We start from the raw sequence: 57,671 nt of genomic DNA on the forward strand, positions 1-57,671 counted from the left end.
CGGTAGGTGGTTCGTGGATGCGTGAAACGGAGGGCGAGCCGGCGTCACTCGGGGTCGAGGCGACGCCGTCGCTAGATCTGATCTTCGATATGCTCTCGAACCGGCATCGGCGGGAGGTGCTGTACCATCTCAACGGTCGGCCGGACGGCGTCGCGTCGCTCGACGAACTGACGGACACGGTCGCCGCACGCGAGCACGAATCCGGGCGGATGGACCGCGACGCGGACGAGAGGCGCAACCGGATCCGGACGGAACTGCAACACGTTCACCTGCCGAAACTGGAAGACGCGGGGATCATCGAACACGATCGCCGCAGCGAGACGGTCCGGTACTGGACCCAGCCGTCGCTCGAGGAGTGGCTCGAGCACGCACAGCACAAGGAACGATCCTAGACTCACCTACCGATCGACGGGACCGAGGTTCGCGGTCGCCGCCGCTGAAAGGTTTAACACGTGGTCCGTGGTGATATCATTGGAGGGTACGACGAATACCACGGTAGCCGACGGTTTGTGAGGTGTGATATCGTTTCACTCCTCAAAACTTAACAGGGAAGCTACCGATACAGATTACAGGTGAGACCCATGACTGACCACGAACTTCCACCACTACCGTACGACTACGACGCACTGGAACCGGCGCTTTCCGAGCAGGTGCTGACCTGGCACCACGACACGCACCATCAGGGGTACGTCAACGGCCTCAATTCGGCCGAGGAGACCCTCGCCGAGAACCGCGAGTCGGGCGACTTCGGCTCGACGCCCGGCGCGCTCTCGAACGTCACCCACAACGGCTGTGGCCACTATCTCCACACGCTGTTCTGGGAGAACATGGCCCCCGACGGCGGCGGCGAACCCGAGGGCGACCTCGCCGACCGCATCGAGGAGGACTTCGGCTCCTACGAGGGCTGGAAGGGCGAGTTCGAGTCCGCTGCCGGGGCTGCCGGTGGCTGGGCGCTGCTGGTATACGACCCGGTCGCAAAGCAACTGCGCAATATTGCGGTCGACAAACACGACCAGGGCGCGCTCTGGGGCTCGCACCCGGTGCTCGCGCTGGACGTCTGGGAGCACTCCTACTACTACGACTACGGTCCGGACCGCGGGAGCTTCATCGACGCCTTCTTCGACGTCGTCAACTGGGAGAAGGCCGAAGAAGAGTACCAGAAGTGCCTCGACCACTTCGAGTAAGCTGCGCTACGCGCCGAACCAGTCTATCCCGACTTTTTTGACACCGATCGCCGGGTAGCCAGCGGGCCGTCTCGGACGGAGAGCGTTCAGTGTCTCGGTGGTGCCACGATCGCCGTCGACCACTGTGAACTGGTACCATAGTTTAACTACACACGGGACGATTTGGGCCGTGTATGGCGGTCGACGATAGCGACAGCGGCGACGGTGGCGTCGACTCCCGGGGCGTCGGAGATAGTGAGATCGGACACCCCGACGTGACGGTCGATCCGGGCGGGTCACGGAGCGAAGAGACCGATCGGGACGGACCCGAAGCGGCGGCCTCGCTGGCGCGTGCGCTGGACGACGCCTGTCGCGGCGACGTCCGGTTCGACGAGTACACTCGGGTCCTCTACGCGACCGACGGAAGCATCTACGGGGCACAGCCTGCCGGCGTCGTCTTTCCGCGGGATACGGACGACGTGCGAGCCGCGGTCCGGGTCGCGGCCGACCACGGCGCCCCGGTCCTGCCGCGCGGCGCGGGGTCCTCGCTGGCCGGCCAGGCCGTCGGACCCGGCTGCGTCGTCCTCGACTGTTCGCGACACATGGACGAAATCCGTGAGATCGACCCCGACGGGCGGCGAGCGATCGTCCAGCCGGGCGTCGTGCAGGACGACCTCGACGACGCGCTCGAACCGCACGGCCTGCGATTCGCTCCCGACCCAGCCTCCTCGAACCGGGCGACGATCGGCGGCGGCATCGGGAACAACTCGACGGGGGCCCACTCGGTCCGGTACGGGATCACCGACGCCTACGTCGAGGAGTGCGAGGTCGTCCTCGCTGACGGCTCGCTGATCCGGACCCGGGACGTCGTCCTCGACAGTCCGGAGTGGGATCGGATCGTCGCGAAAGACGATCGCGAGGCGGCGATCTACCGGACGGTCCGGGCGATCGTCGAGGACAACGCCGACGAGATCGAGGAGCGCTATCCGGAACTCAAGCGGTGCGTGAGCGGCTACAATCTGCAGAAGGTGATTCGAGAGGGAGCCGACGGGGAGGGCGAGGCGGCACCAGCCGCCTCGGAAGACCGAGCGGACGAAGCCCACGAGGAGGGGGACAAGATCATCAACCTCTCGAAACTCCTCGTCGGCGCCGAAGGCACCCTCGGCGTCGTCGTCGAGGCGACGCTGTCGCTCGTGACCCGACCCGAGGAGACCGCGCTAGTCGTCTGCTGTTACGACGACCTGCTCGAGGCCCTCGCGGCGGTTCCCGAGGCGCTCGCGCTCGACGCCAGCGCGGTCGAACTCATGGACAGCGAGGTGTTCCGTCTCGCGGCCGATTCGCAGGAGTACGCCGAGTACGCCGACCCGATCCCCGACGGCACCGCCGCGGCGCTGATGCTCGAGTACGACGACGAAGTCGTCGACGACCTCCCCGACGCGATCGACCTGGCGACGGCCGAACTCGTCGACGCGGGGGCGGCGTTCGGGTCGATCGAGGCGTTCAGTTCGGAGAAACAGGATCGACTCTGGAAACTCCGGAAGGCCGCCATCCCCCTGCTGATGAGCATGGAGGGCGATCCGAAACCGTACCCCTTCGTCGAGGACGCCTCGGTCCCGCCCGCGGAACTGGCCGAGTACGTCGCCGGCTTCCAGGAGACTCTCGAGGATCACGACACGACGGCGGCCTACTTCGCCCACGCGGGTGTCGGAACGCTCCACATCCGGCCCATCCTGAACCTGAAGACCGACGCCGACGTCGAGAAGATGCGATCGATCGCCGACGACGTCACGGATCTCGTCGTGGAGCACAACGGCGCGTTCTCCGGGGAACACGGGGACGGACTGGCGCGGACGGAGTTCAACCCGAAGCTGTACGGCCCGGACCTCTGGGCGGCGTTCAAGGAACTCAAGTCGGCGTTCGATCCGGACTGGCGGATGAACCCCGGCAAGGTCGTCTATCGCGAGGACGACCCCACCGACATCCGCGAGCACCTGCGGTACGGCGCCGACTACGCGTCGCTCGAGCCGCGGACGACGCTCGATTTCGACGCGGAGGGCGGCTTCTCCCACCTCGTGGAACTCTGTAACGGCTGTGGGACCTGTCGCCAGACCGGAAGCGACGTGATGTGTCCGACCTACCGGGCCACCGAGGAGGAGATCGCGACGACCCGCGGACGGGCGAACCTCCTCCGGGCGGCGATCAGCGGCGAAATCGATCCCGACGAACTCTTCAGCGAGCGGTTCCAGTCCGAGGTGCTCGACCTCTGTATCGGCTGCAAGGGCTGTCAGAGCGACTGCCCGACTGGCGTCGACCTCGCGAAACTCAAAGTCGAGGTGAAACACCAGTACCACGACCGCGAGGGCGTCAGCGCGCGGGAGCGGCTGTTCGCGAACGTCGATCGCCTCGCCGCCGCGGGGAGCGCGATGGCCCCGATCGCGAACCGGCTGCCCGACCTGCCGGGCGCGCGGACGATCCTCGAGCGGACGGCGGGGATCGCTACCGATCGATCGCTCCCGACCTTCCGGCGGGAGTCGCTGGTGGACTGGTTCGGGGACCGGGGGCCGCAGGTGCGTGCCGCCGCCGCAACCGATCGGGTCGTGCTCTTTCCCGATACGGACACGAACTACTCCCATCCCGAGGTGGGGAAAGCGGCCGTCAGGATCCTCGAGGCCGCGAACGTGCGCGTCGTGGTTCCAGACCTCGGCCCGACGGGCCGGGCCACCTACTCCCAGGGCCTGCTCGATCGGGCGGCGGCGGACGCTCGCGGGTTGCTCGACGACCTCGAACCCTACCTCGAGGACGGGTGGTCTGTCTGTTTCGTCGAACCCTCCGACGCCTCGATGGTCGTCGACGAGTACCGCTCCCTGCTCGACGACGATCGCGTCGAGGCGCTCGCGGCGAGCGCCTACGACGTCTTCGAGTACCTCGATCGGAATCGACTTGAGGAGGAACTCCCGGTCGACGCGCGGACCGACCGGCTCACCTATCACGGGCACTGCCACCAGAAGGCCCGCGGGACCGACCACCACGCGGTCGGCGTGCTCCGGCGCGCCGGCTACGCGGTCGACCCGGTCGACTCGGGCTGTTGCGGGATGGCCGGCAGTTTCGGCTACGAGGCCGACCACTACGACCTCTCGCGAGCGATCGGCTCCCTGCTCGCCGACCAGCTCGCAGACAGCGACGGCGAGACGGTCGTCGCACCGGGAACCTCCTGTCGGACACAGATCGGCGACTTCGAGGCGTACGAGCGGCCGCCCCACCCGATCGAGGTTCTCGCGAGGGACCTGGATCGGTGAGGTCTTGAGTCAGGCGCTAGTAATACCGCTCATGCCGGTTCCGAAATCCGAGTTCGACCAGTTGCCGCCGTGTGACTTCTACACGCCCGCGGAGTTGCTCGAGTCCGACCAGATGTACACGGTCTACGAGATCGCCCGCCTCCTGCAGGGGCTCGATCCCGACGCGGAGATCGACGAAGGGACCGAGGACATCCTGCTCGACTGGGCGATCCCCTGGATCATGACCAACGCGGACGATCTCGTGGTCGCCGAGCCGCGATCCGACGACGAACCCGGCTACTACGGCCTGAAAGAATGATCCTCCTCGTCGTCGGTGCCGATCGCGTCGACGCCGGCAAGACGACGTTTTCGGTCGGCCTGCTCGAACGAACCGGAGCGGTCGGCTACAAGCCCCGCGCCGGCAACGACTACTGGTTCGACCACGACGACTGCCGGACCGCGATCGCGAACGGAGGCCTCTACGGCAAGGACGCGGCCCGCCTCGCGAGCGCGGAGGGGCGCGATCGAGATCCCGAACGCCTCAACCCGGTCCACCGGCTGTGGCGACCCTCGCCGAACGGTGGAAGCGGTCTGCTCGGCCGATCCGACCGCGAGTTCCTCGTCGATCGGATCGGTCGCGCAGCCGACGACCCGACGTTCGTCCGCAACGCCACCGTCGACCTGCCGGACGCGGTCGCCGACGGGCTTCCGGTCGCGGACGCGATCCCCGTCGAGACGGTCGACGAACTCAACGCGATCGTCGAACGGGAGTACGTGCCGGCGTTCGAGAACCTCGCCGCCGACGTCGAGGGGGCGGACGTCGCGGTCGTCGAGTCCTACAGCGACATCGCCCAGCCGCTCTCGTCGGTCGACCCCGCGTCGATCGCCGCCGTCGCGGCCGTCGAGCCCGGTCGCGCGCGAATCTACCCCGGCGATCGCTACTGTCGCGCCTGCGAGATCACCAGTTCGAGCCCGAAAGACGGGACGCTCGAGAAGCGCGTCCCGGCCGTGCTCGACTACCTGGACCCCATCGAGCGCGTCACGTTACCGCCTCTTCCCGGCGACGCCCGATCGGATCCCGCGCGGATCGCGGACGCCTACGCGCCCGCCTACGACGCGTTGTTGGACGCCGCGAAGCGGGTCTAGTGCGAACGGACGTCCCCGATCACCGACGACCTCGGTCGCCGGACCCTACACCTGGCGCGCCATCCGGGCCGACAGTTCGACGTGGTCGTACGGCCGGTTGGTCACGCTCGGCCCGTGGCCGGTGTGCATCTCCGCGAGGTCCTCGTCGATCCACTCAAGGACCCGATCGATGCTCTCGATCAGCGTCCCGCGATCGCCCTCCTCGAGATCCGTCCGGCCGAAGCTCCCGTTCTGGAAGACCAGATCGCCGGCGAAGAGCACGCCGGGGTCGGCCGCGTAGAAACAGAGATGATCGTCCTTGTGGCCGGGCGTGTGCAACGCGACGTACTCGTGATCGCCAAGCTGGACCCGCTCCTCGTCAGCGATGGCGTGGTCGACGCCCTCGATCGCCGGATCGTACCCCCACGCGTCGACGTCGAACGCCGCCTTCACGTCCCCGAGATTCCCGACGTGATCCGGGTGGGTGTGCGTGAGCACGACCGCGTCGAGGTCGTCGACGCGCGATCGGATCGCCGGGACGACGTCGAAGTTCGCACCCGGATCGACGAGGACGGTTCGGTCGCCGGAAACGAGAAAGGCGTTGCTCGTGAAGGCCTGCACTCCCTGTGCGAGATTGGCGATCATGGCCGCCGGTAGGGTATCGACCCGTTTGTGCGTATCGACACGGTTCAGGGCTGGCGAACAGTTTTCGAGGCTGACAGAACGATCGGTGGCGTTTGCAAACCTCCGCATCTGGCGGGGCAAGAGCCGTTACGCGCCGAATAGCGGTTCGAACTCCCTATTCACAAGGATTTTTAGCTTCGGCACGTAGTGGTAGACGAATGAACCGGCCGGGCTCTGTAGGACTCGTCGTCCTCGCTGTTGTCGTCGCTGTCGCCGGCATCGGTGGTCCGCTCGCGCTGGTCGGGGGAACAGCGTCGGCCCAGGAACCGACGAGCGCAACGGCGTCGCTCTCCAGCGAGGCCTCGTCGTCGACCGTCGTTGCTTCGGCCGCGCTCCAGTCTGACGGTATCAACAGTTCCACCTTCGACAGGACCAGGTTCGTCGTCACCGTCTACGAGAACGGTTCCGCGACGTGGACCCACCGTCACGAGATGGACCTCAACGACTCCAGTGACGATCGGGAGGCGTTCGAGGCGATCGTCGAGGATTTCGAATCGAACGACTCCGGCGTCACCGATCTCTTCGAGAGCCAGGCACGCGCACTGGCGGCGACCGGTTCCAATACTACGGGTCGGGAGATGGCGGCCCGCGATTTTACAGCGACCGCGTACATCGATCAAGAAACGAATCTGGACCCGAGTAAAGAGCCGGAGATCGGCGTCGTCGAACAGTCGTTCACCTGGGAAGGCTTCGCGGCCGTCGAAGGCGGGAAGGTGATCGTCAGTGACGTATTCGATGGGCTCATCATCGACTCCGACCAGTCGATCGCGTTCCGGCCGGGCGGCGACCTCGTCTTCGAGTCCGTCGCGCCGGACGACGCGCAGTATACCGCTCCCGAACTCAGGGATGCCAACAAAGTGGTCTGGGAGGGCGAACGAGAGTTCCTCGCCGGCCACCCCCGAGTAGTCTACGACAATCCGGACCTCTCCGGTTCCAGTTCGGGCGATCCTATCTCGACGGTGACGGGCGCGGCCGGTGACCTCCTGTGGCCACTGGTCGTCCTCGCGATCCTGGCGGGGATCGGCGGTGCCGTCGTCTGGTATCGCCGGTCCGATCGGTCCGACGACGGGGCGACCGCGGCAACCACCGAGTCGCCCGACTTGGACCCACCGCCGGCCGCCGGCGGGGATCGGTCGATGGCGGAGGCCGGAGACCCCGACGACGCGGACGACGCCGGGCTTCCCGAGGAGGAACTGCTCACCGACGAGGATCGCGTCGTCAAACTCATCCGCGAGAACGGCGGGCGGATGAAACAGGTCAACATCGTCGAGGAGACCGGCTGGTCGAAGTCCAAGGTCAGCATGCTCCTGTCGGACATGGAAGAGGAGGGGACCATCAGTAAACTCCGCGTCGGCCGCGAGAACATCATCAGTCTCCAGGGGTTCGAACCCGAGGCGACGAAGTCCCCGTTCGAGGAGTGACCCGATCGCCGTGCGTGTCATCGTCCGGCACCCTCGAAATGAAACGGAATGCTTAAACATCGGTCGGGGCTACGAAGAAATGCAGACGCAGGCCGCTCCGATAGTGTAGTCCGGCCAATCATATTGCCCTCTCGAGGCAATGACCGGGGTTCAAATCCCCGTCGGAGCACTTCTTCCCGACGCTGTCCCGTGATTTCGAGCTCGTGCTAACATCAGGTAGCCATGGGACTCGAAATCAATTCGATTCGCATAGCCGGTCTATCCCGACGCCGTCTTGCGATTACCGAATTTGGACAGGCAATCCGAGTAGCATTGCTTCGGACGGGGCCTAGCGAAGGATCTGAGCGACTTCGTCCTCGTCCCCGAACCGACCGAACAGCGACTCGGGCAGCGCCGGTTGGTTGACTATCGCAGCGAACGCGAGGACTGTCTCCGGTGGCTCCTGTCGTTCGGGAAGAATCCCGAGACAGCAGAAGGGTACACGGACGACCGCTGTGTGGCGTGTCAGATCGGGTTCAGTGGCAGCACAGATCGCGGATCCCGGATCGGATTGCCGAGTGGCTGATACGTTCGATCGCGTTTCAGTGGGGGAACCCGCGAGCAATCGATCGAACGACTGATAACCGACATCACCCTCCAGCCAAGTGATGGATTCCGGGATCGGATTTGCGATTACTGCAGCCTTCGTCTGGGGGTTCTACATTTACGTTTTGAAACGATCGTTTTCGGGGTATCCGCCGGCGGCGTTGACGGTCCTTCTCAACGCGTTCGCGCTCGCGTGGTACCTGCCGATCGTCGTCACGCGGACGGAGTTTTCGGACGTGCTGCTCGAGAGCTTCGGCCTCGCCGACCTGGCCGTCGTCGCAGTGACGATACTCACGACCGCCCTCGCGTTCGTGCTGTTCCTCCGGGCGATCGCCGAGGGCGACGTCTCCTACGTGACGCCGATCAACAAACTCGTCCCGCTGTTCGTTCTGCCGCTCGAGATCCTGTTTCTCGGTCAGTTTCTCACCCCCGTACAGGTTCTGGGGGTCGCCGTCGCGACGGGCGCGGTGTACGTCGCGAACTACGACCCCGGCGGATTGTTCCGCCCGTTCGTCAAGGCCGCACGGTCGCGACCCGCGCAACTCGCGTTGCTGAGTGCGGTGTGTTACGCGGTGAGCGACCTCGGGAAGCGCGTCTCACTGCAAGAACTCGCCATCCCGGGCACGCTCTGGGTCCCGATCCTGCTGATCGGCGTCGGGATCGTCCTTCTTCCGAGCGCCGTCCGGAATCCGCCGGCGTCGGTTCGCGCCGACCTTCCGAAACTCGCGGTTGGCGGGGCGCTGGTCGCGCTCGGCGAACACGCGACGACGCTCGCGTTCGCGGCGCTGCCGGCGAGTATCGCCTCGCCGATCATCAATACGCAGGCGATCGTCGCCGTCGTTCTCGGCGGCGTCCTCCTCGGCGAACAGTACTTCCGTATCCGGCTCGTTGCCGCTGCACTGGCGGTGGCTGGAGTCTCGCTGATCGCGATGTAGCCGGCCCCGGTCTGACGGACGCCTCTTGGAGGTTCGCGACGGATCGAAATACACGCTCGTCGTTCCGCTGGAACGCTGTGTCTCAACACGATCATGAGGACCTCAGGGGGTGTGACTCTGTTCGGGGCGTGAGAACCACGAACTGGTGCCAGAGCATTCAGCCCACGCTCGGCGACGCAACTCTCGTCGGCAGAATTAACGATGGAGCGACACGGCATCCCTGCCAATTTGTAAACTGCTTTCGAAACGCCGAGCCGACAACCGCTGAAACATGGCTCCAGAGCGACGCATACTGCTGGAACCAGCTAATCTGAACAATACTCACGAGAGCTGGGGCCAAACTACATTATCGGATCCGTGGTTCGTTCAGACATGGCAAAGATATTCGCGTCCCCCGCGAACTATACACAGGGCCGTAGCGTCGCCGCGGAGATCGGAATGCACGCGGAGGACCTCGGGAGTAGCGCCGTCCTCCTCGCTGACGAAATTGTGATGGACATCGTGGGTGATACCGTCACGGAGAGTCTCGAAGACCACGAGTTCGCCACCGAGACGGTGGAGTTCCGGGGCGAGTGCTCGGAACAGGAGATCGAACGTGTCGCCGACCAGGCGAGCGAGTACGGGAGCGACGTCATCGTCGGCGCCGGCGGGGGCAAGGCGCTCGATGCGGCCAAGGCGGTCGCGGAACGGATCGACATCGCCATGGTTTCGATGCCCACCATCGCGTCGACGGACGCCCCCACGAGTTCGCTCTCGGTGATCTACACCGAGCACGGCGAGTTCGAGGAGTACTGGTTCCACTCGAAGAACCCGGAACTCGTCCTCGTCGATACGGCGATCATCGCGGAGGCACCGACCCGGACGTTCCAGTCGGGCATCGCCGACGCGCTCGCGACGTGGTTCGAGGCCGACGCGACCTACCGATCTCACGGCGAGAACATCTTCGGTGGAGCCTCAACTCGGGCTGGTCACGCGCTCGCCGAACTCTGTTACGAGACGCTCCGCCAACACGGGGTCTCGGCCGTCCGCGCCGTCGAGAACGACGCCGTGACGGAAAGCGTCGAAGCCGTGACCGAGGCGAACACGCTCCTGAGCGGTCTCGGATTCGAGAGCGGCGGGCTCGCGGCGGCCCACTCGATCCACAACGGACTCACGCAACTCGAGGCGACCCACGACGCGACTCACGGGGAGAAGGTCAACATCGGCACCCTCTCCCAACTCGTTCTCGAGGGCAAGGACGACGTGTTCGTCGAAGACGTCATCGAGTTCTCGCTCGACATCGGGCTTCCGGTCACGCTCGCGGACATCGGTCTCGACGATCCGACGGAAGATCAGCTCGAGACGGTCGCCGAGGCGACCTGCGTCGAGGAAGAGACGATCCACAACGAGCCGTTCCCGGTCGAGCCCGCGATGGTCCGGGACGCGCTGGTGACCGTGAACGGACTCGGCGAACGCCACAAGTAGCGCGTCCCCGTATCGGGGCGGGACCGCTCGACGACCGGTGTCGGCCTGGCTTCCGGTTCGTCCCCGCCACCTCGAGTCAGTCACTCTAGTGCGGAGCCGATGCTCTCGCCGAACTCCGCAAGCGGTTCATCGATGTCGAGGAGGGCCGCACTTCGTTCCCAGAGACGGCGGGCAGCATCGTCGTTTATAGCCGGACGCGTAGGTGTTCTGGTCGACTGGTTCGCAAAATACTGGCCGGTGACGTCAGAGGTTTCGGGCGAGAGAGCGACGTACAGCAGTTCTGCGGCACCGTCGGCGACCGACGTGATACCGGGCACCACATCGAGCGTAGAGGTGAGCGCTGGAAGCGGTCCTGGCAGGAACCGGCTGAAGTTGCTTCCCGGTATCGCTCCTGGATGGACGCTATTCGAGCTGATCGATCGGTCTCCAGCAGCTACCCGACGTGCGAGTTCCCGCGAAAAGAGGATGTTCGCGAGTTTCGAGTGGCCGTAAGCCCACATCGACGAATACGACTCGACGGTTTCGACACGGTCCAGGTCGAGCGATACGCCGCGGTGTGCTGCCGACGATGTCGTTACGATGCAGGCATCGTCAGTGAGGTGGTCGATCAGGTCCGTGGTCAGCTGATACGGCGCCAGATGATTGATGTGAAACGTGTACTCGATACCCTGGTTCGTGAGTCGACCCGTACGGAAATACCCGCCAGCGTTGTTGAACAGGTAATCGAGGCTATCAGTTTCCTCCCGAACTGTCGTAGCGAGTTCTCGAACGGCATCGGGATCTGTGAAATCAGCCGGGATGAACGTCGCCTCGACACCGATTGTCTCCAGTTCGTCGACGACTGACTGGCCGGCGCTTACATCTCGCCCGTGGACGATCACGTCAGCGCCGAGTCGGCCGAGTGCGAGTGCAGTAGCGCGCCCGATTCCACTCGTCGAACCCGTAATCAGCGCGGTTTGCCCGCTACAATTCACGTGACCCACGGCTGCGAGTTCTTCCGGACGATCTCTCATACTCCGACCACGAGTTCCGTTCTCAAAACGACACACCCTCACCTTGTTATCCGATGACGATCGAAGTGCTTGCGAGAGGCGTCGACCTCGAGACGTTCAGGGCCCTCGAAGAGGACTTCGTCTCTCGTTGTCGGACTGCGGCGTGTACGTAAACTCTTAGTAATTTCCCGAATGCATAGAAGTATGTTTCAACTGAGTGTGACTAAAACTAGAAATCCGCAGGCAGGATAGCTGTAAGTCGATAAGAAGTCGTGATATCTAACCCATTCGCAGGATATAAATACAAAATGACTAGTTGTTTCGACTGACTATGACTGCTCACACGCACCCTCTGGGTGTGGTCGCACAACTCGACGAGAACGACCTTCAGGAGTTCGATGAAGACCTCCGCGGCGACCTCATCTTCCCCGACAGCGAGGAGTACGAGGACGCACGCAACGTGTGGAACGGCCTGATTAACGAGTACCCCGCCGTGATCGCCCGCGTCAACGGCGCATCCGACGTCGCCCGCGCAATCACGTTCGCCCGCGACAACGACCTCGAACTGGCTATTCGCGGCGGCGCCCACCACCAGGCGGGCAGCGCCATCGTCGAGGGAGGACTCGTCATCGATCTCGAGGAGATGAACACCGTACGCGTAGACGCCGAAAAGCAGGTCGCACACGTCCAGCCCGGCACCCGCGCAGAGGACGTCCTCGCCGAGACCCAACAGTACGGCCTCGCCACGCCAACCGGGAGCGCGGGCGAGGTCGGCATCCCCGGCTCGACGCTCGGTGGCGGTATCGGCTGGATCCGCCGGAAGCACGGCCTCGGCATCGACGCGCTCCGCAGCGTCGAAATCGTTACGCCCGACGGCGAACTTCGAGAGGCGAGTCCCGACCACAACGAAGATCTGTTCTGGGCCATCCGCGGTGGTGGCGGTAACTTCGGCGTCGTCACCAACTTCGAGTTCGAATTGTACGAGGTCGGCCCGATGGTACAGGCCCTCGGAATCTTCTACCCGTACGACGCCGCCGAGGACGTGCTGGAGACCCACCGACAGGTCATGAGCGACGCGCCCGAGGAATTGACCACCATCCTCCTCTGTGGGCACATTCCCGGACTCCCACCGATGCCGGACGAACTCGCCGGCACGGACGCCGTCGGCATCCTCGGCTGTTACGCGGGCGATCACGAGGAAGGCGAGCAAATCATCGAACCGCTGCGGGACGTGACGGAGCCGCTCATCGACGTGAGCGACGCGATGCCCTACGAGGCGCTCCACGACCTCGGGACGCAGATGTATCCGTGGGGCCGCAAGTACACGCATCGCTCCGTCTTCGTCGACGAACTCACCGACGACATTCACGACCTCGTCATCGAGCGAACGGAGGCAGCGCCGACACCGATGTCGGCTATCGGCGTCTGGCCGCTCGGCGGCAACATCGGACACAGCGACGATGCCGCCTACGCGTGGGACGACAAGCAGTTCATGATCACCATCGAGGGCAACTGGGAGGCGTTCCGGAACCAGCCTACCCTCGATTGGGCAGCCGAAACCGAGCGCCAACTCCGCTGCGAAGGCGCCGAAGGAGCGTACGCCGGCTTCACGGGCGTCGAGGAACGTAACTGGGAGGACTGGACGAAACAGGTCTACGGCGACAGCTACGATCGCCTCGCCGAAGTGAAGGCCGAGTACGATTCCGAGAACGTTTTCAGCCGTAACGTTACCGTCACCCCTGGCGACGCGTAAGGCCGTTCCGATCGCGAAAGTAGTTTCGTCCCGCTCTGTACCGCCTGTCAGTACCCAACAAGCTTGCCACAAACCACTCAAAATCCGGCTCGAGAATACCGACGTCGCCATCACTACACCGAATGTACTTCACCGCTCCGTTCGTGGGCTCACCCTATGGAGGCGGACGTCCAATACTGCCATCTTCGGTTTCAACCCGATCAGCAGTGGTTCGAGCCGATTCACGAGCAGGTGGCTGCCAAACCTGCGGTGACTCACGAACTCATCCACCAGACGAATCTCCTGGACGATGGCACTGCGGTCGTGTTATTCGAAATCGTCGGCGACGTCGATCGGATCGGAGCATTGCTCGAAAATCACTTTCTGGCCCTCGAATACCAACTGATCGTCAGGGATCACAGCGTCTTCGTCTACGCCCACTTTCGGCCCAACGAGACGATTTACGCGCTCTTGCGGATGTTCGACTGCCACGAGATCGTCATGGATCCACCGATGATTTACACCGACGAAGGAGCCCTGGAAGCGACCATCGTGGGGAACAAGGAGAGTATCGCCGAGGCGATCGAAGCGGTTGACGCCGACGTCTCGTTCGTTCTGCACAGAACGGGAACCTACGAACCGTACCACAGGTCGCTATTCTCTCTTCTGACACCAAAGCAACAGGAAACGCTCAAAACGGCCATTGAATGCGGATATTATCGCGACCCGCGCGCGGCAACGTACGAGGACATCGCCGACGAACTCGACTGTGCGGTCGGGACGGTCGGCGAACACCTGCGAAAGTGCGAGTCAAAATTGTTGCCCCGTCTTGTCCCCTGATCGGTCCGTTGGGTGACGTGTGGTGGGTGTATCTCCCGCATATTTGCGGCTAATCGCTTACCCGACATGAACGAGAATGTGAGACCATGCCACGCAATCAGGCATCGGATCGGGGAAGGGAGTGTTTCGAATGAGCGAGGGATTCTTCAGAGACAGTTTTGAGGAGGTGTCGGTCGGCGATACCACGGAGACGATCGGGCGAACCATCACCGAGTCCGACGTGGTGAATTACGCGAACGCGACGGGCTGTTGGTTCCCTCTGCATACGGACACGGAATTCGCCGCGTCGACGATGTTCGGCGAGCGGATCGTCCAGGGGACGTTCCTCGTCGGGCTTGCCGAAGGGTTGCTCTTTCAGAATCGGGAGACGAGCATCCGGGCCAACGCCGGCATCGGGGAGATTTCGTTCCATCAGCCGATCTACATTGATGATACGGTGCGCTATACCGCCGAAATCGTCGAGAAGACACCTCGTGATGATGATCACGGTATCGTGACGGCGGCGATTCGCTGTCAGAATCAACGCGGAGAGACGGTAGCGGAGTTCGAGATGCAGTACCTCGTCGCACGAGCAGAACAGGAGGATCCAACCCATGACTAACACAACTGACACACCGTATGACCCAGAAGTACCGCACACCGGCCTCGTTCACTGGTACCTCGAACGGTGGGCCGCGGAACAGCCGACGGCGACTGCGTACAGTTACGAACCGGTCGCGATGGCACATGGGGACGCTACTGAAGGAACGTGGAAGGGATTAAACCGGGAAGCGGCACGTCTCGCTGCCGGTCTCTCGGAGGCGGGCGTCGAACCCGGTGACTACGTCGCTACGCTGTTCCCGCAGTGTCCGCAGTACCTCAGGACGTACGCCGCCGTCGCCAAACTCGGCGCGACGCTCGTCCCGATCGACCTGCGTTCGGAACCGCGCGAAATCGAGTACGTTCTCGAGCAGACGCAACCGACGGCCTTCCTCGGTGTCGACGCGTATCACGGAGAATCGTATCGAGACGCACTGACGGGACACGATCTCCTCGAAGATGTTTTGATAGTGGAGTGGTTCGACGACACGGGATTCGTGCCGGGTAGCGATCCGGGAGAGTACGAGTGGAGCGTCGTCGGTTCGGATGGATCGACACGAGAATCAGCCGATGCCGTCGGGAACCACGACCCTGATACGTCGTTTCTCGTCGTATTCACGAGCGGAACGACGGGCAGTCCGAAAGGGGCGCTGCTGAGCCATCGAAACGCGGTCTTCCAGGGAACGGTGATGTCCGATACGTGGGCCATCAATCAGTCGGATACCACGCTCGTCCATCTCCCGCCGAGCCACGTCGGTGGATCAACCGAACTCCTCGGGACGGTATTCGTCTCCGGAGGCGAGGCGGTACTGCTCGACGCGTTCGACCCCGGTGAGGCCCTGGACAGAATTCGCACGGAATCGATCACCGTCGTCGGGAACGTCCCCGCGATGTGGGAGATGCTCTTCGCGGTGCCCGACCACGAGGAGGCGATGGAGAGCGTGAAGACGGCCGTCGTGGCCGGCCAGGCGCCGTCGGAGAATTGCCTCAACGGAATGGCCGCGATCGGGACGCCCGTAACCGGCTGGGGGCTTACGGAGACTGGTGGCTTCGTCACCCTGACCGAACTCGAGGCCACCTGGGACGTGCTCACGGAGACCGTCGGGAAACCGTATCCCGGATTCGACGTGAATTCGGTCGACGAGAGTGGCGCTCCCCTCCCAGACGGCGAAACCGGAGAACTCGTGGTCCGCGGCGACGGTGTCATGGTCGGCTACCTCGACGACGAACAGACGGCGGCCGAGACGATCGACGAGGAGTGGATCCGAACCGGAGACATGGGCTTCGTCGACGAAGACGGGTACGTCCGTCTCCGCGGTCGAGCCCACAACATGTACATCTCCGGCGGCTACAACGTGTACCCCGACGAAATCCAGGACGTTCTGACGTCGCATTCGGACGTCCAGCTGGCCCAAGTGGTCGGCGTCGAACACGAGAAGTGGGGCGAGGCCGGCCACGCGTTCGTCGTTCCAGAGCCTGATGCAGACCTTAGCGTTTCAGACCTCGAGGAGTACGCCAGCGAGGAACTCGCGGACTACAAGCGGCCCGTAAAGTACACGATCAGCGACGAACTCCCGACGACACCACTCGGGAAGATCGACCGCCAACGCCTCATCGATCGATACGACCTCTCGACCGCTTAATTTCGATCGTGGTCCAGCGGCCCCTCGCTTTGACGCGGAAAGCGCACAGTACCGACACCGGTTGGAAGTTGCTTATCCCAAGCTTTTGGACACGATTTCGAGTGTATCTGCCATGACCTCGTGCTCGGTTTCGTGCGCCCAAGACTGAACCCACTCGAGCGGCACCGCTTCCCGTCGTGGATGCGGATTCACATCGATCGTCCAGTCCCGATCGAACGCGAGAACGTACATCACACTCCCTCCAAGAGATCATCCGCCAGCGATTCGAGTTCGTCCGTCTCGTCGATCGCAGAGAGCCATCGGTCAGGGAGTTGTGACGCACCGAACCGTGCACCCGCAACCGCTCCGGCAATCGCACCGATCGTATCGGTGTCACCACCTCGATTAACAGCAGTCACGATCGCTTCTTCAGCACTCTCGGTGCCTAATCCATCATGGAGTGCCGTTTGAAGCGAGTGAACAACGTACCCCGATGTTTCGAGCGAGCCGGGCGAGTTGCCTTGGGTGATCGGTCTGAGCGCGGTCGTAAGTTCCTCTGGTGCACCCGCATCGACGTAGTCGAGCGCGTCCTGTAATGGCGTGTCTGTGTCGTCGAGGAGACCAGCCACTGTGAGGTTGAAAATCGCGCAACCATAGGTACACCGCGGATCAGCGTGCGTGATCTGCGAGGATTGCCGGCTCACCTCGGCGAGTCGATCCCAATCCGTCGCGTACGGGATGGCGAGCGGCGGGCACCGCATTACACTCCCATTCCCGGCATTCTGGCCTTCCTGACTGTCCTCCCAGACCTGCTGGCCCGCCTCGTCCCACGTCGAACCGCGCTTGAACTCACGCAGCGATCGTGCGGTCATCCGACCGATGTCGAACGGGCCACTATCGTACCACGCGACGAACCGATCCGCGATGTCTGCCGGATCGAACTCCTGTTGTTCGACGAGGCTTCGTGCGATACATAGCGCTTGCTCGGTATCATCAGTAATCGTTCCCGCCGGTTGATTCCACGTCCCGTGCCCGACCATCTCGTCGAGCTCCCCGTACTGTCCGGTGATTCCCGACGCCGATGCGAACTCGACTGGTCGCCCGAGCGCATCTCCACACGCAAGCCCCAGCAGAACACCGCGGGCACGATCCGAATCCATGCGTCCCCCAATGAACCCGTCTCGAAAAAATGTATGGAAGAGTTACTTCACGCGGTACGTCCAGTCACCCGGAGCCAGATCACATAGCAACAGTATCTAGTACATTTCAAAATAGCCCTATGATGAAGCCGAATCCCATGAGGATAAGAACCGACGCCGAAAATGCCGGGAGATAGGGAGTGTACTTCTCGACTTCTTCCTCGAAGTTTTGATACCCTGCGATCAGTAGCAGCGTCAGACCGACGATGCCGATGATAACCGTCACGGCGTACGCGCTCATCAGTCCGAGACAGTAATTCGACCCGGCGCACAGCGCGATGATCTCGAATTCCTCCTCGTGGGCGAACCCGAGGACGAACGCGAACCATGCGATCCCGAGAAGGCCGCGATCAGCGGCATCGTCGAGTCCCTCGTGCGAATGAGTGTGTGAGAAACCACCCACGAATGGGAGACGTCGTTGTAAACCAGCCAGTACCCCATCCGGAGAATCGTCGGCATGCTCGTGGTCGTGATCTGTGTGTGAGTAATCGTGATCTGTGTGTGAGTGACCGTGGTCTGTGTGTGAGTGATCGTGATTACGGTTTCCGTGAGAGTGCCCGTGGGTGTACTCACGAATCCCGAGTGCGATGAGCAGTATCCCAGCGAAGAGACTCACGGGTCCACTGATCTGGACTCCTCCGAGAATCGTGAGTGGTTCATTGGCCCGTGCAAGGTTGAAGTAGTCCTTCGCGTAGAAGAAGACGGCCACCATCGCGAGACTGCTGATGAGGTGGCCGATTCCGATGATCAGGCTCGCCGCGAACCCGTATAGCCATTTGTTAGTTTGATCGAGCGCATACGAGGCGGCGACCGGCCAGCCGTGACCCGGTTCGATCCCGTGGATCGCACCGAGTACGACGGCACCGATGATCGGGCCGAGTATATCGTCTGGAAACATCGCCACACTCAACACTCAGAAAACGGCAACTTTAGAGATTGTTAATATCGAATCGGGGGATTCGTCATAACGAACCTCTTGTACCTGCACGAGCCAATTGAAACCGATGCGAACGAGTTTCAACATCCCCGACGAGGTAGTCGAGGAGTTCGATCGGGTGTGGCAGGACGAGGGGATCGAGAATCGGTCCCGAGCCGTCAGAGAAGCGATGCTGGAGTTCATCGAAGCGCACTCTCGACTCGAAGATACTACCGGCGAGATCGTTGCTCTCGTCGGATTTGACTACCGACATCACGACGTGATTCAGGAACTCCACGGTGTCCAACACGAGTATCAGGACGTGATCCTCAATACGAGCCACACGCATCAGGGTGACTGGTGTCTCGAATCGCTATTTTGTCGTGGGTCTGCCGAGCGGGTGCGCGAACTCACATACCGACTGCGTGACTTCGACGGGGTGCGCCGGGTGAAGGTGATGGTCATCCGTGATAGTGAGCCGTGACCGGCGGACTAACCGAACAGCAACCGGAAGATTTCCAGGTACAAATCGCGCACTGCACGCAATTAGTCGTTCGAGGATTGGTGCTTGCTATCTTATCACAAAGTGGGTCGTAGGTTCCAGGGGATACCATGACTGAATCAGAACATCAGTCAGAATCGGTCGAGGAGACGCCAGATTCACCGCCTACGACGACCGCTGAGACGGAGTTCGAGGCGGCCCAGCGGCGCGTATTCGACGAGACAGGGATCGGCGTCCAGTCACGGTACGTGAACCGTGAGAGACCACGGTCGCGGCTGCACGTTCTCGAAGCGGGCGATCTCGACAGCGACGAGCCACCCGTAGTATTCATCCACGGCGCCGGCGGGTTCGGGGCGTTTTTCGCCCCGCTCATGGTCCACCTCGACGACTTGCGGCTGATCGCCATCGATCGACCGGGCTGTGGTCTCAGCGACAACTTCGTGTACACCACGGCAAACCACCGGCAAACGGTCGGTGATGTACTCGTGGATGTTCTTGACGACTTGGGAGTAGACCGTGTTGACATCGTTGGCAACTCGACGGGCGGGTACTGGGGCCTCGTGTTCGCGCTCACCCACTCGAAGCGAGTTCGGCGCGTAATCCCGATCGGTGGCGTCCCGACGTTCCCGGGAACTCGGCCACCGGTCCCGGTCAGATTGTTTACCGTGCCCGTGCTCGACCGACTGCTCGCGCGAGTCCAAAGACCGAGCGAGGAAAACGTCGTGAAATTTATGGAAATGGCCGGGGAGGGCGAGACGATTCAGCGCTATCCCGCACTGATACGGGCGAAAGTCGCCCACGACCGCATCCCGCGGTCCGTTGACGAGCGGTTCAGCGAGTTCAAATCATTCCTGACGGTGCGAGGATGGCGTGCTGCGACGCGCCTCCGGGAGGCTGAGTTGCGCGATCTCCAGCGTCCCACGACGTTCATTTGGGGCGAACGAGACTTCCTGGGAAGTCCGGATGACGTTCGCGAGAGCGTCGAGGTGATTCCGGATGCTCGCCTCGTGGCGATGGACGCCGGACACGGCCCCTGGTTAGGACAACCGGCGGAGTGTGCCCAACTCATCCGCGAGATGCGAACGTAGATCCGGACTTTTGTACATACACCGCAGCGGTAGCGGAGAATCGACCGGTAACGTACGTTGAGGCGAGAGACTGAGACGGTGACCCGCAATGACGGTCCTCAGTACAAGACGGCCGATCGAACAACTACCGGAAAATATTTTGGGCTAGAACCGCGGTAAAGGACCTGAAGGCTCGACCCCCTCGATAGGTGAGATATTGCCCCGGTCGTGCTGAATAGAGAGGGCGCGTGTCGGCCACTCGACCTTCTCGGCCTTCGGTGTTACGTCCAGAGGGAGCTGGTAACGCCCTCGGATACCGTAGTAGTGATCCCACTGTTCGGGGCAAGACGCACCTGGTACCGATACTTGGGCCGAGAAATTATGCGTCCGGGCACAGTGGCGCCACGACAACGGTAGTTGATCGGTGGCAAACTCTTATAGCTGGAATCCAACGGTACAGACGATGGCTACCGAGGCGACGTTCACGGTTCCGTCAGACCAATTCTCCTTGGGGACAGTGTTCAACCAACTACCGAACGTGACGGTCGAACTGGAACGAATTATCCCCGCGCGGGACGTGGTAATCCCCTACTTCTGGGTACGGGGAACCGAGGTCACTGACATCGAAAGCGCATTCACCGAGCACCCGGGCGTGAAGGAGATTCGGCTCGTTGACTCCGTTGAGGACGAGCACCTGTTACGCGTCCAGTGGGCGTTGGACTACGACGACGTGCTAAGCATACTGACGGAGACAGAGGTGCCGCTCATTAACGCCGTTGGCACAAATCAGCAGTGGACGTTCGAGATTCGCGGCGAGGATCGAAGCGACATCGCAGACTTTCAACGACGCTGTCGAGAACTGGACGTCACGATCACGTTGACGGAGTTACACGCGCTCACACCAATTGAGACGTCGGCTGAAGCCGCCCTCACTGACGCCCAGCAAGAGGCACTGATCCTCCCTACGAGCGTGGCTACTTCGAGTCTCCGCGGGAGGTCACGATGGCAGAGATCGGCGAGGAACTCGGTATCTCACAGCAGGCTGTCGCCTCCCGCCTCCGACGCGGAATCAAGCACGTTCTCGAGAGTACGCTCTCCGCCATCACAGTTCAATCCTGACCGGTCGGTTAAAAACAGTTTGTATACTAAAAAGTGATTGTGAAGTCTGACTGAGGCCTTCACCAGGTATAATGGAAGGGCGCTCGATTGCCTTCGGCTCGGTGCTCGGCCTGTGTCAGAACCAGCATCGTCGAATCGTGCTTGCGTTGCTCACAGAAGAACAGCGGTCGTTGACGCTGAATGACCTCACAAAGACCATCCTCAAGTACAATCATCAGACGACCATTACGGAGGCGTCTGAGGACGTGATAACAGAGGTTCGTCTCTCGCTACATCACGACCACCTCCCGAAGTTAGCGTCGGAGGGACTCGTAAACTATGATCCAGAGCGACGATACGTGGAACCAACCGAGCAACTCGATCAGGTACAACCAATCCTGTCTACGATCCTCGGTGCCGACCCCACACTCGAAACGCCGATAGAACGATAGTGTCGATCGACTGGTTGTTGATTCGTCCGGACGATGGAAGTCCGTGGTTGTTCCTGACACAGAAGGGGAAGCAGATGAAAAAGTCGAGCCTCGGTCACGTGTGGCGGAAACACTGGTGGCCGGAGTACGAGTCTGATGAGGAAGATGAGTATCGGTCGACCACGCCGCATTCTGCGCGACACTGGTTTTCGACGTGGATGCAGAATCACGTGGGAATGGCCGAGAGGAATACAGTGTTTGAGTGGGAACAAGATAGGGCCGGACGTTGATACGAGTCGGGCGGCGTTTTACCGGTACGTTCACACGTGCTACGATGATGTTGAGAAGGAGTACCGTGCGGGGATCTTCAAACTGGGTCTCTAACGTCTCGGTCCTGTTGTCGTAGTGGCTAGTTGAAATAAACTCTGTTTAAAGAGCTACTGCTCAAAGTCGTCATCCCTGCCCCGTCCGTCCGTTTCTGCGGTACGTCTTTGTTCGACCTTGTTCAGGTAGCTGAAGTCCAGCACGGATCGTCCTGAAACGTGGGAACCAGACCAATTGAACCCCTTCTAATACGGTGATAGAGGCCCTGAATACGCCATACATATAACAAAACGACTGGGTTACCGCGCGATAAGGGTATGATGTGGTAACACGTAGCACATGTACGGGCACGCCCCTCGACGAGAGGTAGTTAGTACCATGCCAGAACCACAAACCGGAATAGACGAAGAAACTGTCCAAGGGTTCGGCGCAGAGCTACGAGGCGAAGTCCTTCGCCAGGAGGACGCGGGCTACGACGAAGCGCGCACAATTTGGAACGGGATGATCGATAAACGGCCAGCCCTCATTGCCCGGTGTGCGGGCGCCGCGGACGTGATCACGGCAGTGAACTTCGCACGAGAGTACAACCTTGAAATCGCTGTGCGCGGCGGCGGCCACAACGTCGCCGGCACCGCCGTCTGCGACGATGGTATCGTTATCGACCTCTCACCGATGCGGGCCGTGTGGGTCGATCCGCGCGCGCGGACCGCCCGGGTACAGGGCGGTGCCCTGTGGAGTGACGTCGACCACGAGACCCAGGCCCACGGACTTGCGACCACGGGCGGCATCGTCAGCCACACCGGCGTTGCCGGGCTCACCCTCGGCGGCGGAATCGGCTGGCTGATGCGCAAGCACGGCCTCACCGTCGACAACCTGCTCTCCGCCGATGTGGTGACTGCCGATGGCGAGTTCGTCCGAGCCTCGGAAGACGACCACTCGGACCTGTTTTGGGCGTTGCGGGGAGGCGGTGGAAACTTCGGGATCGTGACCTCCTTCGAGTTCGCTCTCCACCCTGTCGGTCCAACTGTACTCGCCGGTCCCATGTACTGGCCAGCGGACGACACCGCCGGCGTACTGCGCTTCTACCGCGACTTCGTACGGAATGCACCCGACGAGCTGGGCACTGTCGTCAGGTTCGGGAACATCCCTCCACTCCCGGTTGTCCCCGAGGAGCTTCACTGGCGACCCGCCGTGGCCATCAACACCTGCTACGCGGGTCCAGTTGAGGAGGGTGAAAGCGTGCTCCGACCGCTGCGCGAACACAGCACACCGCTTCTCGACCTGGTCTCTCTCGAGCCGTATGTGGCGCATCAGAGCGGGACCGACAGCACCGTTTTCCATGGATGGCACTACTACTGGAAGTCGACCGACTTGCCCGAACTGTCCGACGACCTAATCGACGTGTTCGTCAACCACGCCTTCACGGCGGAATCACCCCGTTCGTACTCGGTGCTGTTCCATCTCGGCGGAGCAGTGAGTTGGGTCGATACTGACGCCACCGCCTACACCGGTCGGCACGCGCCTCACAACATCAAATCAACGGCGTGTGGCGTCCCGACGAGACGGACGAGTTCGCCGAGTCGGAGACCGCGTGGGTCCGTCGATTTTTGGACGCACTCGAACCGTACCGAGAGGGCGTCTACGTGAATTTCCTCGATGCCGATGACGGCACCCAACGGGTCCGTGATGCCTACGGTGAGCACACCTACCGACGACTCGCCGAGATCAAGGCCGAATACGACCCCGACAACGTGTTTCACCTCAATCAGAACATCGAGCCGGCAGGCTGAAGCTTCTTGTCCAAGTTGGTTCATAGCCTTTCGCACCCCTACTGCACTGTGACGGACTCATCTCTGTCACCAATTCACCGACAACAGATAGAACAGCTACCGAGAGAAGACACCATACCTCTATCGCCGATATACGGCCTGAAGTGCCTGATTACGGCTACCTGCTTTCTCGCTGTTCCACCTTGCTCAGGTCTATAACTCACGTTACACTGTTTCGTGTACTTTGCCGGTTTCTCGCTACGTTAGCACATCTTTCCGTCGAGCGAACGGGCTTCGCACAAGTATTTTTTAAACGTGCATGTAGTACTGTGTACTACAATGGCGACGAAAACGATTTCACTCGACGAGGAAGCCTACGAGCGGCTGAAAGCCCGAAAAAAAGAGGGGGAAAGCTTCAGTGAAACCGTCAAGCGCCTTGCGGGAGAACGGTCGTGGAACGAGGTCACGGGAATTCTTTCCGAGGACGAAGCGGTGGACCTCGAGGCCGCTATCGAGGAGGGACGAACGAAGTCCAGAGAACGGAGTGACCGCCTCACAGCAGCGTTAGACGAAGCCGTAGGCGACGAGACGTCGGAATGATTCAGGACACATCGTTCATTATCGACTTACTTCGGGGCGACGAAAACGCAAAACGACTTCTCGATATCGTCGAAAAAGAAGCGCGACCACAGAAAGTGTCCTCCGTGACGGTTTTGGAACTCTACGAGGGCGTTGCTCGGTCTCAAACGCCGGAGACGAAGCGAGAGCGAATTCTCGAGATACTGGGAACGAAGCACGTCGTGAGTGCCGATCAGACCGTGATGCGGAAAGCCGGAAAACTCTCCGGTGAGCTAATTAACGACGGTGAACGGATTGAGCGAGAAGACTGTATTATCGTTGCGACTGCGCTTCTCAACGACGAACCGATTATCACGAGAAACACCAAGCACTTCGGACGTATCGACGGCCTCGAAATACGGTCTTACTAACGCCTTGAGAGAAGTGTTACCGATTCTCTCGCTGCTCAACTTTGTTCAGGTGGCTGAAATCCGTAACACAACCCGGTGGAATAAATCTCTTTTTGGGGTTTAAACTATTGAAAACAAGCGGTACAGACGATCTCACGAGCCCACCGATATGAGCGTGCGCCACCGGTGGTGAAGCCTCGTCGAAACCCTTAGCGGGTGAGCTATTGTCGCGGTAGTGCTGAACACAGGGCGTGTATCCATCATACTCAACTACTGAATTCGGTTCAACATTTGAAATTGAAACGACCGCCATTAATCTTGGGGCGGCGAGAGAACCGTAGCGGTTTTCGCTCAGCAGAGAGTGATTTGATTCGGATTCATCACTTCCAGTATACGAGAAAGATTTCTATGCAGTCGTCCAACACGGTCGGGGGACACGCCAGCAACTCTATTATGTGCCCATGCGTATGCTTGACATGGGCCCCTCGATCGAAGATATCGAATTCATTGCCAGTTCCAAACACCGCGTCGGGGTACTCGATGCCTTGGCTGGCGGAGGCTGCGACCGGGATGACCTACGGGCAGCCACTGGAGCCTCGTCCCCAACGATGGGTCGTGTTTTGAACGCGTTCGAAGAGCGACGCTGGATCGAACGAACTGGACCGACGTACGAACTGACGCCGCTCGGCGAATACGTCGTCGAACGGTTCGCCGAGCTCCGTGAGGCGATGCAAACCGAACGAAAGCTCCGGGACGTCTGGCGGTGGCTCCCCCGCGAAATGGAGGGGTTTTCCGTGGAACTCTTCGCTGACGCCGTCATTGCTTACCCTAGTCCTGGCTATCCCTACGAACCCGTCGAACGAGTGCTACAACTGGTCGAAGAAAGTGATTGGATGTGTGGCTTTGGGGCAACGGTGTTCAAATCGATCGCCAATGAAGCGATCTGCCTGGCAGTCCTTGACGGGATGGAATTCGAGTACGTGTATCCGCCCGAAGTGTTGGCAGCGACCGTCGCCTGGGATTCAGAAATGGTTGAGAAGGCCGCCGCAATGGAACATTGCACCGTCCTCGTCCACGATAATCTCCCCGACAAGAAGCGGTGTGGATTCGGTATCTTCGAGCATCGCGTCGGCATCTGCTGTCACGACGCGGATTCCAGAGCACTCCGGGCGTGGATCGACACGGATGCTCCCGAGGCCCGCGAGTGGGCGCTCTCGGTCTTCGAGCGCTATCGCGACGAGGCGCGGCCAGCTGACGAGACGGATATGAACGTCCCAATTCCCGAGGGGATTACAGTCCCGTGAAACGACCTGGCGGTGTCGGTTGGAGTCAGCAGGATAGTCACTCGTTAGTATGCGCACTGTTTTGACTGGCAACTGACGGTCTCGTGTTGGTGCTGCTGACTGGCTGCTTTCACCCGGTGAAATATTTCACTAGGTATTTACAATATCGTCGCACTCGTAGCAATTCATCGAGGAGGCGAACAGATATGAGTGACCCCGAACTGGAGGATTTTCTGATCCTCCGCAACCTATATGAACCACTCCCCGAAGAAACGTTCCGCGCTGTCGCGGAAGGAGCCGGCGAGGTGCTGCAAGGTCTCACCGACGAGGGTGTTGGCATCCGGTGGGTCAAATCGCACGTACGGACCAAACCGGACGGGACAGTCGTTGGAACCTTCTGTCACTACCAGGCCGAGAGCGAAGAGGCGCTCCTCGAGCACGCCGACCGCGCTGGACTTCCCGTGACCCAAATCGATCTCCACGGGAAGACGCTGGAAGCCGAATAACAGCCCACGATTGAATCGAGGCATGGCAGAGAGAGGAAGGACCACCATATACAGAAACAGGTACAACCGATGAACGACGGGACCCAATCCACCGACTACGCCAAAGTCACCGAACGCCAACGGGAGACCTGGGCGACCGGCGATTTCAACGAGATCGCTCGACAAAACGTGGTCATGGCCGAGGCGCTCTGTGAAGCTGCCGATCCACACCCCGGCCAACGCGTGCTGGACGTCGCGTGTGGCAGCGGAACCGCCGCCCTCGTTGCAGAGCGCCGGTACTGTGAGGTCACAGGTATCGACTATGTGTCCGGGCTGATCGAACGTGCGAAGGCTCGAGCACAAGCCAACGGGCAGCGGATCGACTTTCGTGTCGGTGATGCACAGGACATGCCGATTCCCGACAATGAGTTCGATGTAGTCCTCTCGGTCTACGGGGTGCAGTTCGTACCCGACCAGGAGCGGGCGGCACGCGAGTTGCTTCGTGTGTGTAAACCCGGAGGCAAAATTGGCCTCGCGGGGCCGATTTCCGAGGGGTGGAGCGGCGACTGGTTTGCTGCTCATTCTCGGTACGCGTCACCACCCCCTGGCGTCCAGTCACCTCTTCGCTGGGGGACAGGGGAGGGCCTTGAAGAGCTACTCGGGAATGACGTTCGATCGATCGAGAATGAACGACGGACAGCACTCCAATACTATCGGTCGATCGACCATGCTGTGGAGGTGTTCAGCAGGTACTTCGGCCCGACGATCCGGGCACTCGAGGAGATCGATCCTGCCGGCCAAGAGGATCTCCTGAACGATCTCAAGGCCGTCATGAGTCGATACAATCGCGCGACGGACGGAACCGCAATTGTCGAGAACCAGTATCTCCAAACCATTGCAATCAAAAAATAACCAAAAAAGAACGGTCATCAGAAGGATTCATGGACGGTGATTCTCGTGACGCATCGACCGGGCAGCGAATCCCGCCAATAGATAGACTCGTGAGCGGACGTCCTCAAATAGTTTGTCGGTCGCTCCAAGGTCTCTCTTCGATTCAGTGCCCGAGGCGTCCATGGCACTGTGGTCTCGTTCACCGATCGACAACCGAAAGAGTAACTACCGGAAGAAGAACTAGCTACCCCAACGGCAATAGAAGCTCTGAAACGCCCGAATTCTGCTACCGGTTACTCCTTTGTTCCACCTTGTTCAGGTAGCTGAAATCCACGATGGAATCTCGTGAAAATTATCTTCCGATTCACTCTCAGGACATCGAATACGGGCGTAACAGGCTTCCTATTGCTGCCACATATAAAAGAAGGAACCCCCTCATTCTACAGGCCACTGTTTGGATCGGCTAGAGCGTGTCGAACGAGTCGATCACGTTGCTCGTCGAGTGGGCCTCAACGACATCCTGTTCCTCGAAGTCCGAGTCGTCGCTCCAGATATCGGCATCGGTGGCAAGAGCACACGCGAGGTATAACACATCATCCGGGTCGATGTCGCCAAGCGCCACTTCGGCCCGCTCGATATACGGATAGAACTCACTGGCGGGAACGATTTCGATGTACTGGAAGAGGAGGTCGATGAACTGTGCGACTCGCTCTGGAGTCATCCCTGACTTCTCGACGATCAGCTCCTCGTAGTTCTCGATTTCGTCGTGGACGAACTCGGGTGTGAAGAGATCGGGTTCGAGTGTAACGATGAGTTCGCGGGTTTTCGAGTCTGCAATGAGTGCGGAGATGACGACGTTGGCATCGACGACCAGCTTCATCCGTCGAGATTACTCCGACTCTTCTTCGACGCGTTTGCGTGCGCTTGCGTTGATTTTGTCAGCAATCTCGGCAACGTCGCTCTTGGTGAGTTCGCTGCTGGACGTGAGCTCGTCCATCACTTCGAGCGACTCGATCTTCTCCTGGATCGCCTGTCGCGTGACCTCACTCCAGTTGATCTCTGGGTGCTTCTCCATTCGCTTCTTGAGTTCGTCGTCGACGTTAACCGTGATCGTGGGCATACAGGAAGCTATGTGTGCACAGAATACTGTGTCTTTCGGTGAATCCGTTCCGTGTATCGTTCCCAGGAATAGCTCTGGAGGTGTGTGAGCTGAGGCGATCCCGACGCATCTCTCAGGCGTAATTCCGCGGATATTTACGAAAGCAAGGAGAGTTTCGAGTGCTGACGGTCTAGCCATGTGTATGCGCGGTCAGGTGACCGAGTAGTATAGACAGGCACCGTCAGCATTCTGCACTGTTGAGTAGCGACGCTAGCCGTCCAGAGTCTCAACCAATATTGGAAGAACAATTTTGAGAAACTACAGCGAGCGCTGCTTTTCTTGCATCTCGATCAACTTATGATAATCTTCCATGATGAGTTCCATCTTCTCCATCAAACTGTCAAGATCATCAATCTGCTTTTCCGAGAGAGACAGGCTGGTGTCCAGATCGCCTGGATCGAGCGTGTACGACCCCTCTCGGTACCGCACAACCAGCTCCCCATTGTAAAAGTCTTCACCGAGCAAGGCTTCGTCCGACGTCTCGACAGCATCGGCGAAGTCGAGCAGTGCCTGCATTTGCGGTGGTTCGAGGATCAGTCCATCCCCGAGACTCCTCGATTTGTTGTTATTGTAGATGAGATAGTCGCCATCGTCGTATTCTGCGATCAGTATATTGCCTGTGATGCGTTTCGTCCAGATGCGCTGTGCTTCGTCACTGTCTGCGTGTTGGTAGGACATCCGGTTTTATTCGCACATACCTCGCTTAAAAGGGTTCGTCAAGACCTTTTAATAACGACCAACACAGCGCGCTTCACTCGTCGCGCTAGCCGTCCAGCCGGGTGCAGAAGTTTTGGTAGGCATTCCATAGGCGTTCGGGTGCTTCGGTCGGCGTGATCGTGCCCCTGTCCCGGTTGTAATCGATGATCGGGCGCATGGTCACCAAGTGAGTTTGATACAGCGCGACGTACACTCGCTCACGCTGTTTCGAGGACAGTTCCGTCACCGTGCAGTCGTTCTCTCTTGCTGCGACGTGCTCGGAAAGGTCTGAAATGGTGACTACTTCGTTTGGTGGCTGGCCGGCCAGATATTCGACTGCCCACCTGCGACGCGCACAAGACAGGATTTCGATAGCGTCACTGTGATCGATGGGTGTGACGTGTGACTGTGACGTGTGACTTTGACGTGCGCGTGTGATAGCGGACTTGATGCGACTGACTGGATTGCAAATTTGCATTTTCATCGGTTTTTTTTTCTCGGGGACGGTCGCCCCGACGCATCCGACCCCTCTATGGTCGGGGCGACCGCTCCCGTTCGGCTAGTCTTTCCCAGAGTCTAGGGATAAAGGCAAAGACCAGCTCACCTGCTCTCAGTCTTTAAACGGGGATATCTCGTACGTTTAGGTAAGAGATGAAGAACACTGCAATGCTCCCGAACGATTGGAACAGGAACCCGGGAATGGCCAAGCGAACAGCTCGATACGCCTGCTTCGAACACGAATCGATGACGGCATTCATCGATGTTTGCCCACCGGAGAACTCAGAGGGACTGTTCGACGTTGACAGCGATGCCTATGCGGTTGCGAAGCTGTACACGAGTCATGACTCCTTGGAAGGCGTGCAGTTCCGCGACCAGCGAGAGATCGAGTCACAACAGGATATGGCCATCGTCGTGCGTGATCTGGCGGACACGTTCTACAACGACTTCTCCGATGACCTTGATGTCGACGAGCGAGAAGAGCCAAGTCCCGGACTGACCATCCCTGACGACTGGCCCGAAGACGCAGAACACCGAACTCTCGACGAATTTTGATTTTCGGCGTGAGTAAGACGGGTATGTAGGGTGCCCCCCAGAACTATTGGAGGGCATCTTGTATTGGGTCGTCAATGACTGGCGAAGACAAAGATCCCTACCCTGCCGCGATCAACGATACTACGTTCGGCTGGCCAGATGGGTCTGACCACGACGACGTGGTTATCGGTGGCCAATCCGGGAAAGATCCGTACCCTAAGGAACTATGCAACGACGACGAGGAGTGAGTGAAGGCTCCCAGGTTCTACTTTCAGTATGCGGCTGACCACTATGTGCGTGTTACACAAACAACTAAATGAGGAGAACGAAAACCCCCGGATGTAAAAAGGCGGAATCAGAAACACCCCATAACAACCCAGCACTATGAATCTCGATCCCGACCGGTACCGAGACATGAGCAAACGGGAGATCCTCCGTGAGCTCATCGAACATGTTGCTACCTCTGAAGAAGATCAAGAGGACAAGGAACACCGGAGCGGGAGCTCTACCGATCTCAACCTCTACCTGCTGGACAACCAGGGGTTCGAGGTAGGGTCGCTCGACGACCACATCAACCACATCACGCAAAGTGAAAGGGTTCGCGGGCACGCGAAGAACTTTGTCAAGAAGTACACCTTCTCAGAAGAAACGTTGGGTGAGGATACAGCGATTGTCAGCGTCACTGTCCCGAAGAAGTCACGCACGGACGAGGCTGTGTGGATTGCTCATGGTGAGTACATCTGGGTGCTCACGACTGTGCGGCAGAAGTGGCGCAAGAAGACAATAGAGAACCTGATCAAGTACCTCCCACAGGTCGAACGACTGTATCTCTCTTCGGACTACCTGGATGACGTTACCGGTGAGGATGTCATTCAGGATTCCTACGTCTCTGGATTCACGGCAAAATACCATGCTCCTTACGCGGAGCGGCAAGCAACGCTTCGCTTCCACGGTGGGCGCGAGGAAGACCTCGAGAAAGCGGAGAGATACTTTGATGCGAAGCCGACCCGGATAGAGTTCGATCAAACGAACAGTCCTACAGCGGCTATCCAAGGCTCCAGTACCAACGATGGCCGGCTCTCGTTGCAGTCCGTGGTTCGAGGGTCGCAGGACAAAGCTGTGGACACTCTGCTGAGTGTTTCCGAGGAGTACCAAGAGCTGGACAAGGCCAGCTTCGAGGTTGAGCACGCGCCAACCCACAGAAGTACGGAGAGCGGGTTTTCCGTAGATGGGTTTACCGCCATTGAGTTGACTGACCCAGATCGCGATGCTGAGTCCGACGAGTCCCTGCTTGAGGAACTCAAAGAGAACGTTCTGAACGGGAACCAGTACCGATTCGGGGAACGAGAGCGGGATACGCTCCGGGTGTACGACACGCACCACGAGGAGATATTCGATCTTGCTGTCGAAGGCGCGGACATCATCTTGTATCCGCGTGAGACGGCGACATCGATGAGTCTGAGAGATATTGTGCAGGAGATATTCGAGTACGACTCGACGTACTCGCAAGAGAAAGTCGAGAATCCGGTTGCCTCACCCTAGTATAGATGTCGGGAGCGCCAGAAGTGGATCGGCAATTGAGAGAGAAGCAAACCTACAATCTATTCTACAGTGCCCTTACAGCTCGCGCTTCTCCCTGTCTGGCTGATCATGGATGGCGTGTGCCGATCAAGTTCGGTGAGATAGACGATCCGTACGCTGGTGTTGTGGCCAGACCCGACTTTGTGCTGTACGATGGGGACACGTGCTTGCTCGTAGAGGTCAAATCGGGGAACAATATCCGAGATAGAGATATCGCGCAGATGGAACGCTGCAACCAGCTCACCATCGACGGGGTCGAGGAAGAGCTGGAAGCGGCAGAAGTCCAAGACAAAACCCCGTACGATGGTGAAGTACAGACCATCGACCGCTGTATTGTGTACCACGATATCGATGAAACGTGGATTGAGCAGTGCAGAGACGAATGGGACAACTGCCAGGAGCAACTCGAACAGCTAGAGCAGCACGCAGCGGTTCTGACACAGGACTTCGGTGGGACGTTGCGTTGTGTTGCTGGAAGCTTCGAGTCTGGCCGTCTTCAACACAGATTTGACGACGGCGTCGAACTCCCCGAGAATCCAAAGGAAGAGTTTGTGTTGACGGAGCAGATGGAGAAGGAGATTCTGGCCGTCGCAATCTGTGATATTTGGGGCGAACAAGCCGTTGGGTACGACGACGCGGTAGAAGTGAACGTGAACCAGATTCGCGATCACTTCGCGCCGACGTTCAACGTTCCCCCGCAGCGAGTGAACCGAGTACTGTACTATCTGACAGAGATCGATGCTTGCGACCACGTTGAGGACTTAACGTACGAGTTCTCTCGAGACCATATCTCAGAGGTGTTGAGTATCATCCAGACGGTTCGTGATCAGCGGGTTGAGGAAGTTCTAGATGACGTCGACGAGGATCATATTCCGGATGAGCAGCAGGCGACCCTCGATATGGTGTCGGATGAGGCATTGGCCAATGGCGGTGACGAAGACGAGGAGGTTGTTGGTGATGGTGAAGGCGAGGAAGGCGATGACGATGAAGAGTCGGAAGGCGCAGACGCGGAGAGCGAAGAGGACGAGAGTCAGGAGTAGCTGCTATTCTTTCTCCCCCGTTGTTTGAACGCGATTAGCCGTGGCGTTCGCGGAAGTATTCCTTCTGGTGTTTTTCGCAGAGCCATTCGTCGCCCGGCCCGGGGACGGCGTCTCGGTCGCAACGAGCGCACTTCTGTCCTTCTGGCGGTGACTCCGTACCTCGGTCACCCATCTCGAGTGATTCTTCAGCAATCCTCGCAGCGACTTCTTCGACGTCATCGTCGTTCTCGTCGGTGTTGTCAGTCATTTCTGTATACTCTTTAGATTCGAGAGAGGTAGATAAATATGGAGACAAGAGCGCCTACGAGCCCTCTCTGTAACGTTTCGGTATAACTGTGAAATGTGACTGTGAGCTGTGATACACAGTTGTGACTTCGAACCCTTGATGCAGATTGTGATGGTCGAATCGGTCAAGACACATTATTAACTTAACCAAACCCAAAACTCAGCAAAATGAACGCTGAGCTTGGACGCCTGATTAACGCCCTTATTGAAGAAAACAACTGCTACCAATGTGGAACGCCCTTCTTGATCGAGGCCTCTGAACTGGACGCCGAAGGCGACGGGATATACACCTCCGACTACCCCTGTCCGGAATGTGAGGCCGAGTACGCCATTACCGTCGAAGACGAGAAGGCATTGCTCGTACTCGAATACTCGAGAACGGACGATAATGCGCCGGAGGAGCCCATTACTCCGTTCCAAAGCCGCAGAAAGGAAGCCCTGCAACGACAGGCACACCCGGTGAAAGATCTCGTAGAGGGGTACACAGAGCTGAACGCCGCGCTCACCCTGCTGTGGCAGAACAGGAAACGAATCATCGAGGCGTGCGATACCCTCCGCGAGAACGGGATAGACATGCGGGATGAGGAGTTCCAGCGACGTGTTCACGCTGACATCCACAACTACGTGGCGAGTGCGTACTCGTTCGAGATAATCCGGAAGAACGTCGAGTCAAATCTTCCTACTGATGGCCCGGTTGTTGATGCTGTCAGTTTGTACGAGGAGGAGAAGAAGGTCGTTATGGGACTGCGGGTGTATGCGCAGAAGCAGTTCACTATCCCATTCTCCTACGCGACTTTTGCGGGCGAGGGTGTTGATAAATACGAGACCACTATCGGAGTGCAGTTAGAGGAGGTGAACGTTATCGAGTCTGATGTGGAGTGGTCGCCGCCGGATGGGTATCGAAAGGGTGCGGATCACCACTATGGGGATGTTGAGGGAGAGTACATCAACGTTGAGCGGCGAGTTAATCTGCACTACGAAGCAGCCGAGGAGATGGTGGGGGCGATTGCCGAATATGGGGAGGAGGTTCACGCGGATGAGCTTGAGGACTATCGGGAGTCCACTCGTTTTGATGCTGGTCGGAGGTAGGGGACACTTGGTTGGTTGTGTTACCAGGTTCAAGAGAGCAGTTGTTACTTGAGAACCGGGGGACTGTCGTGCAACAAACACCATCCGACATCCTCTGTTTTGGCGCAACTCGAGAGGTCGCGCCAGCCGGTCGATTGGGCATCCACAAGGCCGTCATATTTGCACTGTTGATGCTGCTGTCTCTCGTAGCGCCCTATGGCAGCTACACCTGCAACAGCGGGGCCTTGGGGTCAGTTGAAGCGGGAAGCAGCGATTGGACAGAAGTCAGTACTTGGAACATCACCGACGACATTTATGGGCCGTACTTCACTGGTCGTCGTTGTTCTTGATTAGCGCTTCGACGTGTTCAATTGTCGCTGAGTACTGTGCTTCGGATGTTTTTCTGTGGCTGAGTTATTATGTTGGTTCTGTTTTGTTGTTCCAGATTGGAGAGAGAGTCTGGGTTTGTTCTGCTGTGCGGTACTTTTCTTTGATGCGCCCGATCACGGTTCCGACGTGGGATTCGCTGACCCCAAGGAGGCTGGCGATTGCTTTGTGGGAGTGACCGCTATATTTGTACACGTACACCATGACTTCTTGTTCTGAGAGTGTGGTGTGTTCGTGCACGTAGCTGAGAAAGCAGTCCAGGCAGAGGTGGTCGGAGCGGTTTTCGGCGATCCAGGTTGTGTTTGTTTTGCACACTGGAATGTATTCCACATCGTGTGGGCCGAGACCGCATGCATCGCATAGTGCGTCGATTTGTCTTGATTCAACCATCTACATCAACGTTATATGTTGCACAGGTTTAAATAGGTTGTGCAACAGTTTTCAATAAACAACCAACACTTTTAACTAATCGCGAGGTACAGTTGTATATGCACCACGCATACACTACGAGTGATGCGTATTATACGCCTCACACTTTGGTTCGCGTGAGTGCTGGAGGACTCCCGATGACAAAGCGATTATCGATAAACATGCAGAAAGGAGGTGTCGGCAAGTCGACCACGGCGATGAACCTCGCCGGCGCGATCGCCGACCTCGACCACTCGGTACTGCTCGTTGACGCTGATCCGCAAGGACACACCACCAAAGCACTCGGACACGAGACGGCGTACTTGCGCGATGGTGCGTCGATGTACGACGTGATGCTCGACGTCGACAAATTCGCGCAAGTCGACGGGTTCATCGAATCGACCAATGAGGATGGCATCGACATCCTGCCCGCGCACATCGACATGTTCCAGCTCGAGCGCGAACTGTACTTCCAAGGCAGGACAGAGGAGCGCCTCGGCATGGTGCTCGACGAACTGAATACGGAGCACGATGCGATCGTGATGGACTCACCACCGAATCTCGGCCCGCTCACCGATAACACAATCCTCGCGGCGCGCAATGTCCTGTTTCCGGCGCAAGCCCAACAGTCCAGTCGCAGCGCCTTGGAGATGCTCTTCGACGAAGTCGAGACCCTGGAGGCAGAATTCGGCGTTAACGTGCGGATGCTCGGCGCGGTCGTCAATCAAATCAGTCGCGATGGCATGGCCGAAGAGATGCTTGAGTGGTACCGGTCGCAGTTCGGCGAGTACATCTATACGGTGCCCGACCGTGTCGCCTTGCGGTATGCGTGGGAAGACGGTACGACCATCTACGGCTACGAGCCGGAACGCTACGAGGAAGACGCCGTTGAGCAGCTGCGCGACACCTATCGCGAGCTCGCGAGAATGGGGCTTGAGCAGGCCGCAGACGTGGAGGTGGCGGTCGATGTCTAACGACACCGACAACGGTGAGGACGCCGAGTTGAAAGACCGGCAGAATGCGCTCAGCGAACGCTTCGCGAAGCATCGCGACCCCAACCCCACCGACACGACTGACACATCTGATGCGAGTGACGCGGATGACACGGATGAGGCGGGTAATGCGGGTGGGTCGAGTGGGTCGGTACGTGACCGGCCACAGACAGCGATGTACCTACCAGAAGAGTTACGCGAGCGCCTGCTCGATACCTACGAGAAGTTGGATGCGCGCAGTAAGCTCGACGGCGACGGAGCTATCGAGAAGCACCGACACTTCTACGAAGGCTTGGTAGAGTGTGCGCTCGACAGCGACGACCTCGAGGAATACGTGCGCGACAAGCGCGACGGGCGGCGCTAGTCGGCTGGTTCTCCAGACTTCCTCCGGTGGGAGTTGGTGGCTTTCGTCGCGCCGCTCGTTTCAGAAGGCACGGCAGTCCTGTTGGAGGGCCTCTGCGCTGATAGTCGAGCAGTAGCTGGCGTACTTGATGGCCTGACGGTCAGTCGTTGAGTCCGCCCGGTAGCGCTTCAGAATGAGTATCACCCACGGTGTACTGTCTAATTCAGGGTAATGCGACCGATGGAGGCTAACTGGTTGATTAACACTGAACACCCATCTGTGTACATAGAGGGCAACCATTAAGTGGTGGGTCTGAGTGCGTATGAAACGAAGCCAATGTCTGAAGAACGAGAGCGGGCGAGCATTACGCTGCCCACGTCGCTAAAAGAAAAGCTCAGGGAGGATGGAAACATGTCTGAGACGATTGAGGAGGCGCTCGAACGATACTTTGAGACGTCGACTATCCACTATGTGAATACAAACGCGCAGTACGTGCCTGGAGATGGGACGAAGATCTACTCCAATGGAGTCGTCGCGACTTACGGTGACGAACGGTTTGGAGAATCTCTCCGCGAACTAGAGCCAGGTGATGGTGTCGTCTCGTACGTGAGTGACTCTTCAGTCAAGTACGACGGTGGGGCACGGGCCTTTGGCGTCGTGCAGGCTTCGTGGAGCGGCTCAAGAGTTCCTGCTGAGGAGAACCTGTACAATCCTGGGGAGGAGGAGTTTCGAGAGTACCACGTACCGGTGAAGTGGCTTGGGGTGCTCGGAGAGGAATCAACGGTCAGTCCGGAAGACATCCGCACCATTACGGGGCGAAAAACACCGCAGCGAACGCTGGAGACCCCCGGAGATGAGTATCAGCACGGAATGCAACTGCTCGGGGAGGTCATCCTCGGGCGGACGATTCTTGCTGACCTGTTCCGAATCGAGTGAACACTGTCAAACAGATTAAATATATGTCATCCAGACCAACTTATCCGCCTGAAGAACAAATCGTAATTGAGAGCGCCGCCCTGACCGCACGGACTCAGTTCTTCCACCACTGCCCCGGCTCAGCGCTTCCCATACGCGATATTCCCGGTCGTGGGAAGACCGAACCGAACATCGAGTACGGCGCTGAGCGAGGCCTGAACACCGATGATGAGATCATCGCCGCAGAGAACTATCACCACAGCTGCGTGCCACAAGCTATCGCATCATTCCTCACCTCCAATGAGCAGTTCCTTGTACTCATCACGAACCCCGACCAGCTGTCTGGCGGAAAGCAGATTGTTGGGTACATTGAGAAGAGAGACTACCTGGATATGGGCGACCGATACGCGGTGACTGGCCCCGTGAAGCTGTACGACCTCGCAGATGCAATCCCGGTGAAAGAGGTCGGAGTTAACCCCCGCAGTGAGGCGAAACTCGGAGAAGCCGAAATGGAGACTATCTTCGATCACTTTGCCGGTTGTGAGGAGGTAACTGAGGAATGTCTTGAGGAAACGCTCCGGCTCAAAGAGAAGTATTCAGATACACCATCTACTGATGGTTGTGGATGCAGTTCTGACTCCGGCTTCGTCGAAGACGATACTAGCGGTTGTTGAGCTGGGGTGACTCTGTGCACGTGAAACATGTCTTCACTCTTTCGCGCCAGTTTTCCAAACACACGAAGTAGCGACTTTAGCCGTCAGCGACCGCTAAAAGGTATTGTGGACAACTCAGAGACGGTCAGGTACCGCTGTTGAGACGAGCTAGTACTAGACTGGGTAATCAATCTAACTTATCAGTGTACACTGTTCAGTTTTCCTGTGGAAACGACATACGAGGATCTTGGGGAAGATGGTCGATATGAGATTATTGTCCGTGTTCGTGGTTACTCGCGGGCAACAATAGAAAACCGTGCGTTTGAGTTGAGCGTAGAAGATTCCAATGGGACGCGGTTCCCGTTTATTGTCTGGGAGAAATCAAAGGAGGGCAGGAACTATAACTGGCAGGAAGGATGCTGGTATCGCCTCAGTGGAGTTTCGGTGAACGAGTGGCCGTCCGGGAAAGTGATTCATGGAACCTCCGCTCTCAGAATCAAAAATCTCGGAACCCGACAGGGTAGAGATCGAATCGATCTTCTCTATATGACCGACAGTCATCTCGGGAAGACCACTCACAGCTACAACGGACAAACCTGGTCAGTATCACCCGACGAGGGATTCGAGGCTGCAATTGAATACGCGATTCAGAAGAACGTAAGCGCAGTTGTTCATGGGGGTGATCTGTTTCACAACCCCGGGAGCGGGATTAATGAGAAAGAGATCGCCGTTTGTCGTGAAAATTTGACTAAGTTAGCGGAACATGGTATTCCGCTCTATTTCATTTACGGGAATCATGAACGTCAAGCTGGCCGTCGGATCATGGAAAGATTTGTCGATGATGGACTGGCAGTACATCTGGGCCCCCGTTACGAAGTAATCGGAGACGCAATCGCCCTCTATGGTATCGACTACCGATCAAACTGGGATGATTTTGTTCTTGACCTTGAAGGTACGACAAAGAGTCTACCAACCATCCTCTGCATCCACCAATCTTTAGCACCATTTACAGCTAGTAACAATCCCGAGTATTCACTCAGTAGGCTTCAGGAAGACTCGAATGTCCCATTTGATCTGGTACTAGTCGGGCATACTCACTCCCGTTCAGAGCATCAGCTTGGCGAGTGCCGAGGACTGTCTGGAGGAGCAACGGCACGAGTTGGTGAAACCAAAGATCAGCTTCCACCGAGCGTCGAGTTAGTCTCCATAGAAGGGGAACAAACGACGTTTCAGCGGAAATATCTCTGATCCAGATCGTGATCTAAGGCCATGATTCACCACTCTGAATCAAGGTCGACTATTGAGCCACAAGGCAAGCCCGAATTCGATGAACCACGCGTTCTCCAATTTCGTGTTTGTACACAAACGCGCAATCCGTAGCGGTGGATGAGAGTGAACCAGCCGTTTTCGGATGTTTGAGTCGAATAGTATAGTTGGTGACAAGTGTTATATTGCACGAAAGTCTAGACAAACACGAAAGATGAGAACAGAACGTAACAAAGACGGCACTTACAACGTCTGGATGAGTCGTACCGAATACAACGAGATCCCTCGGCAAGCCGACACCCGGATGCAAGAAATCGCATTGCGATTGATGGGAGATTGCGGACTGCGGGTCGAGGAAACGCTCCACGTCTCTCCCGAAGATATCAGTCGAAAGAAGGATGGCCGGAGCCACGAACTGGAGGTGACGAAGGGGAAAGACACGACTGGCGAGTACGATGGTGGCAAACAACGAGAGACTTGGATGCCCGTTGATCTTGAACGTCAAATCCACCGCTACGTTCGAGAAGAAGGCATCGAAAACAACGAACCCCTGATTCCGCGATCGAAGAAGACTGTCCAGAACTGGGTTAAAAATGCAGCTGGCCGTGCAGCGGAAGAGACCAGCGACACAGACTACGAACGTACATCGAGCCATGACCTCAGACGCTGCTGGGCACAACACCTTTTGGTCGAAGAAGGCGTCTCACCACGTATTGTAATGGTTCTCGGCGGATGGAGCAGCTACGATGCGATAGAACCCTACTTGACTGCTCCTACCGAGGACAACATCATCGAATCGATGTCGAACGTCACGCTGTAACGATTCTATCAGTACTGACTCCAATAGTTACTGAACTGCGAATTCAATTACTAAAAACCTCAAATCCCCAGCAATAACTTCGTCGGCACCCTCATTTGATTCTAAGTCAAAATCCACATCGACATCCTCTTCGACTGAATACTCCTCTGCGTGTGCATTCTCTGCGCAAATTTCCAGAGCGTCCAATCGATCTTCATAGACACCTAGGACTGGGAAAATGTTCTCCAAGCCTTCCTGTACAACAACATAAACACAATCTCTGTGCATAATACGTACTGTTACGGGCTTTATACATCAACTCTTTCTCCTACCCTGGTAGCGAACGTCCGATGATTTACAGAGGTAATGTGAGACAGTAATTCTCGACTTCCGGGGCAATCGAGATGACCTGCTCACGACGTCGAAGTTCTTTACGCCGCGTTTCTATTCGGTCTTCGAGCTGTTCGAGACGCTCCTGTTGGCCACGGATCGCGATGTCCATATCAGAGCCAGCATCGGCTTTTCGTTCGTATTCCTCAATGAAAGACTCAATTCGCTCGCGCTCTGCTTGTGCATATTCGTCTAGGTTCTCCAGTTCGCGGGCGGTTTCCTTGTGCCGCTTGTTCCGAAGAGTATCCTTGATTTCGTCGACCCGCACACTCACGTAGCGGTCAGCAGCAGTTCGGAGTTCGTTTTGAGCGTCGAGAATCGTTCGAAGATCGTCTACATCGGGCTTTGCTGTAACAGTGTCGCCTTCGACGATACGCTCTCCGAGGGCCTGTTGAGCGTCCTTTTGTTCGGCATCTACGAAGACTGGGATCGTACCCTCTCGAATCACATCGCCGGTGCCGTCCTCAAATGCCACCCGGTAGTTGTAGGTGATGCCCGGTGTGTCGACGAACGGGAGCAGCTTGAGGCCGACCTCACCGCGCTCATCCTCCAACACGCGTGTCATGAGTCGCTGAAGAACGTCACTATCAGGAGCGAGGTAGGTGATGTCCTCATGCTCCATTGCAAAGTCTCGGTCGAAGGTAAACGGCCCAAACGTCGCATCTTGGCCGGGCGAGTTGATCCCCTCTGGTAATTCAGCCTGATAGAGATTGGTGCCACGCTTCTCGAATTCGCCGCCGAATGCCCCAACTGCTCGTTCAAAGAATTCGCGGATATCACCTTCACTCCCGTAGACGTCCTCCGACTCATCAACGACCTCCTGAATCTGTCGGCGACTCTCCGCGTCGAACGTGCTCGTGTCGACAAGACTGCGCTCGTACCACTCCTCAAGTGTCCGCTGCCGTTCCTCGATCAGTTCTTCGAGTTCCGCTTTGGTGGCACTCGGTGGTTCGTCATTTTCGATGGACTCCATAATAATTGAGTCCACGTCGATGTCGTCGAGTATGCCAAGCACGTCCGCCGTGTTTCCGAGTTGGGAGCGAATCTCTTCGACCTTGGTTTGAAGCATCTCGAAGATCTCGCTTTCGCGAGTGTCGTCGAAGAGGAAGTTCCAGACTTTGACCTCCTTGTCCTGTCCGTAGCGGTGGATTCGCCCGATCCGTTGTTCGAGCCGGTTTGGGTTCCATGGTAGCTCGTAGTTTGCCATAATGTGGCAGCTGTGCTGGAGGTCAATCCCTTCACTTGCTGCGTCGGTCGCGAACAGGAGTCGCGACTGGCCGTGATTGAACTCGTCCTCGATCCGGGCCCGCTCTTCCTTGTCGACATCACCGTGAATCACAAGAATCTCGTCGGCCCACGGCTCATCTTGTACAAACTCGAGGAGGTAGTCGAGCGTATCTCGGTACTCCGTGAACAACAGGAGTTTCTCGTCCGGCTGTTCCTCGAGGAGCTGGGAGATGAACCTTCTGACCTTCTGCGCCTTGGAGTCGACCGGTAAATCCTCCGCCAGCGAAACAAGATCGCGAAGGGTATTGATCTCCTCTTGGAGTTGTTCGTCGTTACTGATGACGGTCAGACCAGCGATTTCGTCTTCCGCATGTTGCTTGTCATCCTCATCTAAATCCTCTCCCTCAAGGTAGGCTCGTGCCTCCTCTGAAAGTCCATCTGTCGCCGCCTCTTCGTCCAGGAGATCATCCAGTCGTCGACGAAGAGTCGCGTGAATCGCACCGACGCTGCTCACTAGCCGTTTCTGCATGAGGGCCATTGCGAACCCGACCGCGGGTTCATTCAACTTCTCCGAACGGTTGTACACGTTCTTGACGTAGTCGGTAACTGCACGGTAGAATTGGCGCTCGTCGTGGGTCATCGACACCGAGACCGAGTCGACCTCCCGGTCGGGAAAGACACGTTCACCTCCTTCGTCGTAGATGTCGGTCTTCCCGCGACGTATCATCACACGATCGACCGTTTCCTGAGAGAGTTCGCGATTCTCGGCGACGAGAAAAGGATCTATGTACTCGACGAGCGAACGGAAGGCCTCGCCCTTCCCGTCATGCGGTGTCGCGCTGAGAAGCAGCAACGAGTCAGACTTTCCTGTGACGGTATCAATCATCTTTGCCGTCTTGCTCGGCGAGTCGCCTCGTTTTGCGGCCTTGTGTGCCTCATCGACCACGACAACGTCCCAGAACGCGTCGCGAAGGGCTGGACGGAACTCGTCCTGTCGCAGGAAGGCCATACTGGTGACGAGCTGTTGCTGGTCTTGGTTCCATATGTTGGCCTCCTCACCGAGTCTTCGTCGTTCCCCTTCGACCCACGCTCGGTCGGCGACAGTGAGATCGATGTCGAAGAATCGATCCATATCCCGAATCCACTTCTTTTGGAGGTGAGCAGGGACGACGAACAGGACACGGTCTGCGCGATTGCGAGCGGAGAGTTCCTTGAGGATGAGTCCCGCCTCAATCGTTTTCCCGAGCCCGACGTCGTCACCGATGAGTGCTCGTTGTCGAAGCTTCTGCATTACCCAATTCACGCACGACAACTGGTAGGGCTCTAATCGGACGAGCGAGTTCGAGATGCTCAGGAGTTGCCCCTGCTCGTGAGCGAGTTTGAGTTTCGTCGCCTGTGTGTGCAGATCGAACCACTGCGCTGAGACCGCATCATGGTCAGGATGAAGACTATCGAGTTGGTGGTCAAGAAGTCTTTCAAGCCCATCCTGAGTGGGTTCTATCTTGACATCGTCGAGACAGACTGTTTTGACGCCTTTCCCTTCGATATAGGCTCGTAGGTATTCGATATTTCCCACAGTCCGAGTCCGAATGACCTCTGCGGGTGTATCATTGAGAATCACCCGCTGTCCGGGAGAAAATTGTGTAGAGCCCGTCATTAACTGATAGTGATTGCAACGGCTGACGCCGTCTTGAATGTTGGTGAGTCTTGATCAGTAGCTTCGATCAATATCGATCTGTAGCGTCTCACCGCTCTCAGCTGGTGGCCGGTAGCTGTCGTAGATTTATGTCAGTTCGTTCCAATTGGAGAGCAATGGCGACAAGCGGAGATCTAGAGGAGCGGTTTCGTGAGCTCCGAACCTCGCTCGACGCCCTGCCAGACGTGGCTGAGCCGCCAAAATCGACGCTCCGGATTCTCGGATCTGCGAGATCGGAGCAGACGTGGAATACTTTCTTGGCGTATCTCCTCGATCCCGATCAGCCACATGGCTTCGGGATCGATCTCCTAACGAGTTTTTTGGACAGGGTACAACAGGAGGCCGATCCCTCATTCGAGTACTACCACCGTCACCTCGAAAATATCGAGGTGGAGACCGAAGTCACGTCACCCGATACTAATCGCCCCGACGTGGTGCTCCGCGTTCCAGGAGACTGGTTCCTGTGTATCGAATCAAAGGTTGACTCGACAGAAGGCAACCAACAGACGGCCCGATATGTCGAAGACACTCATATCGGAAACGAGGAAAAAGCGACGTACTCCGACGACGGACACCACTACGTGTTCCTCTCAAAAAAATACGCTCCAGACTCCAACGCGGGAGAGTTCGGCGACCTGTATTGGCGGCACGTCGTCGAGAGTTTCGAGACGGTAATCGAACGCTCACACGGACGCTATCCAGAACGGAGCGTCAGCCAACTACGGGAGTTCATATCGACGATAACTCAGGTGACCAACATGGAAGACGACGATTTCACCGAGATACAGAAAGAGAAAATCCAGTTGCTGGGGGAGTACCGAGACGACATCGATACGCTTCTCGATGCCGCAGAATCTCTTCGAGAGAGAGCAATCGAAGACTGGCCAGAACTGTTCAAAAGTCATGTGGACGAGGAGCTATGGACGGATGAGTGGCACACTCGCCCCGATCACGGAAAGTGGGGTTGTCTGTTCAAAGACGGCTGGTACCTAGACGATGATAACCTCGAACCCACGATAGATCGCACGGATACTCACGGCCAGACTGGGTTCCGGTTACACTTTGTTCATCTCATTCGGAACAAGGAGTCGTTCAGCCACGGGGAACTCACGTTCATACTCCGTACTCCGACGAGAGTGGAGTTACGGGACGAGTTCAACCACCTCTACAACACCGATAGGTGGCAGGATCGCCTCGATCCGATTCTCGATGATGCTGGTATTACGAACAAGGGTCAAAAGAAGGACTATACGCAGAAAACGTACGATGTCGACCAGTCAAATCTCCCGGAGAGTTACTTCGAGACGCTCGCAACAGCATTCGCGGAGCATCAACCGCTCGCGGATATCGTCGACGAAATCGTCGCCGAGGCCACAGAGAACGTCCGCGGGGACTGAGCGCGTCTAGTTACCGACGCTAGTGGTGTTCACCCCTGCGTGATGCTGATGAAGTCGAGCACGAACTCCTGCGGGAGTAGCCCACCGTGATAGAACCGCGCGTCGCCAAGACCTTGCTTCCTGAACCGCTTGAGTGGACTCGCGAGGACGCTGATGTTGGCGTCTAGATATCCTAGTCGGGTGCTAGCATCAAGCAGTACACCGGGGGAGTCTTCGTCTACGTCCTCACCGGCAATCCACCGTCGACCGGAATCCGACGCTTCGCCCGGGCGCGAGATCTTTTCTGGGGATGCGCCGTCCGGGAGGAGGACGAAGCCGTGGTCGGTCAGCACGTAGGCCTGATCCCACTCACCCTGTTCGAGTTTCGTGCCGATGAACTCCGCGAGCGAGTCGACACGTTGGGCCAGCAGTTCCTCAAGATCGCTGAGTTCCTTCTCGCCCATGTCGTCGAGGTCGTTTTTAAAGTAGGCGACACGTGTAGACTGCCAGCCGTCGTCCTGCTCGCGAGTGACCGTCCAGCCATCACCGTTCAGTAGTGACTCGCGACGGTTGTTCGTCACGCGGCGGTTGTTACGCAGCGGTTGTAACTCACCGTCAACCAGCGAGACGTCGAACATCTGGATCTCCCCTGGCGTGAGTGCGGCCTTCCCGAACTCAGTCTCCGAGGGAAGCGTCCCGAGCCAGATGTCTTCATCGATGGCGAACTCGGGAGCATCGGACGAAAGTGTGGCCACATAGTTGCGCAACTCGTCCGCGAGCCGGCGAGCGAGGTCGAGTCGAAGGGCGTCAATGACGAACAGTGCTACTGTCTGCCCGCTCTCGAGGCCAGCGGATTCCTTGGTGAAGAACTGGTAGGCGTGATCCTCGTCGACGAAGGGAGCGCCCGCCTCGACAGTCTCCGTGACGAGGTCGCCGAGGTCTTCCAGGTACTCGACGTACTCCGATTGGAGCTGCGTGCGGAGCTCGTCAAGCGTGCTTGTCGCAGGGTGGTCGTCGGGAAGGTCGGTCTCGGGCTCGCCGGAAACGACCAAGTTGAGAACCGCGTTGTCTATCTGCCACGTGCCGTCGTCCGCGTCGGCGTACAGCGAGACGACGTCGTCGGTCGCGCTCTCGTCCCACGTCTCGAGCTGGTGCGCAAGACGGGCGATCTCTGTGGCCTGCTCCCACGTCTGTGTCCACGGGCTATCCAGGCCGAAGGCTCCTCGATAGTTTCCGCGGAAGTCCTCGCTCCCGAGGAGGGCGTCGTACCGCTCCTCGGCTCGCTCAAGACACTCCTCGTAGTCGCCGGCTTCGAAGGATGCGTGCCACTCCTTCCAGAGGCGCCGTTCGAGCGCGCCGTCGACGATACAGTCCGCGAGTTCCCACGGGTCATTGACGTCCGCGATCACCTCAGGCCACATCGCCTCGCCGAGGTAACGATCGGCGATCAGGCCGGACGATGTGGTGTTGTTCAGCACCGACTTGAGTTCGGGAAGGCCGTGAGCGCCGGCTGTTTCGGCACGGAACTCGCTCGGGAAGCGTTCGGCGTCGGCTCCGGCGTGAATCAGCCACTCCGCGACAGCCCAGCGCCGCGTCGCCGCGACGATGCCCACTGGTTCGTCCTCCTTGGCGACGGCGTCGACGCCCTCACTGGTGAGCAAGTCCGTCATCTGCTCGATAGTGTCGGAGCTGTTGTCGATGTCTCCCCAGCCGTTCTCCAGCACGAATGCGACCGGGTCGGTGTAGCCGCCGGTGACGATCTGCGTGCGGAGCTGTTCGAGCGTCGGCAGTTGGCCGCCGGTGAGTTGGTCGTGGAGTATCCGTGCGATCTCGCGGCGCTTCGCGGGGTCGTCCGACTGCGTCGTAGTTTTCAGTTCCCACGCATCGAGTTGTCCGCGCTCGAAGGCGTGTACGGTGAGGTCTTCGATGCTCATCTCGACCTCGGCGCCCGTGTGCTCCACATCGCGGAACCAGTCGTACTCTCCCTCGGCGTCTTCGGGGTCTTTGACGTGTGGGACGTACCAAACCTGTTCGCCGTCGACTGGATTGGCACGGAGTTCCAGTGGGGTCTCATCGGCGACTTTCAGCTCGACGCCGAGGTCGGCGCAGGCCTGTTCGATGATGTCTTCGAGGTAGTTTCCGTCATCCCACCAGAGGACGATCGGGTCTGATGACTCGGCGCGGTCGAACTTGGTTCGGATAGTGTCTTTCGCGGCGTCCGGAAGTGATTTGCTCGCTTGCATGATTCAGAGCACCCTGTCCTCGACGATCTCGGGAACGACGCTCTTCTCCGCGAGCGGTGTAATGTTGATCGCGACGCCGTGCTTGTGGTTCGGCTGGTAGCCTGCGGTCGTCACCTCTGAGAGCGCCCGATCCTCCCAGTCGGCAGGGATATCTGCGGCGACCTCGTCGCAGTCTTCAGAAATCTCCGCGGCCAGTTGCCTGTAATCGTCAACGTTGGAAGCGAGTTCTGAGAGCAGCCGTTGGCGTTCAGAAACTCCTGCATCCCCAATCTGGGCTTGGCCAACGTCTTCGAACTGCTCGAAGTAGTACGTCATGAACAGAATCCCGTTGCTCGCGTAGTGAGAGGAACCAGTCAGGTCGTCGTAGTACTCGAAGAGATCGTAGAGATGAGCCTCGACGGGCTCGGTGCCGTCCTCGGCATAGGCCTCGAACCCAGCCTGTAGATCGTCGAGTGCATCGATCCACTCGTTTTGGTTCTTCTGAACAGTCTCGTAGAACGAGGGGCTGAACAGGTCTTCCATATCCACGTCCTCCAGATCGGCGAGTGTTTCGAGAGTGTCCAGCCGTGACGCTGTCCGCTCTCGGAACTCCGCCACACGTTCGGCTGCCTTGGCGGCGCGTTCCTGATTCTCGTCGGGCCACTCACGAGGGTTGGACTCGGCAAGTTCGCCCAGCTGTTCTTCAAACACACTGAGCTGTTCGAGGCCGCTCTCGCACCGTTCGTACTCCTCGGCGGCGTCGGCTCGCTCCGAGGTAGAAAGCGATTCATCGTTACGACGGCTGTTTGCTGCCGCTTGTCGTTCGCGGAGGTGCGTCCGTCGTGGCTCGAGGTACTGGTTCTGTAGGCGGTCGAAGATGCTTGTGTCTAACTGATGGTAGTCGACGAGGCAGCCGAAGCCCTCGCCCTTGGCGTCAGATACGAGCCATTCAGTCGATAACCGCCAGAGGATTGGTGTTCGGTCGAACTTCGAGACATGGTACTCGAACAGGTCGTCTTCGAGCCACGCTCGAAGGTTCGGGTATGCTTCATCACCTGCGCTCCGGTTTCCGAGTACCTTGTCGGCTTCCGCGAGGCGGTCAGTTGCGTGGTCGCCCCAGACGCGTTCGAACTCCGCCTCGATCTTGGTGAGGAGGCCGTCTTTACCGTCGACATCGGAGAGGGGGATGATGCCGTCGTCGGCGTCGTCGATAGCGCGGAGCGTGAAGTGGAGAAGGAGGTCTTTGACCTGTTCAGGAAAGTCGTCGGAAGGTTCTGTGATCGATTCTGGATTGTGCTCCTTGCGCTCACGTGGATCTTCGTTTGTACGTAGAGAGATTTCCTGAAGAACGATCTCTCGATTCTGGTCGGAGATGTTGAACTGGTCAAAAACGGCTTCATCAATAGTGTCAGCACATGATTGGAGGTTATCTTCAACTTGTTCGAGGTGTTTTGCAGCTATAGTCCCCAATTTCGACAGAGAGCTACCATTTTTGGCGGAGAATTCAGCCTGATCAAGCTCCAACTCCTCTCGAAGTCCTTTGTGGGGGTGTTCAAATTTCTTGGACGGAGTTTCTTTTCCAAGAACGCCCAGTAAGACCGGACACTCGTAGTAGGGTGATGCAAAATCATACCGTCTTTTAGAGATCAGATGGCCTACAATCTCGCGCGATAGACTCTCAAGTTTGGTGTTGCTCCCTAGTTCATCACGCCATGGAAGTTTCGAGACATACCCGACCTCCCATTGACGGTCTGGAGTTTGACAAACCATAAGGTAAGTCACAAGATTGCTGTTTGTGTACGAGAGAACATTCCAGGGGTTACGAGAAGGAATATATGCACAACCTGCACGGCCAAATATTGATTCGGGATGCAAATACCCGAATCTCCGGCCACTTTCTTTCATATATGTATATGTGAGTGCCTCTTTGAAGAAATACTGTGTATTCTGCGGTCTAGAACCCTCATACCTGCGTATTTCTTCTCCACTATCACCCCATCCAACTGTGAGGTTTACTTGCGGGAGAATCCAAGCGTCTTCGCCTCCTTTGGCAAAGGGTTTCCAATGAGTGTAACTGCCGACCTCCCAAAATTTCCTTACAAATCGGTCGTTATTACCCGTTATCAAGCCTTGCTTTGCGTCACCCAAGCTCTTCTTGCCCTCCAACCTCCCATTATCTGCGTCAAGAACAGTTTCTGAATCATATAGAGATCTAATTTGTGGGGGTGCCCAGTATGAGATCGGACTACCGGGGATTTTGGCAAACTCTGACAAAGGACGGGAAAAGTGGCGTTCTATATTGTCATCACCCGACCCAAACGCTGTATTTAGGAATGTTCCCTCCTTCCTGTGAGAGCTCACATCGTGAAGTCGGAAGAACGTACCCGTTGATTCCTGAGCGGCATAATTGCCTACCCGGACAACTGTGCCTGCGGTTCGGACGGTTGCATTATCAAGTACGTCGTTGCCGTATTCAGCCAAGAAATCAAAAGAACCCTGCGCTCCAATGAAATCTTCCCTGAATTCTTCAAAGGAGCTTTTGAACATAAATGTCCGTGGGACAATCATACTCACCCTTCCTTTTTGTTTAGTAACCCGATTGCAAGCTTCAAAGAAATTGATATAATACTCTGCGGCGTATTTATAGTGGTCTCGTACATAGTCTCGCACATCCGGCGGCATTCTTCCACTTGCCCCATACGGCGGGTTCATCAGCGAAACGTCGTACTCCTGTGTCAATACCACCAGTAGATTCAGGAAGCTCTTGAGGTTCTGTTCACCGAACGAATCACTCGTCCGCTCGTCGACTGCCTCCCGGAGTGCCTTCAGGAATGAGTTCAGCGACTGGTGCGTCCCGTCGCCCCAATCCGAGAGGCCGGACTGTCCGCTCTCGAACACGTCCTCAAGTGTCCCACTTACGTCTAGCAAGCTCCCGAGAGCCTCCGTATGCTGAAATGTGTCGATTATCTCGTCGAGCGCGTCACGCAGGTCAGTCCCTTCACCTGTGATATCATCCAGCACTTCTGCGCCTTCTTCAACCTCTGCCACGCGGGCGTCCGCGCAGACGATGTCGACATTGGGCATCTCAAAGTAGCCGTCTTCCTCCTCGGCGCGCGTCCGAGCTTTCAGATACAAATTGAACGCCGAGAGCTGACACGAGCGAAGGTCGATGTCGACGCCGTAGAGGTTGTGCTCCAGCACCTTCGCCGGGATTTCGGCGCGGTCGAGATCGGTCTCGGCCCACCAGATGCGCTCCAGCACGTCGAACGCGTAGAGCAGGAAGTGCCCACTCCCACAGGCCGGGTCGATAACCCGCAGTTCCGAGGGGTGGTCGAACTCCGGCGCGTCGCCAACCTCCTCATCCGGAATGAGGTACGTACAGAGTTCGGGAACGGTTGGACTGTCCTCAGGTGTAACCAATCGTTCCTTACGCTCCTCTGGGGAGATTGCCGCCGAATCCGGTACCGCTGACTCCTGTCCAGTGGCTTCGAGATAGAGCTTCCCGAGGGAGTTGTCCGTAAGCATCCGGACGACCCAGTGTGGCGTGTAGAATTGGTTCGCTGGGCCCACGTCCTCCGGTTCGAGCTTGTTCTTTGCGTCCAGGGCCTCAACGACTGGTTGATTGTAGTACTCGTAGACCCAACCCAGCACGTCGTCGGCCCGCCAGACCTCGTCAGAAACCTCGTCGAGCATCCCACAGAGGTCTTCGAATGTGTCATCGTCGGGGTCGATCTGGCTGTAGGTAGTTGAGCGGTCGAAGAGAATCTCGATTTCCTCGGCCAGATCGTCGCACGCGTTCCGGTAGGCTTCGAGGACAGCTTCCTCCTCGAGCATGAACTCCTCGGTGACTAGCCGGTCTGCCGCTGGCGTGAGTCCATCCTCACGGAAGGCCGTGACTTCGTTGTCGACGAAGTCCCGAACCTCCATACAGCGGAGGGCGGCGAGTCGGTTGACGATGGTGTAGCCGACGCCAGTGATGTACTCCTCGTAGCTGCTCTTCCAGTTGTCGCCGTCGACGGCTTCGAGTTCGATAGCCTCGATGAGGTCTTCCTGATCCTCGCTCAGAGATGCGTCGTCGTCCGGCCTCTCGTCGAGATTGTACTCGTCCTCGAGCTGGTAGCGAACGTTCGCCTCGACACGGTCGCGCATCTCGGTGACCACGTCCTCGAGATGCTCGCGCTCTTCCTTGTCGAGTTGGGCCTTGCGGGGTTGGGTAGATTGTCCGTCCATGCGAAACTCAGTGATGTTTCAAGCAGAGCCATTGAGATGTCTTGAACATTGTCCATCAGTTGCCATTGCTGATACTCGAATTCTCGTGGTCAATCGCGAGAAAATAGTCTAACAGAGTGATACAAAAGTGATTTTGAGCAGGGGATAGAATCTTGCAAACCTAATGGGGCGCATTCCGAGTTGGGCCAAGGTAGTCCTCTTCTTGAGCTCCTATAGCCCGCTCTACATCATCATCGCACTTCGCGCCCACAACGCCGAGCTTTCTATTCTGGGACTCCAATTGGAACCAGTTGGTTTCGGGCCGGTCGAATTGTCCTACCTCTCCCTTGGCTCGCTACTCATCACAGTCGTTAGTGTGGCGTTCTTGGCCGTAATGATCCGGATGAACCGGACACGGCAGGGCCAGATGAGCGAGATCGAACACTATCGAAACCGGTCGGATATGTTCACGGAGTACCTGCTGGTCTATATCTTTCCCTTCATCGTGTTCGAGTTCTCGAATATGTTCGACGTGGCGGCGTTTCTAGTCCTATTCACAACCGTCGCAGCAATCGTAATCCGATCCAACCGTCTCTTCGTCAACCCCGTACTGATCGCCTTCCGGTATCGGGTCTACGAGGTCGAAACAGAGCACGACAGACGAATTCTCCTCACCAAAGAGCGGCTTGATGGTAATGAGATAACAATCAACACCGCAAGAATAAGTAGCGATGTCTATATCACTACAAGATAATGAGTACAGCGAGCGAAGACGACGCACGAGATCAGTTTGACGACCTGGTCGATTTTCTCCAACGGATCGAAGCGGTCGACACAAGTGAACTCGGGATCGATCTGCTGTTGGCTCGGCTTGACAAAGGAAGTGACGAGGAGTACGCCTACAACTTCGAGCGCATCTCGTTAGATCAAGAGATTCCCGAGGAACTGGAAGGACTGGTACGCGAGAAGGTCGAGAACAAGCAGTCCGCCCTCGAAAACGACAAGATCCGCTTTTCCGACTACAGCATAGAAAACCGTGATCGCGATCAGACGTTCGTCCAGTACGAACCCGCCGAAAACATCCCGCAGTTCGATAATTTTGAGCGCCTCCTCGAAGGACAACGATTCAGCCACACCACATATACTGAGCCACCGAAGCCGGAGTTTCAAGCGATCCGTATTCAAGACGGCGAGACGGGGGAGATGGCGATCGCCTTCTTGAATTATTCGCGAAGTCAAATCATGGGGCGGACGTCGTGGGCACGGATGAAGGTAGGGAGTGAAAAACATCGGAAGGTGGATGATTCTCTGATCTCCATCCCCGACCGCGTCGACGCCGTCTATTACGACGAGATGATGTACATCTTCGACCAATCGAGGTTCGAGAAAGTGTTTGACTATCTAGCCGAGTACGAGCGATGCGCTGACAACGTTATCGAGACCATCGAAGAGACAGATATTCCGTTCCACGACTTCGAGATGTTTAGCGAGGCGGTCTACGGCAACAACCGAGTCCTGCGGCTGATGTACAAAGTCCACGAACGCGGACTGTACGAGGACATGGATTCGACGGATGCGGCGTATATTCGTGAGAACTTCGATAGCGACGTGAAGTTCGAGGAGAACGGGGACGGAGAGATGGCCATCAAGATGGACGACAAACGAGACGTCTGGGCAGTTCTTCGATTCTTTAATGATGACCACCTCGACTCGCCTCTCACAGATGAACAGTACATTTCGCTATCCAAGCAGGATGCCGGGTGATTCAGTCAGAGTGGGGTGAGAACGCGTTGTCAGAACCGTTAGTGAACCCCAACGGTTCGAGACTCTACGCAGTTTCCTTCTGAAGTATTCTCCGGGCTTCTGACTCCAGCGCACCGAAATTCAGATCTTGATCTGATCGACAGGTAATTCGCACGCCGCTTCGACCACTACTCCGCATATCATCTTTAACTGCGACTGAATCGGCATAAATTCCGAGAGCTTCGGCGATCTCTCCAGCGTTCAGTGCCTCGGTATCGACATCGTACAGGTCGATATGGAACAACGTGCGTTTTGTTCGAATCGCGATACGACGCTTTCGGCCCTTATTGAAGGCGACGTAGTGTTTCTGACCCCATTCTGGCCCGTTCAGGAATTCGAGTTCCTGTAGTGCAGTCGTGACGTCTTCCAACAGGTCAGCAGTTTCCTCGTTGGAACGCTCGTTGAGGTGCCAACTCTGTCCGTCCTCCTTCCACGGCTCGTCAGAGGTGTCGGGACTCACATCGGTCACGGTGTGTTCTGGTGTCGGAATCGTCTGTTCTGCATCGAGATACAACCGGTCGTCGTCCTTGAGGAGTTGGAACTCGATAACGGAGATGTCAATCGACCTATCGCTGAGCCACCGGAGCACGATGTCCAGTCGCTCGCGGACGGACTCACCGACGAAGACGATTCGCTGATCCTGATTGAGCGTGTAGTCCTCGTTGCAGAACTCGTCGAGTACCTCGGTAAACGTAGTTTCTTCCTCGTAGAGCGTCTGTCCCCACGTCGTGGATTTGAACTTATTAAATTGGTCGCGAAGTTTGGAGTAATCCCAGTGTGAGGTGTACGCGGCATATTTGAGGCCCTGAAAATCGACTTTCGGTTTCAACGCGCCTCGTTTGAGTTCGATAGCAACCACATTGGCATCTCGGTCGATGGCGAGGAGATCGATCCCATCGCGGATCTGCTTCACAGAGACCTCCCGACCGATGAGCCGAAAGTCCTCCCCGAGGGTACTTTCTGGACTATTTATGATCCACTCTCGGAGATCGTCCTCACGAAATCCCTCATCTTTCAGGGAGACTGTTTCTAATGTGGAAACGTCTTCCTTATCCCCGACTCTGAGCATAGTGTCGAGATAGAATCACAGACGCACGATAATCTTTTACATTATGTCGAACTGAAGACGTATCGATAAGTGGCAGTCTTCATCGAGTATCCGTTTATGTCGTTCTAGAGAATTGTATCTCAGAAGAGCTAGCTATTCCGGATCGGTAGATTCCAGCAACTCGATGTCGTCCATCTCTGCTTGATCGGTGTACCCATACAGAAGACCCAAACTCCCGCCTGCAAGGCGTGTTGTCGCCGCTTCCATCCCTTCTCCCTGAACGTTCAACTGTGCCGCCTTTTCAGCACCCTCCATGATTGCTTCCGGATCAGCTTGGGTGACCCACTTGGCGTACTCTTCGGGAGCCATCGATTTTGCCATCTGGCTGGACATTCCGAGAATCGCCCCGACCGCTTTACCTTTCCCCTCGTCCTCATGAATCTCACCACCACGCGTCGCCATCGCGCTTGCGGTTGCCGCAAGCTGTTGGGGATCGATCTCGTCGAATATGGATGGCTGATCACTACTCTTGCGTGCGCCGATCGCGCTCGCAGCGAGTAACGTCCCGAACAGAGCGATATTCGTTCGGCTGACGTAGCTGATGACTGGTGCTGCTGCACCTGCTGTCTGAACGGCGAACTCGCCTACCTCCTCCGGGTCTGACTCTTTGATAGTCGTCTGTACCTCCTCGAGTCCCCTCTCCGCCTGTGTTCGGACTTTGTCGCTCTTCGATGCAACCTGTGTCCGGAGATCATCGGCACTCTGTGCGCTCGCGACTACGTCATTAATCGAGTGACTCTCGTCTTCGTACTCATCGATTAGCGATTTCAGATCTCTGACCAGATCGGCAGCATCGTCGGCTTCGCTGACGATCTCATCCGCCTCGTCACGAGCTGCTGGTGGAACCTTATCGAGGAGGTTCGCAATCGTCTTTTCGCTCGGTTCGTAGGTCTCGATCCCGTCGATTGTGTATCCCGCCTCATCAGAATCCACCGGTATTTCGCCGAAGGTGACGCCTGTTTCGGATGCAAGATACTCACCCAGTTCGTCGAAATCGTCCTGTTCGAGATTGTCGACAATAGGGATCTGCACAAATCCGAGTTCAGTCTCGAGGGCAATCTCCCACTTCGAAAACCTGGAGGCAATATCGGGTTTGATCCTGTCGACTTTCCTATAATTTGCTTCTTGGATTGTGCCGAGCGGGATCGATAGCGTCTGGTCGCCATCCGGGTTTCCGGCCACGCACAGCCAACGCTCATCGGTGACGACATGGAACACCTTGTAGCGTCGCGATCGGGACAAATTACTTGGGGAGATTGACCCGTACACTTCGGGTATCTTCTTCCGTCCACGGAAGATGAAGTGCGGCTGCTCGTAGCTTCGAAGATGAACAATAAGAGCACCGTCATTCAGCCGTGCATCCATTACTCCTCCCGTCTCCTTCCCAAGAAGATCGGAGGTTACGGAATGGTGTCTCGCATCGCGTATCTTTTTACGAAACTCTTCACCCTCGGAATTGGACATACCACACGATGTTATAGAACGTACATAAATATCATCGTGCTATGTAACGGCAGGATGTCAGTTGAGCGGCCCGATCATCATTACAGAGCCATCGGGTAGCTCGTCCATAGTTTCTCGAATCCGCTGCAACTGCTCGTCGACACCGCCAAGTAACTGTTCGGCCTCTTCGATCAGTTCACCCACGCGTTCCTCACTCGGCGGGCTGGTTCCCTCTACTGCATCGACGACCTCTTTGGTGAGATCGTGACCGGGATACTCGGATTGTAGTTCGCCGGCAAGCTCCTCAAGCCGCTCGTCGACCTCGAAGGGATTCTCCGCCTCATCAAGGAGATGCTCTGCCTCGTTGACGTTCGGCGGCTGCGACCGACTGAGCATCTCGTTCACCTTAGTTGTAGTCGGATGGTTCGGAAGCTCCTCCTCGAGTCGTCTCGACGCATCACGAAGTTGCGACCAGAGCGATGCCTCACCGCCGGATGCTTCGAGGAGTCGCCGTGCCCGCTCGTATCGCTTGGCCTGCTGGACGACCGTCGAATCGACGAGGTCTTCCTCCGAGAACGAACCGCCATCCCACGCCGTCTCGAAGAGTCCGAAGAGCACATCGATCGTCACTCCTTCGAATTCGACCGCTACCCGGTCAGCCGTCTCCTCAGTACTCCCGTCGTGCGCGTATAGCCACGTCACGAGACTGGAGACGACATTCGCCGGTTCCTGGTCGCTCGGTGTCTCGCCCGTTATGCGTTCGTACTGCTCACGAACGATGTTTCGTCTGTGAGCGTCGGCGTCGTCGATCATTGCTCGGAGACGGCCAGCATCAGGTACCTCCTCTCCGCCAATGACCGTCTGCATCTCGCCCGTGATGTCTGCACCGGGGTACAGCCGCTGCATCTCAGTCGTCCGCTGGCTGAACCGCTCCCAGAGGGCGTCACCGTCTTCACCCGGGCTGAACAGCCTTCTTGCCCGAGCAAAGCGCTCGGATTGCTGTTCGATCTCGTCAGATGCGAAATCGTCTGTGTCGAGCGACTCGCCACCGAGTGCGGGTTCGAGAGCTGCTTCGAGTTCGTCCAGCGAAGCGCCTTCGCCGAACTCTCTGCTGACTCCACGCAGGACACGTTTCACTAGCACGCTATTTTCGTCCGCCCACTCGGCCAACTCCGAGAGCCATGCGTCGGGATCGGTTCCGTCCGGCTCCTCGCCGATCAGTGTTTCGACAGTCTCACGAATCTGGTCGGGATCAATACCCTCCAGCGACTCGAAGCGAATCTGCACGTCGGTCAGGTTCGTCTTGTTCCTGACTGCTCGCCCGATTTCGTCTGGTTCGGTAATGTACTCGTCGTCCCGGCGCAGCGCGATTTCGTTGGCTGTTGCGAGCGTGATCAGTAGTGCCGAAATCGATTCCTGTGGCGTCCCGCGATATGTGCCTCCGCGCTGGACTGTCTGAGCGAGCAAATCCTCAGCACGAAGCGACTGGCTGGCCCCATACTCATCGAGGAACTTTTGACACCAGCCGTCAGCGAGCTCTGCCCGATCGGTGTCCACGCCGAGCGTGACGGCGTCCTCAGTCGAAAGCGGCCAGTCGTCGACGCCCCGGAAGAACCGTGCCATCTGCTTGGCGTCGTTGACTTCCGTGATCCCGTTGGTCAGGACAAAGCGCGTTCCACTGAACACGGACTGTACCTGCTCAGCCACCACTCGTTCAAACACATCATCGTACCGCCCTCTCGTTCCGCCCGTTCGGACGTAGACATTGGCTTCTTCGAGCTGGTCGCGAACCGTCGACTCGAGCGCCCGCTGTTCGTCGCGATGGTCGGACTCTAAGTCCGGATATGTTTCCGTTTCCTCTGAGAGGACTTCCTGCATTCCCATCACGCCACGCAGGCGTTCAACCGTCGATTCCGGAACGTCAACGGCGATGAGAACGTGTTCGCCACCGTCCCGTTCCTTGTTGGTCGACTGCCACGCTTCTACCTGATCGCTCACTGTGTCTGGTCGATCTGCGACCAGCCGAACACGAATAGAGTCGAACTCGGGCGTCGGGGCTCGTTCGATGGGATCGAGGACGGAGTAGCCGAATCGGAGCGGCACTCTGCGCTCTCCCTCGAGGTCAACCTCGTGTCGACTCCCTTCCGAAAGCAGGTGACCACTCCCCTCCTGAAGAGAACTCTCCAACTTGGCCGAGAGCCGATGCGACGAGATCTGCTGTGC

Annotated in this window: 52 protein-coding genes, 1 tRNA gene and 2 pseudogenes (1 of these 55 only partly in view); 38 read left to right on the top strand and 17 right to left on the bottom strand. The window is 57.9% G+C overall.

Features of this window, described 5'->3' with window-relative positions:
* The first annotated feature begins 17 nt into the window (after nt 1-17).
* The 5 genes from AC6I6X_RS02840 to AC6I6X_RS02860 all read left to right on the top strand — a co-directional run bounded on the left by AC6I6X_RS02840 (nt 18) and on the right by AC6I6X_RS02860 (nt 5,584).
* The gene (locus tag AC6I6X_RS02840; RefSeq protein WP_497928984.1) at nt 18-392 is read left to right on the top strand and encodes a DUF7344 domain-containing protein; all 375 of its coding nucleotides are present in this window, start codon (nt 18-20) and stop codon (nt 390-392) included.
* Between the two features lie 189 nt (nt 393-581).
* Complete coding sequence (sod, locus tag AC6I6X_RS02845) at nt 582-1,184, top strand: superoxide dismutase [Mn] (RefSeq protein ID WP_497928985.1); 603 nt, start codon at nt 582-584, stop codon at nt 1,182-1,184.
* A gap of 173 nt (nt 1,185-1,357) precedes the next feature.
* Nucleotides 1,358-4,459, top strand: a complete 3,102-nt coding sequence (locus AC6I6X_RS02850; RefSeq protein WP_497928986.1) for an FAD-binding and (Fe-S)-binding domain-containing protein — start codon at nt 1,358-1,360, stop codon at nt 4,457-4,459.
* 31 nt (nt 4,460-4,490) lie between these two features.
* Nucleotides 4,491-4,757 carry a DUF5827 family protein gene (locus AC6I6X_RS02855; RefSeq protein WP_250139632.1) on the top strand — a complete coding sequence of 89 codons (267 nt, stop codon included), beginning with the start codon at nt 4,491-4,493 and terminating at the stop codon, nt 4,755-4,757.
* Complete coding sequence (locus AC6I6X_RS02860) at nt 4,754-5,584, top strand: ATPase (protein WP_497928987.1); 831 nt, start codon at nt 4,754-4,756, stop codon at nt 5,582-5,584. The genes AC6I6X_RS02855 and AC6I6X_RS02860 overlap by 4 nt, the downstream gene beginning before the upstream one ends.
* A gap of 45 nt (nt 5,585-5,629) precedes the next feature.
* On the opposite strand, the gene AC6I6X_RS02865 is transcribed toward AC6I6X_RS02860, so the two are convergent.
* Nucleotides 5,630-6,208 (bottom strand): MBL fold metallo-hydrolase, encoded by a 579-nt coding sequence (locus AC6I6X_RS02865; protein WP_497928989.1) that lies wholly within the window; start codon nt 6,206-6,208, stop codon nt 5,630-5,632.
* 197 nt (nt 6,209-6,405) lie between these two features.
* Between AC6I6X_RS02865 and AC6I6X_RS02870 the strand changes: the two genes are divergently transcribed.
* The 4 genes from AC6I6X_RS02870 to AC6I6X_RS02885 all read left to right on the top strand — a co-directional run bounded on the left by AC6I6X_RS02870 (nt 6,406) and on the right by AC6I6X_RS02885 (nt 10,652).
* A complete protein-coding gene (locus AC6I6X_RS02870) occupies nt 6,406-7,668 on the top strand; it encodes a helix-turn-helix transcriptional regulator (protein ID WP_497928990.1) in 1,263 nt (420 codons plus the stop codon).
* A 94-nt stretch (nt 7,669-7,762) separates the two neighbouring features.
* Nucleotides 7,763-7,837: transfer RNA gene (locus tag AC6I6X_RS02875), tRNA-Glu, on the top strand.
* A gap of 478 nt (nt 7,838-8,315) precedes the next feature.
* Nucleotides 8,316-9,188 (top strand): EamA family transporter, encoded by an 873-nt coding sequence (locus AC6I6X_RS02880; RefSeq protein ID WP_497928991.1) that lies wholly within the window; start codon nt 8,316-8,318, stop codon nt 9,186-9,188.
* A 372-nt stretch (nt 9,189-9,560) separates the two neighbouring features.
* Nucleotides 9,561-10,652 carry a glycolaldehyde reductase gene (locus AC6I6X_RS02885; RefSeq protein ID WP_497928992.1) on the top strand — a complete coding sequence of 364 codons (1,092 nt, stop codon included), beginning with the start codon at nt 9,561-9,563 and terminating at the stop codon, nt 10,650-10,652.
* 80 nt (nt 10,653-10,732) lie between these two features.
* Here the strand turns inward: AC6I6X_RS02885 and AC6I6X_RS02890 are convergent, their stop codons facing one another.
* Nucleotides 10,733-11,665 (bottom strand): SDR family NAD(P)-dependent oxidoreductase, encoded by a 933-nt coding sequence (locus AC6I6X_RS02890; protein ID WP_497928993.1) that lies wholly within the window; start codon nt 11,663-11,665, stop codon nt 10,733-10,735.
* A gap of 337 nt (nt 11,666-12,002) precedes the next feature.
* On the opposite strand from AC6I6X_RS02890, the gene AC6I6X_RS02895 reads away from it, so the two are divergent.
* From AC6I6X_RS02895 to AC6I6X_RS02910, 4 genes are all read left to right on the top strand, one after another.
* A complete protein-coding gene (locus AC6I6X_RS02895; RefSeq protein ID WP_497928994.1) occupies nt 12,003-13,397 on the top strand; it encodes an FAD-binding oxidoreductase in 1,395 nt (464 codons plus the stop codon).
* Nucleotides 13,398-13,553: 156 nt separating this feature from the next.
* A complete protein-coding gene (locus tag AC6I6X_RS02900; RefSeq protein WP_497928995.1) occupies nt 13,554-14,216 on the top strand; it encodes a helix-turn-helix domain-containing protein in 663 nt (220 codons plus the stop codon).
* Nucleotides 14,217-14,346: 130 nt separating this feature from the next.
* Nucleotides 14,347-14,817 (top strand): MaoC/PaaZ C-terminal domain-containing protein, encoded by a 471-nt coding sequence (locus AC6I6X_RS02905; protein ID WP_497928996.1) that lies wholly within the window; start codon nt 14,347-14,349, stop codon nt 14,815-14,817.
* Complete coding sequence (locus tag AC6I6X_RS02910; protein WP_497928997.1) at nt 14,810-16,438, top strand: class I adenylate-forming enzyme family protein; 1,629 nt, start codon at nt 14,810-14,812, stop codon at nt 16,436-16,438. Before AC6I6X_RS02905 ends, AC6I6X_RS02910 begins: the two co-directional genes overlap by 8 nt.
* A 230-nt stretch (nt 16,439-16,668) precedes the next feature.
* Here AC6I6X_RS02910 and AC6I6X_RS02915 read toward each other — a convergent pair whose 3' ends face one another.
* Together AC6I6X_RS02915 and AC6I6X_RS02920 are read right to left on the bottom strand one after the other, a co-directional pair.
* A complete protein-coding gene (locus AC6I6X_RS02915; protein ID WP_497928998.1) occupies nt 16,669-17,577 on the bottom strand; it encodes an ADP-ribosylglycohydrolase family protein in 909 nt (302 codons plus the stop codon).
* A 106-nt stretch (nt 17,578-17,683) separates the two neighbouring features.
* Nucleotides 17,684-18,514, bottom strand: a complete 831-nt coding sequence (locus AC6I6X_RS02920; RefSeq protein ID WP_497929639.1) for a sulfite exporter TauE/SafE family protein — start codon at nt 18,512-18,514, stop codon at nt 17,684-17,686.
* Nucleotides 18,515-18,620: 106 nt separating this feature from the next.
* Here AC6I6X_RS02920 and AC6I6X_RS02925 point away from each other — a divergent pair, with 106 nt between their 5' ends.
* The 11 genes and pseudogenes from AC6I6X_RS02925 (at nt 18,621) to AC6I6X_RS02975 (ending at nt 27,371) form a co-directional block, all read left to right on the top strand.
* Entirely contained in the window at nt 18,621-19,016 is a 396-nt protein-coding gene (locus AC6I6X_RS02925) for a CopG family ribbon-helix-helix protein (protein WP_497928999.1), read from the top strand.
* A gap of 128 nt (nt 19,017-19,144) precedes the next feature.
* Nucleotides 19,145-20,122: an alpha/beta fold hydrolase gene (locus AC6I6X_RS02930; protein ID WP_497929000.1), complete on the top strand. Its 978-nt coding sequence runs from the start codon at nt 19,145-19,147 to the stop codon at nt 20,120-20,122.
* 442 nt (nt 20,123-20,564) lie between these two features.
* A pseudogene (locus tag AC6I6X_RS02935) lies at nt 20,565-21,220 on the top strand (helix-turn-helix domain-containing protein).
* Between the two features lie 71 nt (nt 21,221-21,291).
* Complete coding sequence (locus tag AC6I6X_RS02940) at nt 21,292-21,651, top strand: DUF7344 domain-containing protein (RefSeq protein ID WP_497929001.1); 360 nt, start codon at nt 21,292-21,294, stop codon at nt 21,649-21,651.
* The gene (locus tag AC6I6X_RS02945; RefSeq protein WP_497929002.1) at nt 21,651-21,920 is read left to right on the top strand and encodes a tyrosine-type recombinase/integrase; all 270 of its coding nucleotides are present in this window, start codon (nt 21,651-21,653) and stop codon (nt 21,918-21,920) included. The genes AC6I6X_RS02940 and AC6I6X_RS02945 overlap by 1 nt, the downstream gene beginning before the upstream one ends.
* Nucleotides 21,921-22,332: 412 nt before the next feature.
* Nucleotides 22,333-23,744: pseudogene (locus AC6I6X_RS02950) on the top strand (FAD-binding oxidoreductase).
* 318 nt (nt 23,745-24,062) lie between these two features.
* Nucleotides 24,063-24,323: an antitoxin VapB family protein gene (locus AC6I6X_RS02955; protein WP_497929003.1), complete on the top strand. Its 261-nt coding sequence runs from the start codon at nt 24,063-24,065 to the stop codon at nt 24,321-24,323.
* The gene (locus AC6I6X_RS02960) at nt 24,320-24,712 is read left to right on the top strand and encodes a type II toxin-antitoxin system VapC family toxin (RefSeq protein WP_497929004.1); all 393 of its coding nucleotides are present in this window, start codon (nt 24,320-24,322) and stop codon (nt 24,710-24,712) included. Before AC6I6X_RS02955 ends, AC6I6X_RS02960 begins: the two co-directional genes overlap by 4 nt.
* 455 nt (nt 24,713-25,167) lie before the next feature.
* On the top strand, nt 25,168-25,995 hold the full coding sequence (locus AC6I6X_RS02965) for a helix-turn-helix transcriptional regulator (RefSeq protein WP_497929005.1): 828 nt from the start codon (nt 25,168-25,170) through the stop codon (nt 25,993-25,995).
* A gap of 185 nt (nt 25,996-26,180) precedes the next feature.
* Nucleotides 26,181-26,480: a DUF4242 domain-containing protein gene (locus AC6I6X_RS02970; protein ID WP_497929006.1), complete on the top strand. Its 300-nt coding sequence runs from the start codon at nt 26,181-26,183 to the stop codon at nt 26,478-26,480.
* A 69-nt stretch (nt 26,481-26,549) separates the two neighbouring features.
* On the top strand, nt 26,550-27,371 hold the full coding sequence (locus AC6I6X_RS02975; RefSeq protein ID WP_497929007.1) for a class I SAM-dependent methyltransferase: 822 nt from the start codon (nt 26,550-26,552) through the stop codon (nt 27,369-27,371).
* Between the two features lie 442 nt (nt 27,372-27,813).
* Here AC6I6X_RS02975 and AC6I6X_RS02980 read toward each other — a convergent pair whose 3' ends face one another.
* From AC6I6X_RS02980 to AC6I6X_RS02995, 4 genes are all read right to left on the bottom strand, one after another.
* Nucleotides 27,814-28,230: a PIN domain-containing protein gene (locus tag AC6I6X_RS02980; protein ID WP_497929008.1), complete on the bottom strand. Its 417-nt coding sequence runs from the start codon at nt 28,228-28,230 to the stop codon at nt 27,814-27,816.
* A 9-nt stretch (nt 28,231-28,239) separates the two neighbouring features.
* On the bottom strand, nt 28,240-28,470 hold the full coding sequence (locus AC6I6X_RS02985) for an AF_0619 family ribbon-helix-helix protein (protein WP_497929010.1): 231 nt from the start codon (nt 28,468-28,470) through the stop codon (nt 28,240-28,242).
* Nucleotides 28,471-28,767: 297 nt separating this feature from the next.
* Nucleotides 28,768-29,187 (bottom strand): hypothetical protein, encoded by a 420-nt coding sequence (locus tag AC6I6X_RS02990; RefSeq protein ID WP_497929011.1) that lies wholly within the window; start codon nt 29,185-29,187, stop codon nt 28,768-28,770.
* Between the two features lie 85 nt (nt 29,188-29,272).
* Nucleotides 29,273-29,689 carry a DUF7344 domain-containing protein gene (locus AC6I6X_RS02995; RefSeq protein WP_497929012.1) on the bottom strand — a complete coding sequence of 139 codons (417 nt, stop codon included), beginning with the start codon at nt 29,687-29,689 and terminating at the stop codon, nt 29,273-29,275.
* Nucleotides 29,690-29,856: 167 nt separating this feature from the next.
* Here AC6I6X_RS02995 and AC6I6X_RS03000 point away from each other — a divergent pair, with 167 nt between their 5' ends.
* The 4 genes from AC6I6X_RS03000 (at nt 29,857) to AC6I6X_RS03015 (ending at nt 32,858) form a co-directional block, all read left to right on the top strand.
* The gene (locus AC6I6X_RS03000; RefSeq protein ID WP_497929013.1) at nt 29,857-30,258 is read left to right on the top strand and encodes a hypothetical protein; all 402 of its coding nucleotides are present in this window, start codon (nt 29,857-29,859) and stop codon (nt 30,256-30,258) included.
* 74 nt (nt 30,259-30,332) lie between these two features.
* A complete protein-coding gene (locus tag AC6I6X_RS03005) occupies nt 30,333-30,485 on the top strand; it encodes a hypothetical protein (protein WP_497929014.1) in 153 nt (50 codons plus the stop codon).
* A 166-nt stretch (nt 30,486-30,651) separates the two neighbouring features.
* Entirely contained in the window at nt 30,652-31,779 is a 1,128-nt protein-coding gene (locus AC6I6X_RS03010) for a hypothetical protein (RefSeq protein WP_497929015.1), read from the top strand.
* A 119-nt stretch (nt 31,780-31,898) separates the two neighbouring features.
* Complete coding sequence (locus tag AC6I6X_RS03015) at nt 31,899-32,858, top strand: hypothetical protein (RefSeq protein ID WP_497929016.1); 960 nt, start codon at nt 31,899-31,901, stop codon at nt 32,856-32,858.
* Between the two features lie 34 nt (nt 32,859-32,892).
* Here the strand turns inward: AC6I6X_RS03015 and AC6I6X_RS03020 are convergent, their stop codons facing one another.
* Nucleotides 32,893-33,105 carry a hypothetical protein gene (locus AC6I6X_RS03020; RefSeq protein ID WP_497929017.1) on the bottom strand — a complete coding sequence of 71 codons (213 nt, stop codon included), beginning with the start codon at nt 33,103-33,105 and terminating at the stop codon, nt 32,893-32,895.
* A 206-nt stretch (nt 33,106-33,311) separates the two neighbouring features.
* On the opposite strand from AC6I6X_RS03020, the gene AC6I6X_RS03025 reads away from it, so the two are divergent.
* Nucleotides 33,312-34,232, top strand: a complete 921-nt coding sequence (locus AC6I6X_RS03025; protein WP_497929018.1) for a hypothetical protein — start codon at nt 33,312-33,314, stop codon at nt 34,230-34,232.
* A 396-nt stretch (nt 34,233-34,628) separates the two neighbouring features.
* On the opposite strand, the gene AC6I6X_RS03030 is transcribed toward AC6I6X_RS03025, so the two are convergent.
* Nucleotides 34,629-34,988 (bottom strand): hypothetical protein, encoded by a 360-nt coding sequence (locus AC6I6X_RS03030; RefSeq protein WP_497929019.1) that lies wholly within the window; start codon nt 34,986-34,988, stop codon nt 34,629-34,631.
* 176 nt (nt 34,989-35,164) lie between these two features.
* Between AC6I6X_RS03030 and AC6I6X_RS03035 the strand changes: the two genes are divergently transcribed.
* From AC6I6X_RS03035 to AC6I6X_RS03060, 6 genes are all read left to right on the top strand, one after another.
* Complete coding sequence (locus tag AC6I6X_RS03035) at nt 35,165-35,980, top strand: ParA family protein (protein WP_497929020.1); 816 nt, start codon at nt 35,165-35,167, stop codon at nt 35,978-35,980.
* A complete protein-coding gene (locus tag AC6I6X_RS03040) occupies nt 35,973-36,362 on the top strand; it encodes a DUF8160 family protein (RefSeq protein WP_497929021.1) in 390 nt (129 codons plus the stop codon). The genes AC6I6X_RS03035 and AC6I6X_RS03040 overlap by 8 nt, the downstream gene beginning before the upstream one ends.
* A 315-nt stretch (nt 36,363-36,677) precedes the next feature.
* Entirely contained in the window at nt 36,678-37,277 is a 600-nt protein-coding gene (locus AC6I6X_RS03045; protein ID WP_497929022.1) for a hypothetical protein, read from the top strand.
* A gap of 23 nt (nt 37,278-37,300) precedes the next feature.
* A complete protein-coding gene (locus AC6I6X_RS03050; RefSeq protein WP_497929023.1) occupies nt 37,301-37,930 on the top strand; it encodes a hypothetical protein in 630 nt (209 codons plus the stop codon).
* 204 nt (nt 37,931-38,134) lie between these two features.
* Nucleotides 38,135-39,157 (top strand): metallophosphoesterase, encoded by a 1,023-nt coding sequence (locus AC6I6X_RS03055; RefSeq protein ID WP_497929024.1) that lies wholly within the window; start codon nt 38,135-38,137, stop codon nt 39,155-39,157.
* Between the two features lie 232 nt (nt 39,158-39,389).
* On the top strand, nt 39,390-39,995 hold the full coding sequence (locus AC6I6X_RS03060; RefSeq protein WP_497929025.1) for a tyrosine-type recombinase/integrase: 606 nt from the start codon (nt 39,390-39,392) through the stop codon (nt 39,993-39,995).
* Between the two features lie 27 nt (nt 39,996-40,022).
* Here AC6I6X_RS03060 and AC6I6X_RS03065 read toward each other — a convergent pair whose 3' ends face one another.
* Nucleotides 40,023-40,262 carry a hypothetical protein gene (locus AC6I6X_RS03065; protein ID WP_497929026.1) on the bottom strand — a complete coding sequence of 80 codons (240 nt, stop codon included), beginning with the start codon at nt 40,260-40,262 and terminating at the stop codon, nt 40,023-40,025.
* Between the two features lie 67 nt (nt 40,263-40,329).
* Complete coding sequence (locus AC6I6X_RS03070) at nt 40,330-43,248, bottom strand: helicase-related protein (RefSeq protein ID WP_497929027.1); 2,919 nt, start codon at nt 43,246-43,248, stop codon at nt 40,330-40,332.
* Between the two features lie 155 nt (nt 43,249-43,403).
* Between AC6I6X_RS03070 and AC6I6X_RS03075 the strand changes: the two genes are divergently transcribed.
* The gene (locus AC6I6X_RS03075; protein ID WP_497929028.1) at nt 43,404-44,684 is read left to right on the top strand and encodes a PD-(D/E)XK nuclease family protein; all 1,281 of its coding nucleotides are present in this window, start codon (nt 43,404-43,406) and stop codon (nt 44,682-44,684) included.
* 29 nt (nt 44,685-44,713) lie between these two features.
* On the opposite strand, the gene pglZ is transcribed toward AC6I6X_RS03075, so the two are convergent.
* Both pglZ and pglX read right to left on the bottom strand, forming a co-directional pair.
* Nucleotides 44,714-46,906: a BREX-5 system phosphatase PglZ gene (pglZ, locus tag AC6I6X_RS03080; RefSeq protein WP_497929029.1), complete on the bottom strand. Its 2,193-nt coding sequence runs from the start codon at nt 46,904-46,906 to the stop codon at nt 44,714-44,716.
* Between the two features lie 3 nt (nt 46,907-46,909).
* Nucleotides 46,910-51,115: a BREX-5 system adenine-specific DNA-methyltransferase PglX gene (gene pglX / locus AC6I6X_RS03085; RefSeq protein WP_497929030.1), complete on the bottom strand. Its 4,206-nt coding sequence runs from the start codon at nt 51,113-51,115 to the stop codon at nt 46,910-46,912.
* Nucleotides 51,116-51,278: 163 nt separating this feature from the next.
* Here pglX and AC6I6X_RS03090 point away from each other — a divergent pair, with 163 nt between their 5' ends.
* Nucleotides 51,279-51,848, top strand: coding sequence for a KwaA family protein (locus AC6I6X_RS03090; protein WP_497929031.1), 570 nt, complete (start codon nt 51,279-51,281; stop codon nt 51,846-51,848).
* The gene (locus tag AC6I6X_RS03095) at nt 51,848-52,858 is read left to right on the top strand and encodes a Kiwa anti-phage protein KwaB-like domain-containing protein (RefSeq protein ID WP_497929032.1); all 1,011 of its coding nucleotides are present in this window, start codon (nt 51,848-51,850) and stop codon (nt 52,856-52,858) included. The genes AC6I6X_RS03090 and AC6I6X_RS03095 overlap by 1 nt, the downstream gene beginning before the upstream one ends.
* 64 nt (nt 52,859-52,922) lie before the next feature.
* On the opposite strand, the gene AC6I6X_RS03100 is transcribed toward AC6I6X_RS03095, so the two are convergent.
* The 3 genes from AC6I6X_RS03100 to AC6I6X_RS03110 all read right to left on the bottom strand — a co-directional run.
* Entirely contained in the window at nt 52,923-53,966 is a 1,044-nt protein-coding gene (locus tag AC6I6X_RS03100) for a hypothetical protein (protein ID WP_497929033.1), read from the bottom strand.
* Nucleotides 53,967-54,098: 132 nt separating this feature from the next.
* Nucleotides 54,099-55,469 (bottom strand): hypothetical protein, encoded by a 1,371-nt coding sequence (locus tag AC6I6X_RS03105; protein ID WP_497929034.1) that lies wholly within the window; start codon nt 55,467-55,469, stop codon nt 54,099-54,101.
* Between the two features lie 57 nt (nt 55,470-55,526).
* Nucleotides 55,527-57,671, bottom strand: the 3' portion of a protein-coding gene (locus tag AC6I6X_RS03110) for a hypothetical protein (RefSeq protein ID WP_497929035.1). 1,698 nt of this gene lie beyond the right edge of the window; 2,145 of the gene's 3,843 nt are visible here — the last part of the coding sequence; its start codon lies beyond the right edge, outside the window; its stop codon occupies nt 55,527-55,529.

The organism is Halosolutus sp. YCN4 (assembly GCF_059736495.1).

Coding starts and splice junctions, on each gene's coding strand:
- AC6I6X_RS02925 (WP_497928999.1), top strand. CDS start 18,621: ATGCGAACGAGTTTCAACATCCCCGACGAGGTAGTCGAGGAGTTCGAT.
- AC6I6X_RS03075 (WP_497929028.1), top strand. CDS start 43,404: ATGGCGACAAGCGGAGATCTAGAGGAGCGGTTTCGTGAGCTCCGAACC.
- AC6I6X_RS03090 (WP_497929031.1), top strand. CDS start 51,279: ATGGGGCGCATTCCGAGTTGGGCCAAGGTAGTCCTCTTCTTGAGCTCC.
- AC6I6X_RS02990 (WP_497929011.1), bottom strand. CDS start 29,187: ATGTCCTACCAACACGCAGACAGTGACGAAGCACAGCGCATCTGGACG.
- sod (WP_497928985.1), top strand. CDS start 582: ATGACTGACCACGAACTTCCACCACTACCGTACGACTACGACGCACTG.
- AC6I6X_RS02855 (WP_250139632.1), top strand. CDS start 4,491: ATGCCGGTTCCGAAATCCGAGTTCGACCAGTTGCCGCCGTGTGACTTC.
- AC6I6X_RS02995 (WP_497929012.1), bottom strand. CDS start 29,689: ATGAAAATGCAAATTTGCAATCCAGTCAGTCGCATCAAGTCCGCTATC.
- AC6I6X_RS03105 (WP_497929034.1), bottom strand. CDS start 55,469: ATGTCCAATTCCGAGGGTGAAGAGTTTCGTAAAAAGATACGCGATGCG.
- AC6I6X_RS03050 (WP_497929023.1), top strand. CDS start 37,301: ATGTCATCCAGACCAACTTATCCGCCTGAAGAACAAATCGTAATTGAG.
- AC6I6X_RS02930 (WP_497929000.1), top strand. CDS start 19,145: ATGACTGAATCAGAACATCAGTCAGAATCGGTCGAGGAGACGCCAGAT.
- pglZ (WP_497929029.1), bottom strand. CDS start 46,906: ATGCAAGCGAGCAAATCACTTCCGGACGCCGCGAAAGACACTATCCGA.
- AC6I6X_RS03025 (WP_497929018.1), top strand. CDS start 33,312: ATGAACGCTGAGCTTGGACGCCTGATTAACGCCCTTATTGAAGAAAAC.
- AC6I6X_RS02955 (WP_497929003.1), top strand. CDS start 24,063: ATGGCGACGAAAACGATTTCACTCGACGAGGAAGCCTACGAGCGGCTG.
- AC6I6X_RS02860 (WP_497928987.1), top strand. CDS start 4,754: ATGATCCTCCTCGTCGTCGGTGCCGATCGCGTCGACGCCGGCAAGACG.
- AC6I6X_RS02980 (WP_497929008.1), bottom strand. CDS start 28,230: ATGAAGCTGGTCGTCGATGCCAACGTCGTCATCTCCGCACTCATTGCA.
- AC6I6X_RS03070 (WP_497929027.1), bottom strand. CDS start 43,248: ATGACGGGCTCTACACAATTTTCTCCCGGACAGCGGGTGATTCTCAAT.
- pglX (WP_497929030.1), bottom strand. CDS start 51,115: ATGGACGGACAATCTACCCAACCCCGCAAGGCCCAACTCGACAAGGAA.
- AC6I6X_RS03020 (WP_497929017.1), bottom strand. CDS start 33,105: ATGACTGACAACACCGACGAGAACGACGATGACGTCGAAGAAGTCGCT.
- AC6I6X_RS03065 (WP_497929026.1), bottom strand. CDS start 40,262: ATGCACAGAGATTGTGTTTATGTTGTTGTACAGGAAGGCTTGGAGAAC.
- AC6I6X_RS02850 (WP_497928986.1), top strand. CDS start 1,358: ATGGCGGTCGACGATAGCGACAGCGGCGACGGTGGCGTCGACTCCCGG.
- AC6I6X_RS02900 (WP_497928995.1), top strand. CDS start 13,554: ATGGAGGCGGACGTCCAATACTGCCATCTTCGGTTTCAACCCGATCAG.
- AC6I6X_RS03045 (WP_497929022.1), top strand. CDS start 36,678: ATGTCTGAAGAACGAGAGCGGGCGAGCATTACGCTGCCCACGTCGCTA.
- AC6I6X_RS03030 (WP_497929019.1), bottom strand. CDS start 34,988: ATGGTTGAATCAAGACAAATCGACGCACTATGCGATGCATGCGGTCTC.
- AC6I6X_RS02840 (WP_497928984.1), top strand. CDS start 18: ATGCGTGAAACGGAGGGCGAGCCGGCGTCACTCGGGGTCGAGGCGACG.
- AC6I6X_RS03010 (WP_497929015.1), top strand. CDS start 30,652: ATGAGCAAACGGGAGATCCTCCGTGAGCTCATCGAACATGTTGCTACC.
- AC6I6X_RS02975 (WP_497929007.1), top strand. CDS start 26,550: ATGAACGACGGGACCCAATCCACCGACTACGCCAAAGTCACCGAACGC.
- AC6I6X_RS02965 (WP_497929005.1), top strand. CDS start 25,168: ATGGGCCCCTCGATCGAAGATATCGAATTCATTGCCAGTTCCAAACAC.
- AC6I6X_RS02940 (WP_497929001.1), top strand. CDS start 21,292: ATGGAAGGGCGCTCGATTGCCTTCGGCTCGGTGCTCGGCCTGTGTCAG.
- AC6I6X_RS02885 (WP_497928992.1), top strand. CDS start 9,561: ATGGCAAAGATATTCGCGTCCCCCGCGAACTATACACAGGGCCGTAGC.
- AC6I6X_RS02870 (WP_497928990.1), top strand. CDS start 6,406: ATGAACCGGCCGGGCTCTGTAGGACTCGTCGTCCTCGCTGTTGTCGTC.
- AC6I6X_RS03035 (WP_497929020.1), top strand. CDS start 35,165: ATGACAAAGCGATTATCGATAAACATGCAGAAAGGAGGTGTCGGCAAG.
- AC6I6X_RS02905 (WP_497928996.1), top strand. CDS start 14,347: ATGAGCGAGGGATTCTTCAGAGACAGTTTTGAGGAGGTGTCGGTCGGC.
- AC6I6X_RS02970 (WP_497929006.1), top strand. CDS start 26,181: ATGAGTGACCCCGAACTGGAGGATTTTCTGATCCTCCGCAACCTATAT.
- AC6I6X_RS03095 (WP_497929032.1), top strand. CDS start 51,848: ATGAGTACAGCGAGCGAAGACGACGCACGAGATCAGTTTGACGACCTG.
- AC6I6X_RS03060 (WP_497929025.1), top strand. CDS start 39,390: ATGAGAACAGAACGTAACAAAGACGGCACTTACAACGTCTGGATGAGT.
- AC6I6X_RS02910 (WP_497928997.1), top strand. CDS start 14,810: ATGACTAACACAACTGACACACCGTATGACCCAGAAGTACCGCACACC.
- AC6I6X_RS03000 (WP_497929013.1), top strand. CDS start 29,857: ATGAAGAACACTGCAATGCTCCCGAACGATTGGAACAGGAACCCGGGA.
- AC6I6X_RS02880 (WP_497928991.1), top strand. CDS start 8,316: ATGGATTCCGGGATCGGATTTGCGATTACTGCAGCCTTCGTCTGGGGG.
- AC6I6X_RS03100 (WP_497929033.1), bottom strand. CDS start 53,966: ATGCTCAGAGTCGGGGATAAGGAAGACGTTTCCACATTAGAAACAGTC.
- AC6I6X_RS03005 (WP_497929014.1), top strand. CDS start 30,333: ATGACTGGCGAAGACAAAGATCCCTACCCTGCCGCGATCAACGATACT.
- AC6I6X_RS02920 (WP_497929639.1), bottom strand. CDS start 18,514: ATGTTTCCAGACGATATACTCGGCCCGATCATCGGTGCCGTCGTACTC.
- AC6I6X_RS02960 (WP_497929004.1), top strand. CDS start 24,320: ATGATTCAGGACACATCGTTCATTATCGACTTACTTCGGGGCGACGAA.
- AC6I6X_RS02865 (WP_497928989.1), bottom strand. CDS start 6,208: ATGATCGCCAATCTCGCACAGGGAGTGCAGGCCTTCACGAGCAACGCC.
- AC6I6X_RS03040 (WP_497929021.1), top strand. CDS start 35,973: ATGTCTAACGACACCGACAACGGTGAGGACGCCGAGTTGAAAGACCGG.
- AC6I6X_RS02915 (WP_497928998.1), bottom strand. CDS start 17,577: ATGGATTCGGATCGTGCCCGCGGTGTTCTGCTGGGGCTTGCGTGTGGA.
- AC6I6X_RS02890 (WP_497928993.1), bottom strand. CDS start 11,665: ATGAGAGATCGTCCGGAAGAACTCGCAGCCGTGGGTCACGTGAATTGT.
- AC6I6X_RS02985 (WP_497929010.1), bottom strand. CDS start 28,470: ATGCCCACGATCACGGTTAACGTCGACGACGAACTCAAGAAGCGAATG.